At 50.5% G+C, this 56,672-nt stretch carries 60 protein-coding genes (2 of these 60 cut by a window edge); 38 read left to right on the top strand and 22 right to left on the bottom strand.

Annotation, left to right across the window (positions count from 1 at the left end; all coding sequences use genetic code 11):
* From CWO84_RS04225 to CWO84_RS04205, 5 genes are all read left to right on the top strand, one after another.
* Positions 1-822: the 3' portion of a glutamate-5-semialdehyde dehydrogenase gene (locus CWO84_RS04225; protein ID WP_216614887.1), read on the top strand. It extends 417 nt beyond the left edge of the window; the window shows 822 of its 1,239 coding nt (coding positions 418-1,239); its start codon lies beyond the left edge, outside the window; the stop codon is at positions 820-822.
* Positions 822-1,463 carry a nicotinate-nucleotide adenylyltransferase gene (nadD, locus tag CWO84_RS04220; protein ID WP_101051850.1) on the top strand — a complete coding sequence of 214 codons (642 nt, stop codon included), beginning with the start codon at positions 822-824 and terminating at the stop codon, positions 1,461-1,463. The genes CWO84_RS04225 and nadD overlap by 1 nt, the downstream gene beginning before the upstream one ends.
* On the top strand, positions 1,464-1,805 hold the full coding sequence (gene rsfS / locus CWO84_RS04215) for a ribosome silencing factor (RefSeq protein ID WP_101051849.1): 342 nt from the start codon (positions 1,464-1,466) through the stop codon (positions 1,803-1,805).
* A 114-nt stretch (positions 1,806-1,919) separates the two neighbouring features.
* A complete protein-coding gene (locus tag CWO84_RS04210; RefSeq protein WP_101051848.1) occupies positions 1,920-2,612 on the top strand; it encodes a hypothetical protein in 693 nt (230 codons plus the stop codon).
* The gene (locus CWO84_RS04205) at positions 2,602-3,783 is read left to right on the top strand and encodes a flagella assembly protein FlgT middle domain-containing protein (protein ID WP_101051847.1); all 1,182 of its coding nucleotides are present in this window, start codon (positions 2,602-2,604) and stop codon (positions 3,781-3,783) included. The genes CWO84_RS04210 and CWO84_RS04205 overlap by 11 nt, the downstream gene beginning before the upstream one ends.
* Here the strand turns inward: CWO84_RS04205 and CWO84_RS04200 are convergent.
* Both CWO84_RS04200 and CWO84_RS04195 read right to left on the bottom strand, forming a co-directional pair.
* The gene (locus CWO84_RS04200) at positions 3,773-4,279 is read right to left on the bottom strand and encodes a glutathione peroxidase (protein ID WP_101051846.1); all 507 of its coding nucleotides are present in this window, start codon (positions 4,277-4,279) and stop codon (positions 3,773-3,775) included. The two genes, CWO84_RS04205 and CWO84_RS04200, sit on opposite strands and share 11 nt — an antisense overlap.
* Before the next feature lie 294 nt (positions 4,280-4,573).
* Positions 4,574-5,269, bottom strand: coding sequence for a hypothetical protein (locus CWO84_RS04195; RefSeq protein ID WP_101051845.1), 696 nt, complete (start codon positions 5,267-5,269; stop codon positions 4,574-4,576).
* Between the two features lie 768 nt (positions 5,270-6,037).
* Here CWO84_RS04195 and CWO84_RS04190 point away from each other — a divergent pair.
* The 3 genes from CWO84_RS04190 (at position 6,038) to CWO84_RS04180 (ending at position 9,964) form a co-directional block, all read left to right on the top strand.
* On the top strand, positions 6,038-6,745 hold the full coding sequence (locus CWO84_RS04190; protein ID WP_101051844.1) for a PEP-CTERM sorting domain-containing protein: 708 nt from the start codon (positions 6,038-6,040) through the stop codon (positions 6,743-6,745).
* 239 nt (positions 6,746-6,984) lie between these two features.
* On the top strand, positions 6,985-8,847 hold the full coding sequence (locus CWO84_RS04185; protein ID WP_240617955.1) for a S8 family serine peptidase: 1,863 nt from the start codon (positions 6,985-6,987) through the stop codon (positions 8,845-8,847).
* A gap of 349 nt (positions 8,848-9,196) precedes the next feature.
* A complete protein-coding gene (locus CWO84_RS04180) occupies positions 9,197-9,964 on the top strand; it encodes a hypothetical protein (protein WP_101051843.1) in 768 nt (255 codons plus the stop codon).
* A gap of 10 nt (positions 9,965-9,974) precedes the next feature.
* Here the strand turns inward: CWO84_RS04180 and CWO84_RS04175 are convergent, their stop codons facing one another.
* The 4 genes from CWO84_RS04175 to CWO84_RS04160 are packed head-to-tail and all read right to left on the bottom strand — an operon-like array spanning position 9,975 to position 13,991.
* On the bottom strand, positions 9,975-11,156 hold the full coding sequence (locus CWO84_RS04175) for an ATP-binding cassette domain-containing protein (protein ID WP_101051842.1): 1,182 nt from the start codon (positions 11,154-11,156) through the stop codon (positions 9,975-9,977).
* Between the two features lie 55 nt (positions 11,157-11,211).
* Positions 11,212-11,640 (bottom strand): TOBE domain-containing protein, encoded by a 429-nt coding sequence (locus CWO84_RS04170; protein WP_101051841.1) that lies wholly within the window; start codon positions 11,638-11,640, stop codon positions 11,212-11,214.
* A gap of 57 nt (positions 11,641-11,697) precedes the next feature.
* The gene (gene modA, locus CWO84_RS04165) at positions 11,698-12,468 is read right to left on the bottom strand and encodes a molybdate ABC transporter substrate-binding protein (protein ID WP_101051840.1); all 771 of its coding nucleotides are present in this window, start codon (positions 12,466-12,468) and stop codon (positions 11,698-11,700) included.
* A 26-nt stretch (positions 12,469-12,494) separates the two neighbouring features.
* A complete protein-coding gene (locus tag CWO84_RS04160) occupies positions 12,495-13,991 on the bottom strand; it encodes an alginate export family protein (RefSeq protein WP_346426959.1) in 1,497 nt (498 codons plus the stop codon).
* 218 nt (positions 13,992-14,209) lie between these two features.
* On the opposite strand from CWO84_RS04160, the gene CWO84_RS04155 reads away from it, so the two are divergent.
* From CWO84_RS04155 to CWO84_RS04140, 4 genes are all read left to right on the top strand, one after another.
* Positions 14,210-15,049 (top strand): TOBE domain-containing protein, encoded by an 840-nt coding sequence (locus tag CWO84_RS04155; protein WP_101051839.1) that lies wholly within the window; start codon positions 14,210-14,212, stop codon positions 15,047-15,049.
* A 254-nt stretch (positions 15,050-15,303) separates the two neighbouring features.
* Positions 15,304-15,879 (top strand): hypothetical protein, encoded by a 576-nt coding sequence (locus tag CWO84_RS04150; RefSeq protein ID WP_101051838.1) that lies wholly within the window; start codon positions 15,304-15,306, stop codon positions 15,877-15,879.
* A gap of 35 nt (positions 15,880-15,914) precedes the next feature.
* Positions 15,915-16,223, top strand: a complete 309-nt coding sequence (locus CWO84_RS04145; RefSeq protein WP_033157021.1) for a rhodanese-like domain-containing protein — start codon at positions 15,915-15,917, stop codon at positions 16,221-16,223.
* Between the two features lie 10 nt (positions 16,224-16,233).
* Positions 16,234-16,941 (top strand): dinitrogenase iron-molybdenum cofactor biosynthesis protein, encoded by a 708-nt coding sequence (locus CWO84_RS04140; RefSeq protein WP_033157020.1) that lies wholly within the window; start codon positions 16,234-16,236, stop codon positions 16,939-16,941.
* A gap of 89 nt (positions 16,942-17,030) precedes the next feature.
* Here CWO84_RS04140 and CWO84_RS04135 read toward each other — a convergent pair whose 3' ends face one another.
* Positions 17,031-17,678: a DUF2959 domain-containing protein gene (locus CWO84_RS04135; protein WP_101051837.1), complete on the bottom strand. Its 648-nt coding sequence runs from the start codon at positions 17,676-17,678 to the stop codon at positions 17,031-17,033.
* 373 nt (positions 17,679-18,051) lie between these two features.
* On the opposite strand from CWO84_RS04135, the gene CWO84_RS24290 reads away from it, so the two are divergent.
* Positions 18,052-18,213: a hypothetical protein gene (locus tag CWO84_RS24290; protein ID WP_165385922.1), complete on the top strand. Its 162-nt coding sequence runs from the start codon at positions 18,052-18,054 to the stop codon at positions 18,211-18,213.
* A gap of 230 nt (positions 18,214-18,443) precedes the next feature.
* Here CWO84_RS24290 and CWO84_RS04130 read toward each other — a convergent pair whose 3' ends face one another.
* Entirely contained in the window at positions 18,444-19,754 is a 1,311-nt protein-coding gene (locus tag CWO84_RS04130) for a replication-associated recombination protein A (RefSeq protein ID WP_101051860.1), read from the bottom strand.
* 88 nt (positions 19,755-19,842) lie between these two features.
* On the opposite strand from CWO84_RS04130, the gene accA reads away from it, so the two are divergent.
* From accA to CWO84_RS04045, 17 genes are all read left to right on the top strand, one after another.
* On the top strand, positions 19,843-20,817 hold the full coding sequence (gene accA / locus CWO84_RS04125; protein ID WP_101051836.1) for an acetyl-CoA carboxylase carboxyl transferase subunit alpha: 975 nt from the start codon (positions 19,843-19,845) through the stop codon (positions 20,815-20,817).
* A gap of 66 nt (positions 20,818-20,883) precedes the next feature.
* Positions 20,884-22,212: a tRNA lysidine(34) synthetase TilS gene (tilS, locus tag CWO84_RS04120; protein ID WP_101051835.1), complete on the top strand. Its 1,329-nt coding sequence runs from the start codon at positions 20,884-20,886 to the stop codon at positions 22,210-22,212.
* Between the two features lie 31 nt (positions 22,213-22,243).
* Positions 22,244-22,438, top strand: a complete 195-nt coding sequence (locus tag CWO84_RS04115; protein WP_101051834.1) for a hypothetical protein — start codon at positions 22,244-22,246, stop codon at positions 22,436-22,438.
* Between the two features lie 2 nt (positions 22,439-22,440).
* Positions 22,441-22,638, top strand: a complete 198-nt coding sequence (locus CWO84_RS04110; protein WP_033158828.1) for a hypothetical protein — start codon at positions 22,441-22,443, stop codon at positions 22,636-22,638.
* A gap of 13 nt (positions 22,639-22,651) precedes the next feature.
* A complete protein-coding gene (locus CWO84_RS04105; protein ID WP_101051833.1) occupies positions 22,652-24,124 on the top strand; it encodes a diguanylate cyclase in 1,473 nt (490 codons plus the stop codon).
* A gap of 128 nt (positions 24,125-24,252) precedes the next feature.
* The gene (locus CWO84_RS04100; RefSeq protein ID WP_033158830.1) at positions 24,253-25,890 is read left to right on the top strand and encodes a CTP synthase; all 1,638 of its coding nucleotides are present in this window, start codon (positions 24,253-24,255) and stop codon (positions 25,888-25,890) included.
* A gap of 12 nt (positions 25,891-25,902) precedes the next feature.
* The gene (gene kdsA / locus CWO84_RS04095) at positions 25,903-26,736 is read left to right on the top strand and encodes a 3-deoxy-8-phosphooctulonate synthase (RefSeq protein ID WP_026601940.1); all 834 of its coding nucleotides are present in this window, start codon (positions 25,903-25,905) and stop codon (positions 26,734-26,736) included.
* Positions 26,737-26,745: 9 nt separating this feature from the next.
* A complete protein-coding gene (gene eno / locus CWO84_RS04090; RefSeq protein ID WP_101051832.1) occupies positions 26,746-28,032 on the top strand; it encodes a phosphopyruvate hydratase in 1,287 nt (428 codons plus the stop codon).
* Between the two features lie 98 nt (positions 28,033-28,130).
* Positions 28,131-28,400 carry a septum formation initiator family protein gene (locus tag CWO84_RS04085; protein WP_101051831.1) on the top strand — a complete coding sequence of 90 codons (270 nt, stop codon included), beginning with the start codon at positions 28,131-28,133 and terminating at the stop codon, positions 28,398-28,400.
* A 3-nt stretch (positions 28,401-28,403) separates the two neighbouring features.
* Complete coding sequence (gene ispD, locus CWO84_RS04080; RefSeq protein WP_101051830.1) at positions 28,404-29,099, top strand: 2-C-methyl-D-erythritol 4-phosphate cytidylyltransferase; 696 nt, start codon at positions 28,404-28,406, stop codon at positions 29,097-29,099.
* Entirely contained in the window at positions 29,096-29,569 is a 474-nt protein-coding gene (gene ispF / locus CWO84_RS04075; RefSeq protein ID WP_101051829.1) for a 2-C-methyl-D-erythritol 2,4-cyclodiphosphate synthase, read from the top strand. Before ispD ends, ispF begins: the two co-directional genes overlap by 4 nt.
* A 141-nt stretch (positions 29,570-29,710) precedes the next feature.
* Positions 29,711-29,998, top strand: a complete 288-nt coding sequence (locus CWO84_RS04070) for a hypothetical protein (RefSeq protein WP_101051828.1) — start codon at positions 29,711-29,713, stop codon at positions 29,996-29,998.
* A gap of 206 nt (positions 29,999-30,204) precedes the next feature.
* Positions 30,205-31,242 (top strand): tRNA pseudouridine(13) synthase TruD, encoded by a 1,038-nt coding sequence (gene truD / locus CWO84_RS04065; RefSeq protein ID WP_101051827.1) that lies wholly within the window; start codon positions 30,205-30,207, stop codon positions 31,240-31,242.
* 111 nt (positions 31,243-31,353) lie between these two features.
* Positions 31,354-33,504 carry a type I secretion system permease/ATPase gene (locus CWO84_RS04060; protein ID WP_101051826.1) on the top strand — a complete coding sequence of 717 codons (2,151 nt, stop codon included), beginning with the start codon at positions 31,354-31,356 and terminating at the stop codon, positions 33,502-33,504.
* Between the two features lies 1 nt (position 33,505).
* Entirely contained in the window at positions 33,506-34,864 is a 1,359-nt protein-coding gene (locus CWO84_RS04055; RefSeq protein WP_033158837.1) for an HlyD family type I secretion periplasmic adaptor subunit, read from the top strand.
* 21 nt (positions 34,865-34,885) lie between these two features.
* Positions 34,886-35,533, top strand: a complete 648-nt coding sequence (locus tag CWO84_RS04050; protein WP_165786264.1) for a response regulator transcription factor — start codon at positions 34,886-34,888, stop codon at positions 35,531-35,533.
* The gene (locus CWO84_RS04045) at positions 35,530-36,858 is read left to right on the top strand and encodes a TolC family outer membrane protein (RefSeq protein ID WP_240617954.1); all 1,329 of its coding nucleotides are present in this window, start codon (positions 35,530-35,532) and stop codon (positions 36,856-36,858) included. The genes CWO84_RS04050 and CWO84_RS04045 overlap by 4 nt, the downstream gene beginning before the upstream one ends.
* Before the next feature lie 148 nt (positions 36,859-37,006).
* Here CWO84_RS04045 and CWO84_RS04040 read toward each other — a convergent pair whose 3' ends face one another.
* The 5 genes from CWO84_RS04040 to CWO84_RS04020 are packed head-to-tail and all read right to left on the bottom strand — an operon-like array spanning position 37,007 to position 42,970.
* A complete protein-coding gene (locus CWO84_RS04040) occupies positions 37,007-37,195 on the bottom strand; it encodes a formate dehydrogenase subunit delta (protein ID WP_276308146.1) in 189 nt (62 codons plus the stop codon).
* A gap of 27 nt (positions 37,196-37,222) precedes the next feature.
* On the bottom strand, positions 37,223-38,062 hold the full coding sequence (gene fdhD, locus CWO84_RS04035; RefSeq protein ID WP_033158840.1) for a formate dehydrogenase accessory sulfurtransferase FdhD: 840 nt from the start codon (positions 38,060-38,062) through the stop codon (positions 37,223-37,225).
* A gap of 14 nt (positions 38,063-38,076) precedes the next feature.
* Positions 38,077-40,929, bottom strand: coding sequence for a formate dehydrogenase subunit alpha (fdhF, locus tag CWO84_RS04030; RefSeq protein ID WP_101051824.1), 2,853 nt, complete (start codon positions 40,927-40,929; stop codon positions 38,077-38,079).
* 20 nt (positions 40,930-40,949) lie between these two features.
* Positions 40,950-42,494, bottom strand: coding sequence for an NADH-quinone oxidoreductase subunit NuoF (locus CWO84_RS04025; protein WP_033158842.1), 1,545 nt, complete (start codon positions 42,492-42,494; stop codon positions 40,950-40,952).
* Complete coding sequence (locus tag CWO84_RS04020; RefSeq protein ID WP_033158843.1) at positions 42,494-42,970, bottom strand: formate dehydrogenase subunit gamma; 477 nt, start codon at positions 42,968-42,970, stop codon at positions 42,494-42,496. Before CWO84_RS04020 ends, CWO84_RS04025 begins: the two co-directional genes overlap by 1 nt.
* Before the next feature lie 239 nt (positions 42,971-43,209).
* Between CWO84_RS04020 and CWO84_RS04015 the strand changes: the two genes are divergently transcribed.
* Positions 43,210-43,413 (top strand): (2Fe-2S)-binding protein, encoded by a 204-nt coding sequence (locus CWO84_RS04015; protein ID WP_084153452.1) that lies wholly within the window; start codon positions 43,210-43,212, stop codon positions 43,411-43,413.
* Between the two features lie 83 nt (positions 43,414-43,496).
* Here the strand turns inward: CWO84_RS04015 and CWO84_RS04010 are convergent, their stop codons facing one another.
* Genes CWO84_RS04010 through CWO84_RS03990 form a run of 5 tightly spaced genes read right to left on the bottom strand, consistent with a single transcriptional unit; the run spans position 43,497 to position 45,951 of the window.
* Complete coding sequence (locus CWO84_RS04010) at positions 43,497-44,477, bottom strand: peptidylprolyl isomerase (protein ID WP_051670415.1); 981 nt, start codon at positions 44,475-44,477, stop codon at positions 43,497-43,499.
* Between the two features lies 1 nt (position 44,478).
* Positions 44,479-44,754 (bottom strand): BolA family protein, encoded by a 276-nt coding sequence (locus CWO84_RS04005; RefSeq protein WP_101051823.1) that lies wholly within the window; start codon positions 44,752-44,754, stop codon positions 44,479-44,481.
* Positions 44,751-45,053: a YciI family protein gene (locus tag CWO84_RS04000; RefSeq protein ID WP_033158844.1), complete on the bottom strand. Its 303-nt coding sequence runs from the start codon at positions 45,051-45,053 to the stop codon at positions 44,751-44,753. The genes CWO84_RS04005 and CWO84_RS04000 overlap by 4 nt, the downstream gene beginning before the upstream one ends.
* Positions 45,053-45,595 carry a septation protein A gene (locus CWO84_RS03995; RefSeq protein ID WP_033158845.1) on the bottom strand — a complete coding sequence of 181 codons (543 nt, stop codon included), beginning with the start codon at positions 45,593-45,595 and terminating at the stop codon, positions 45,053-45,055. Before CWO84_RS03995 ends, CWO84_RS04000 begins: the two co-directional genes overlap by 1 nt.
* A gap of 26 nt (positions 45,596-45,621) precedes the next feature.
* Positions 45,622-45,951, bottom strand: a complete 330-nt coding sequence (locus CWO84_RS03990; protein WP_129871354.1) for a hypothetical protein — start codon at positions 45,949-45,951, stop codon at positions 45,622-45,624.
* 112 nt (positions 45,952-46,063) lie between these two features.
* Between CWO84_RS03990 and CWO84_RS03985 the strand changes: the two genes are divergently transcribed.
* The 4 genes from CWO84_RS03985 to CWO84_RS03970 all read left to right on the top strand — a co-directional run bounded on the left by CWO84_RS03985 (position 46,064) and on the right by CWO84_RS03970 (position 49,787).
* Positions 46,064-46,369, top strand: a complete 306-nt coding sequence (locus CWO84_RS03985; protein WP_033158847.1) for a DUF1244 domain-containing protein — start codon at positions 46,064-46,066, stop codon at positions 46,367-46,369.
* A complete protein-coding gene (locus CWO84_RS03980) occupies positions 46,366-47,097 on the top strand; it encodes a class I SAM-dependent methyltransferase (protein WP_101051822.1) in 732 nt (243 codons plus the stop codon). The genes CWO84_RS03985 and CWO84_RS03980 overlap by 4 nt, the downstream gene beginning before the upstream one ends.
* A gap of 63 nt (positions 47,098-47,160) precedes the next feature.
* Positions 47,161-48,885, top strand: a complete 1,725-nt coding sequence (locus tag CWO84_RS03975; protein WP_033158849.1) for an SPOR domain-containing protein — start codon at positions 47,161-47,163, stop codon at positions 48,883-48,885.
* Between the two features lie 2 nt (positions 48,886-48,887).
* Positions 48,888-49,787: a 5'-nucleotidase gene (locus tag CWO84_RS03970; RefSeq protein ID WP_033158850.1), complete on the top strand. Its 900-nt coding sequence runs from the start codon at positions 48,888-48,890 to the stop codon at positions 49,785-49,787.
* Here CWO84_RS03970 and CWO84_RS03965 read toward each other — a convergent pair.
* Positions 49,765-51,171, bottom strand: a complete 1,407-nt coding sequence (locus CWO84_RS03965; RefSeq protein ID WP_129871355.1) for a hypothetical protein — start codon at positions 51,169-51,171, stop codon at positions 49,765-49,767. The two genes, CWO84_RS03970 and CWO84_RS03965, sit on opposite strands and share 23 nt — an antisense overlap.
* Before the next feature lie 204 nt (positions 51,172-51,375).
* On the opposite strand from CWO84_RS03965, the gene lnt reads away from it, so the two are divergent.
* Both lnt and CWO84_RS03955 read left to right on the top strand, forming a co-directional pair.
* A complete protein-coding gene (lnt, locus tag CWO84_RS03960; protein ID WP_346426958.1) occupies positions 51,376-52,932 on the top strand; it encodes an apolipoprotein N-acyltransferase in 1,557 nt (518 codons plus the stop codon).
* A 51-nt stretch (positions 52,933-52,983) separates the two neighbouring features.
* Complete coding sequence (locus CWO84_RS03955; RefSeq protein ID WP_319961203.1) at positions 52,984-54,483, top strand: alkaline phosphatase; 1,500 nt, start codon at positions 52,984-52,986, stop codon at positions 54,481-54,483.
* 598 nt (positions 54,484-55,081) lie between these two features.
* Here CWO84_RS03955 and CWO84_RS25130 read toward each other — a convergent pair.
* Positions 55,082-55,210, bottom strand: a complete 129-nt coding sequence (locus CWO84_RS25130) for a hypothetical protein (protein WP_020482963.1) — start codon at positions 55,208-55,210, stop codon at positions 55,082-55,084.
* A gap of 557 nt (positions 55,211-55,767) precedes the next feature.
* Here CWO84_RS25130 and CWO84_RS24285 point away from each other — a divergent pair.
* On the top strand, positions 55,768-55,935 hold the full coding sequence (locus CWO84_RS24285) for a hypothetical protein (RefSeq protein WP_165385923.1): 168 nt from the start codon (positions 55,768-55,770) through the stop codon (positions 55,933-55,935).
* A 103-nt stretch (positions 55,936-56,038) separates the two neighbouring features.
* Here the strand turns inward: CWO84_RS24285 and rimI are convergent, their stop codons facing one another.
* A complete protein-coding gene (rimI, locus tag CWO84_RS03950; RefSeq protein ID WP_101051819.1) occupies positions 56,039-56,593 on the bottom strand; it encodes a ribosomal protein S18-alanine N-acetyltransferase in 555 nt (184 codons plus the stop codon).
* A 4-nt stretch (positions 56,594-56,597) separates the two neighbouring features.
* Positions 56,598-56,672: the final stretch of a uracil-DNA glycosylase gene (locus CWO84_RS03945; RefSeq protein WP_205800337.1), read on the bottom strand. Its footprint extends 732 nt past the window's final position; 75 of the gene's 807 nt are visible here — the last part of the coding sequence; the start codon falls outside the window, past its right edge; its stop codon occupies positions 56,598-56,600.

Here is a 56,672-nt window from a genome sequence, read left to right as displayed (position 1 = left end):
ATTTTGCGTGGTGGTTCAGAGTCGATTCATTCCAATCGGGCGATTGCGGTGTGCATCGCCAGCGGTTTGGCCGCAGCCGGTTTGCCGCAGCAGGCAGTGCAAGTGGTGGAAACCACCGATAGAGCGGCGGTAGGAGAATTGATCACGATGAAGGATTATGTCGATGTGATCGTGCCGCGCGGCGGCAAAAGTTTGATCGAACGGATCAGCGCCGAAGCGACCATTCCGGTCATCAAACATCTGGACGGCATTTGCCATGTGTATATCGACGGCAAAGCTGACTTGGATAAAGCGGTGGCGATTGCAATGAACGCGAAAACCCATCGCTACGGCGTCTGTAACGCGATGGAAACTTTGTTGGTCGCGGAAAGTATCGCTGCGACGGTGTTGCCGATTCTGGCCGAACAATACACAGCAAAAAATGTGGAACTGCGCGGTTGCTTGAAAACCTGTTCCTTGATCAAAAACGCTGTACGGGCGACTGAAGACGACTGGCATACCGAATATCTGGCGCCGATTTTATCCATTAAGATTGTCGGGGACATCGACGAGGCGATAGCGCATATCAATACCTATAGCTCCGCGCATACCGAGGCCATCGTCACCGAGGATTACACCTTGGCGCGGCGCTTTTTGCGGGAAGTGGATTCCAGCTCGGTGATGGTCAATGCTTCTACCCGTTTTGCCGACGGCTTTGAATACGGTTTGGGTGCGGAGATTGGCATCAGTACCGATAAATTGCACGCGCGCGGTCCGGTTGGCTTGCATGGTCTGACCTCGTTGAAATTCATCGTGCTGGGCGACGGGCATATCCGCCAATAATGATCGGGGTTTACGGCGGCACGTTCAATCCGGTCCATTACGGCCATTTGCGCACCGCGCTGGAAGTGAAAGAGCTGTTTGAATTGGAGCAGCTGCGCTTGATTCCTTGCCGGGTGCCGGCACACCGAGACGAACCCGACGTGCCGGCGCACCTGCGTTTGCAAATGCTGGAAGCCGCTGTCGCCGATACTCGCGGCTTTAGCGTTGATCGGCGCGAGTTGGATAGGGCGGGGCCATCGTATATGGTCGATACCCTGCATTCCTTACGCAACGAAATGGGCGATACGCCTTTGCTGTTGTTTATCGGCGCCGATGCCTTTGCCGGTTTGGAGCGCTGGCATCAATGGCAACGCTTATTCGATTATGCACACATCGTGGTGATGACTCGACCGGGCTATGCCGGATCGGCGCTATCGGCGTTTTTGCAGCAGCGAATCGCCGAAGACCGAGCCCAATTAAGCCGGCAGAGTGCCGGACTGTTAAGCTTCCAGGAAGTCACCGCGCTGGCGATTTCCGCTACTGCAATTCGCGAACTGGTGGCTGTCGGGCGCGATCCACAATTTTTACTGCCCGACCGGGTCATCGAATTGATTCGCAGGCATCATTTATATCAACCCCTCATTCATCACACAGGAAATTGAATGCAAACAGAAGCATTACTTAAGCTGGTCGAAACCGAGCTCGACGACCGCAAAGGCCTTAACATCAAGACTATCGATGTGCGTGGCAAAACCAGTATTACCGATTATATGGTCATTGCCACCGGTACCTCGTCTCGGCACGCCAAATCGCTGTGTGATTATGTAGTGGAAAAGGTCAAGGAGCAGGGGCAGCAGCCGCTGGGATTGGAAGGCGATCAAAGTTCTGACTGGATTTTGTTGGATTTGGGTGATGTGATCGTGCATGTGATGACCGGTCAGGCCCGCGAACTGTATCAGCTGGAAAAACTCTGGTCAGTGGCCGGCGACAAGACGCACAGTTAGTTTTTGCCGCGATTTGCTAAAAGCAATTTCAACCGGCTCAAGGGCATAATTTGTCATCCGCCCTCAAGAAAAAGCCCAAGTAGTCGATGACTTAGGCGAGTAGGAGGAGGGGTTATGAAAGCGTTTAAGACAATCTGTTTGCTGTTGATAATGGCAGTCGCGACGGGGTGCGCGTCCGTGGGCGGTAAAAGTGCCGAGGCGCCGTCGCCGTCAGCCGGCAAAACCCTGCGCGCTACCGGTTATAGCCGTTTCGAGGATAGCGGCAAGCTGGCGGTCAATCAACGCTGGTTACAAGCGCAACAAGCTGCCAAACTGGATGCCTATCGCGGCTTGGCGGATTTGCTGTATCAAGAAAAATTGGGCAATCAAACCACGGTCGGCGCTCAAGTGATGCGCGACGAGGTTTACCGGGTTTATCTGGATAGTTATTTACGTGAAGCGCGTGCCGCTGATTACCGGACTGTCAGAGACAATTTAAAAACGACGCTGGAATTACGTCTTAGCCCGCGTTTTTACCAATGCATGTCTGGCGATACCTATGTCGCCGGCCAGTGTCTGCAGGAAGATAACAAGCTGGCGTTTACCCGGCTGGGCTATAAAGCGGCAACGGTGACCTCCGCCAACCTGGCCTGCGGCGCACGCGATTGTAGCGATCAATATTATGTGTCTGGTTTTTCCAAAAAGCCCAGTGTCGTGGACGATACTTTACTGGAAGCCGGTCTTTACGATGTGGAATGGATAGCCAATACCGGCTTGCGGACGATATTTCAGTATTTGTTGATCAACGGATTTTATAGTGCCTTATAAAAACTTGCTAACAGTGTTACTGATTGCTTTGCTGGCTGCATGCAGCAGCGGTAATAGTAAGCGGGGCGGCGATGAGAATGGCGTTGCCGTGTCCGGTCAGCAGGTCAGCGTGCAAGGTAGTGCGCCAATCGTCGGCGGCGGTATCGAAGCAGCCCGCCGCGCTGCTATCGACGATGCGGTGCATCAGGCATCCTTGCAGCTCAAACGCAACAATAACTCGGCGATGCTGGTTAGTGATATTAAGGTGGTCGACGAATGGCAGGATGCCGATTTTTATCATGTGCAGGTGCTGGCAGTGTTGTCCGATAAGCAGCGCTGCGGTTCGCCGTATCGGAAAAAAATAGTCGCCACCGGTTTTCCGGTCATGAATGCCGATCAAATTAGCGGCACCGAAAGCCAGGATTTATACAGCGGCATCCCTAGGGAAATTAATAATCAGCTGATGGAAACCGGCGACTTTATCGGCCGCAATCTGACTAATACCTCTTTATACAGCCGGCCCGATATGGCGCCGGAGATTCGCTTTGCCGAGGGTAGTGGTGAGTCGGTTATTCTGAATATTGCCAAGCAACAGAACGCGCAGTTCGTGTTATCGGGCGTGATTCGCGATTTTCGGGTGGAGTCTACAGAATACGTGCGTGGTAGCGGCGCGCTGGCGGATTTAAAATCCATGGTCCGGGATTTTGTCGCTCGCCGTAGTGTTGGGATTGACGTATTTGTTTACGACGGTTTTAGCGGCGCCTTGCTGTTTCAACATCGTTATACCGATTCTATCCTGGGCGACGTCTCGCTGCCGAGCGGCTATACGGTGGGTAGCGAGCGTTTCAATTCCACGTCGGCCGGTCACGCCATCAGCGAGATCATTCAGCAGGCCAGTGAAGATATTCACAAATTATTCGGCTGCTATCCCTTTACCACCCGGGTGATACAAGCCGGCAACAACCGGATCGTGATTGCCGCCGGCGCCCAGGATAAAATCAGAGTCGGTGATAAGCTGATGATTTATTCGGCGTCCGCCGGCGGTACGGCGGGAGCGGGTTTGGGCGAGTCGCAAGGCATCTTGACGATAACCGATGTCAGTGCTGCTACGGCGGCGGGTACTCTTGATTCTTCGGCGGTTGCCGGTGCAGTAAGGCCGGGCGATTGGGTGAAAAGTTTTGCTACGCCTTAACGGGGGCGTCGCTCAAACTCAGTAAGCGCTCTATGTCTTTACTGATACCTGCCGGCGTGTCTATCGGCGCATAGCGTTTAAAAACCTTGCCATCTCGGCCGACCAGAAATTTACTGAAATTCCATTTAATGGCATTTAAACCCAGGATTCCCGGGGCTGCGGTTTTCAAATACTCGAACAGCGGATGTGCGTGGTTACCGTTAACGTCGATTTTTTCGAACATGGGGAAGCTAACGCCATAGTTCAGTTCGCAAAAGCTGGCAATTTCTTGGCTATCGCCTGGTTCTTGCTGGCCGAATTGATTACACGGAAACCCCAGGATCACTAAGCCGCGGCTTTTATAGGTCTGGTACAGCGCTTCCAAGCCACGGAACTGCGGGGTAAAGCCGCATCGACTGGCGGTGTTGACGATTAGCAGCACTTTTCCGCGGTAATCTGCCAAAGCGACAGTTTCGCCGTTAATGTTAGTCGCCGAGAATTGGTATATGTCATTCATGCTGATGCCGGTCAGTTATGGAATTACTTGTGCTTGTCGTAAACGTTGGGATGGCGCTTCTTAAAGTCTATGTATCCCCATCAAGATGCATAGACAAACATTTACCCAGCATACCGTTATTCATCGGATTGTCAAAAATCTGTAGTGCCAACATACCCATATTTGCATGGGGGCTTACCAGGAATTTTAATGGGCATTGAAGGTATTCCGCCCAGGCCATTCTTTTGCGGGACGACCGCCCATAGCGTCCTGGCGTACGGGCGGCTGTTGAAACCTGCCGAGATTTCTCAGTGCCTATTGTGAGGCTAGCCGTTGTTGCAGTTTGGTTTGCAGTAAGCTGTCATAGTGACGTTTCAAAACCGAGTCGGTAGGCGGTGTTGGCAATTCGGCTGCAATTTCGCGGCGTAATTGCTCAAGGTCCTGCATCTGAACTGACGAATCTTCAGGCAGAACCGCTTCTACAGGGCTGGCTGGCTGGGTCGCAGCTTCCGGCTGGGAGGGCGCCGATTCGTCCACAGCTTGTGAATGCTGAGGCGATGCGATTTTGTGCAGCGTTTCGTAGTGACGGCGCAGCACGGAGTCGGTGGGATAGGGATTGCTGAGGGCCTCTTTCTCCGCTTGCAATGCTGCCAGATAATGGCGTTTTAATACTGAATCTTCCGGTATTGTGATTGCCGGCTCTTCTTTCGTCGGTGTACTCGGTTCTTCGGTAACTGCTGTGACGATTGGCGCCTGTTGCGCGGGTTCGGCAATGGGTTCAGGCGCTTGGATGGGAGGCTCTACCGGGGTCTCGATTTCTTGCGCTATTGGAGTCGTTGGCGACGCGGTATCCGGTTGCGAAGGGGAATTTGCTGCACGGGAAGCAACTGGTTGAGGCGGTGTCGCCTGTTTGTTCTCCGGCGTCTTGCCAATTGGCTTGAGTTTTAGTTTGCCTTTCCAGACCAGCCAACCGACTACTGCCAGCCCTAAGATTACCAGAAGTTCTATCATGATTTGTCCCCCTCAATATTGTTATTAATCCAAAACTAACTAACACCTACAGCGTTACCGATTGGCTTTCTAGGCATAGCTTCCGCGGCTTGTATTCCAAAGCATGATGGAAGCGCTACGATTAAATCGCAGCGCTTTATACCATAGATCCTTGAAATAGTTGATTTGTCGAGTCGCAAGGCCCGCGCTTGGGCAGCACTAGCCACGGTGCATTCTCCCAGGTAGGTTTTCTGTATTAAAAAACGAAGTTTCAATTTTTCGATTGGGTCAATTGATCATGACTGGCAAAACATTAAACAGCGTAAGTGTGTTGTCAGTTTTTTTTACAGGCAAAAATGCTGAATTTCCAAATGAAAATTGTGGTTCGGGGTAGTGTTAAATTTTTATGACAATGCGTCGGGATTTTTTCCTGAAATTGCTTTGCAAAAGCGCTCTGGCATTGGATTTGCAAAAAAACTTAATGAAAATCCCTGGGGAAAAACCGATCAATCTGCTACCAAGACGCAGTTTTTCTGGGTTGATGCTCAGGTCGGTTTGAACTGTAATACACGGTAATGTAAGCAAATGCTGACGTAAAAATTTACAGTTCGTGGTGGTTCAAATTATTTCGAGAGGATGCTTTTTGTTTAAGCAATTGTTTTATAAATTTAAATTGCTCTTGGCTTTCTGTTTGCTTAATAATCGTACGATTTCGTGGCATGCCTAACGGAAACTTAACCAAAGAAAGTATTCAAAAGGACTGTACAGATTTTTATATTAGGGGGAATTATGGAAACCAAAACGATTAAACACATACTGTTGGCGGGATTTTTATCGTCAGCCGCAATTTTCGGAGGAGGCGCTCAAGCGGCCTCATTTAGCGTAGCGGGTAGCCTAACAGGCGATCCAAGAACCGATAATCCGGATAACCTGTTCATCAACGTCGGCATAAATGTCCTTGACACTGTAGCTACTTGGACAGTGGATATCGCTTCGCCTCTGCATCCAAATGCAAAGCTCGATGAGTTTTATTTCAATCTGGGATCTTCGGTTAATGCTGCCAATGTTCTTTTTGGTGGGTTTTCGCCAGCGGGTTGGGTTATCAACAGTCCAGCATCGACAGTAGGTGGAGGGAACTTCAATCCCACGTTTCTTTTTGAAGCTGTTGATCCGCCAGGTAACGGAAACAACGTCACTAATGCCGTGAATTTGTCGTTTACCGCAACCTTAAACCGTAATTGGACTTTGGATGACTTTTATTCCGCAGCAGCACTACAGAGCTCGGAAGCTACGTTACCTGCCGGTCAATTGGGTGCGCATTTGCAATCACTAAGTACGGCGGGTTGTGCAGGTTGCTCGGATAGTGGCTTCCTGATCGGTAACTATACACGCGACGGCGGTGGCGGTGGTCAAGGCAGCGTGCCCGAGCCAAGCGTTGTAGCTTTGCTGGGCATGGGCTTGTTGGGCATGGGTTTGTCACGTAAAAGCAAAGTCTGATTGTCCGATTTGTTTACACACCTAAAAAACGCCGGTTAAACCGGCGTTTTTTTTTCCAGAAATTGTCTGGTAGCTTCAGCAACAGGTGTTACCCCATTGTTGTTATGGTGATTCTGAAAGCAAAGTCACAGTAATGGCAGCCCAGTTTTTTTAGACTTTCTTCCAAGCAGAAAGCTGATTCCGAACATTCAAATTAGCTTACGTTCAGAAAGCCTCAAGGCAAAGAAGCCAAGGATGAGGTGTTTAAGATTTGGACATTCAAAATAAAAACGAGGGGAACAGTCATGAACAAAAAAAATTTATACATCACTTTAGGCGTAGCGTTATTGGCAGTGCCCGCAATCATTTATCTTGATAAATACCTGCTGGATCAGGAAATTTTGCAAATAAATCAGGATATGCATCAGTTGCCGGCGTCAGCTGGTAACGTCGCCAAAACCTGGAAACCAGGGCAAATTTTAGTTAAACCCAATGCGGGTTTGTCGGATGCGGAGTTTGAAAAAATTCTGCGGGGCAATCAAGGTAAAAGCAGCGAAAAGATCGGCAATTTGCCGGTTCATATCGTTAGCGTTCCTGAACAAGCGGAAGAAGCGGTGGTACGGGCATTATCAAAAAATCCCCATATCGAGTTCGCTGAGCTGGATATGGTTCAGCCCATGAGTACGACTACCCCGAATGATCCGAATTTTGCCGGTGCGTGGCATTTAGCAAAAATACAAACGCCTGGGGCTTGGGATGTTTCCAAAGCTGATGGCATTACAATAGCTGTATTGGATAGCGGCGTTGATGGTTCGCATCCGGATTTGGCTAATCATATGATTCCGGGCTGGAATGCCGTGGACGGCGGCTCTGATACCTCTGACATCAATGGTCATGGTACGGCTGTTGCCGGTACAGCGGCGGCTGTCACCGATAACGCTACTGGGGTTGCCGGCGTGGCCTGGAATGCTAAAGTGATGCCGGTGAGGATTACTAACGATTCTACGGGATACGCTTATTGGAGTGATATAGCTCGGGGTTTGAGTTGGGCTGCAGATAATGGTGCCGATGTCGCGAATATTAGCTACGGTGTGAGTGCTAGTTCGGCCGTGTCATCGGCAGCGCAGTATATGAATGCCAAAGGCGGATTAGTGGTTGTTGCAGGCGCCAACGACGGAGTCGATCCCGGATATACCGATAATCCCTACATGATTTCTGTTTCAGCAAGCGATTGGAATGACGCGAAAGCCAGTTGGTCCAATTTTGGCGCCTTTATTGATGTCGCCGCTCCCGGCACTTCTATTGCCACGCTTTTGAGAGGTGGCGGATATGCCAATTGGAACGGGACTTCATTTTCTAGCCCGGTCACTGCGGGCGTAGTCGCGTTGATTCAAGCGGCAAATCCCAATTTGGTGCCTGCGGATGTCGAAAAAGTGCTGAAAGATTCTGCCGATAAAGTATCCGGCGTTAATTTTGATCCAAACTATGGCTATGGGCGTATTAATGCTAACGCCGCGGTGCAATTAGCGCTCAATACCGTGGCTAGAGATACTCTCGCGCCGACCGCTGCCATTTCATCTCCAACCGCTGGCGCTGTGGTCAGTGGTTTGACCTCTGTGGCTGTTAACGCTAATGATAATGTCGCAGTAAGCCAGGTTTCATTTTACGCAGGGGGTAAATTGGTCGGAACAGATGGCACTGCGCCTTACACATTCAGTTGGGATTCCACGACTGTGGCAAACGGCAATATCAATTTAATGGCGGTGGCGACTGACTTTTCCGGAAACCAAGGTTCATCAAGCGCCGTGACTGTGAACGTACAAAATCAAACCACGGTAAGCACCACGGATCAAGCGGCGCCAACCGTGACTATTTCTAACCCGATTAACGGTGCGAAACTGAGTGGTAGCGTGGTGAGTATCTCTGCTGCTGCTAAAGACGACGTTGCCGTCGCTAAAGTGCAGCTTTATATCGATAACAAGCTGGTGTCGTCTACGACTAACAAAAACTTGAGCTATAGCTGGAATGTCAAGAAAGTGGCTGCCGGCAGCCATTCGATAAAAGCGGTTGCCACCGATACCGCCAATAAAACCGGTGCCGTCAGTATTCTCGTCAGTAAGTAGCCTTCGTATTCGGAAAACTGCCAACAGTTTTGTTGGCGGTACTGTAAAGGCGATTAAAAACAGGGGTGTATTCCGCCCCTGTATTTTTTGCGGGATTCGTGGCGCTTACCCCGGCCCTATTGATCACGGGTATTCCGTGCGAGCTGAGCGCGTCGAAGCCCAGGTCGGATCACCTTTCGATTAACTCAGTACCCTCAAGGACAAAAGGCAAACAGTATTTAAGAGCCGGGTTAAGAATGATTGAGGGTGGCACGATTACTGGAAAGTTTTGCGATGCAATCCAGATTATCCGCCGCTTCATCCGTTACAATACCGCTCACTTACCGTGACTCCGGATACCCATATTTCAATGAACGATTCGATTATTTATGCACTGGATTTTGATGGCGTTGTCTGCGACAGTGCGGTAGAAACCGCGATCACCGGCTGGAAAGCCGGCACTACTATTTGGAAAGACATGCCTGACGCGGTACCTCAGACTATCGTTGAGCAGTTTCGCGAAGTGCGACCGATTATCGAGACGGGTTACGAAGCTATTCTGATCATCCGCCTCATGTATTTGGGCAAAAGCACTGCCGCTATTTACGCCAACTACGCCGCTAAAGTGCAACGGATGCTGGATGAAATCCATTTAAGCATCGACGATTTGAAAAAGCTGTTCGGTGATACTCGCGACAATTGGATTGCTAGTGATCGTGCCGATTGGATAGCCAAGAATCCTTTGTATCCGGGGGTTGCGGAAAAATTGCGGCGCTTGGGCCAGAGGCATTTGTGGTGTGTGATTACGACCAAGCAAGAACGCTTCGTCAAGGAAATCCTCAGAGCCAACAACATTGAATTGGCCGACGAGAGGATTTTCGGGATGGACCGCAAGCTCAGCAAACCTGACGTTCTGAAAGGATTGAAAGCTCAGCATCCGGGCCAGCCGATTTATTTCACTGAGGATCGCCTACCGGCACTCGATGGGGTGCAAAAACATCCGGAGTTGGCGGATGTGAAATTATTCCTCGCCCTCTGGGGTTATAACCTTGCCGCAGACCATGCCGTTGCAGCGGGGCAAGCAATCGCGCTACAACAGTTAGATACTTTTCTCAGCGACAGTTTGGGTGCCGTTTAAACCGCCGAATTCAGTAGCGGTATTCCAAAACACTGTGGGTGTCGACGCCGGCATTGTTCAAATAATAGTAGCCGTCGCCGTGGCTGACAATGCGTTGATAGGGTAGGGTGTCCATCTCGGCCAGATAAACGATGGCGTGAGTTTTAATCAGGCAATACACCACGTCGCCTTCCCGCAACGCCATGCTCTGACAGGCGCCCGGCGTAATTTCCACCAATAAAGTCCCCCCGCAATCGACTTGCACGATCAGGCTTTCGCCGCTGGGAATGATCGCGCAGATTCGGCCTTTTATTTGATTTTGAATGGAGATGCCATCAATGTAGGCCCGAGACAGAGCGATGTCGTTGGCGCGTATCGATACTTGGCTCTGGCTGCCGATTGCAAACTGGGGGCGTAGCGGCAACGCCAGCGGCAGACCGAAACTGTCCGCCATACTGCAACCCGCCTGGACATCGTGACTGCGGATACTGATCGGCAAGATGTTGTCGATCTGGCGAATACCAAGGTAACGCAAGATACCTTGTTGTTTGGCCACTTCGCGCAAGGAGCCGCTGCGCAGCACCTGACCATGTTCCAGCACGATCAACTGGTCGGTCAATTCCAGAATCTCGCCCAGCGACTGGCTGGCATACAGTACCGGCAAGCCGAATTCGTCTTGCAGGCGTTTTAAAATCGGCAGCAGTTGCGAGCGGTACCCATGGCCGATGGTGGCGAAGGTTTCGTCCAACAGTAATAGTTTTGGCGATTTCAGCAGGGAACGGGCTAGCGCGACGCGCTGGCGCTCACCAACCGAGAGCCGTTCGATAGGCTGATCCAGGTTGGCGCCCAGTTCCAGTAAGTTGATTAGATAGTCCGGTTTGAATAGCCGGCGCTGTTTCAGGGTTCGGTAATAGGCGGCGCTTAAATTGTCGCGCACGGTTTCGCTGGCGTCGGCGCAATCGATTTGCAATACAGCGCCTATCGGCCGTTGTTCGCGGGGCATTACGATGCCTTTGCGGCTGTCGAACAAAATCTTGCCGTCCAATGCGATATGCCCGCTTTGCGGCTGGATAGTGCCGGCGATCAAGCCCAGCAAGGTGCTTTTGCCGGCGCCGGATTGTCCGAACAGGCCAACGCTGATGTCGCCCACCGAACATTGCGTGCTGAGGTCGAAATGACCGCGACGCAGTTTGACATTCATTTCCAGCAGCATGACCACCTCCGGTGGTTAAAGCCAACCCGGCTTGGTGACCGGGTCGCGCATTTTATTAGCCTTGCACGCCAAGAATCACCGCGCCGGCCTTGAATATTGCCGTGGCCGTTTGGCCTTTACGCAGCCCCAGGGTTTCCACGCTATCGTTGGTGACGGTAGCCGCAATTTTGTCGCCGCCGGGCAGGGCAATATCCACTTCGGTGTTGACCGCGCCGGGCTTGACGTCAGTTATCGTGCCTTCCAGCTGGTTGCGCGCCGAAATCCGGTAACCGCCGAAATCGGCAACGACGATCACTTGCGGCGCTTTTACCAACGCGATGACTTTCTTGCCGGTTTCGATGGCCAAGTTTTCAACGGATTCTTTGGTGATCGAGGCGACGATGGTTTCGCCGCCTTTTAAGCCAACATGTACCTCAGCGTTGACGGCACCGATGATGACTTGATTAACGGTGCCGGAAAATTGGTTACGTGCGCTGGTTTTCATAGTAATTCCTCGTGAAAAGTGGGGGGAGTCCGTCTCATAACGGTATTGCGTGGAAAATTAATTGACAGCCGGTAAGGCATAGCCGTATTTCTCGATGATTGCTAATGCCGGCGGTGATTTTAGAAACGCCAGCAAAGCCTGCGCTGCTGGATTTTCCGCGCCGGTTTTCAGCAGCACCGCATCTTGCAGAATGGGAGTATGCAGATGTTTCGGAACGATCCAGCCGGAGCCCGAGCCAATTTTGCCGTTTTCGATCACTTGCGATAAAGCCACAAAGCCCAGCTCGGCGTTGCCGGTACTGATGAATTGATGAGTTTGGGCGATGTTTTCGCCTTGCACGAATAAGGGTTGCAGTTTTTCCAATAAACCTTGGCTTTTCAGGACTTCCACTGCCGCTGCGCCGTAAGGTGCCAGTTTCGGATCAGCCAGAGCCAGATGTTTGAAGTCACCTTTGCTGAGAATTTGGCCTTGTTCGTCCACATAACTAGGGTTGCTGGACCACAGTACCAACTTACCGATGGCATAAGTAAAGCGGGTGCCGGCTACGGCCAAACCGGATTGCTCCAGTTTCAGCGGGCTTTTGTCATCAGCCGATAGAAACACCTCAAACGGCGCGCCGTTCTCAAATTGGGCGACGAATTTGCCGGACGATCCGAAGGAAAGCTTGGCACTGTGGCCGCTGGCTTTTTCAAATGCCTCGGCGATTTCCGTCATTGGCTTGGTAAAGTTAGCCGCCACCGCGACTAAAGTCGTTTCGGCTTGCGCTATCGCGCTTAGCGCGGCCAGCGATAGGGCCAGAATAATTCGGTTTAAAGCGATAAACGACATGCTATTTCTCCTTAATGATGAAGCGGCTAAAACCGTAATTGGCTCTGCACGTAAACGTAATCGACGTCGTCTTTAACAGTCGGTGCCGACGGTGCTTTTTTGGCAAATTCGCCCTTGAACAGATGTGCCCAGCCGGTTTCGAAATTTAGGCTGCTGTTGAAATCCCAACGGGCGGTCAATTCCAATTGTTGACCGATAAAATCACCGCTGCGGCCGCTGCTATCTTGCAAACCGGCTGCCGTCCAACTGTCTCTGGCCGATGCCAGCCAATAGAAACGGTGACTCAGTCCAAGCTGCACATCGCTGCGCGGCGCGGCGGCGATTCTGTAACCAGGCGTGCTGATATTGCTGCGGGCGAATGCGCCATACATACTCGTCGCGCCGAACTCGAAGCGCCGTGCGCCGTACAAGGTGTCGAAGCGTTGGTCTTGATTGTCGTTTGGGTTCTCGTCACCGCTGGCATAGTCGTATTCCAACGCAAAACGCGGTGACCAAGAGGCATCGAAGGTATAGCCGACATCGGCATGTTGGTACCAGGCAGCGTGCTCCAAATCGCGGCCATTGCTGGCGGCAGTACTGGAACGGACGGTGCCTAGCTGACCGATAGTTTCAGTTTGAAAGTCGAAATTGGCTTTTTTGGGTTTCAGGAAAAATCGTACACCGGGGGTGAAATAGCGGCGATTGCGGGTGGGGTTGCGGATGCTGTCGCCTTCGTCGAGATGATATAGATAAACTTCGCTGTTGACGCCCCAGGCCAAGTTGTACAGTTCCAAAAAGCCGCCGGAAAACCAGGTGTGGGTGTCTTCTTCGTCGAACTCGTGGACCTCGTTGAGAATATCAGCTGAAGCGGTCGGGTAGCGGTTGACCGGCATCGTTACAAAGCCGGTAAATTGCCATTGATCGTAATTCAGCAGCCGGAGTTTTACGCCGGTAAAACTGTTGATGTCGTTGCGCATCGCATTGCGGGCAATTAAGCGGCGACTGCCCAAGTTCAGCGTTTGCCGCCCCGCCACAATTTCAGCGCCGATGCCGCTGTAAAACAGGTTTTGATCTGCCCAGGCCAGATAACCTTGAATAAAGTCCGCTGCATCCGCGTGGGTGTTATTCACGCCGGAACCACTATCGGCGCCCAAGGCGCGTGCATCGAGAAATTCCGCACCTATCCTGAATTTAGCGATGTGCGCTTGTAGCCATAGCGCAGTTTGCAAGGCGATTTGCTGATCACCACCCCGGCCGTTGGCCTTGAAGTTGCCGTCCATCGTTTCGTAACGGGTGCGTTGCTCTACAGACGCATCCAGCCATTTCGGCAGATTTAGTGCGTCGTGCAGATTCCAGACCGGCTTTTCGAATTTGTCGTTGCCCAGCAGGGCGTCCTGCATCTGACTGGAAAATGCGGCCATGGGCGGCTTGCTGTAGGTTTTATTTTCCGCCGCTTCACTTACGTCAATATAGAGGCTGTTCGTTGTGATCGTACTCATTGCCGTGAGAAAACAGACTTTGCGATAACGGTTTTTGGGGGCCATGGTTTACCTATTAAGCGGGTTAAATGCCTTGGGTTTATGATAATGTCCTGGCTTTTGTATGACTTTGCTATGGTGTTCATCACGGCCAAGGAATGTTGGCAGTCTACTTTTCGTTATGTACAAAAGTAAATAACGAAAAACAAAAATAACTTATTTCAATGTGGGAAATAGTGTTTGTTGCCAATCCGTTTTGTTCAAATCAGATAAATAATTGAATAATGTCTACACCAGAGAAAAATCCAAAGGCGCTAGAACTCCCTTGGCTTGAAGGTGAATTGCGTCTAGCCGGCATTTTGGATCGGCGCATGATCAGCTTGCTACGAGCAATAGAGCAAAGCGGATCTATCAATCAAGCCGCCAAACAGGCTGGATTAAGCTACAAAGGTGCGTGGCAGAAGATAGAGCGTGCAAATAATCTGGCTCCGAAGGTTTTAGTAGCCACCGCGACGGGCGGCAGCAAGGGAGGCGGTACCAAGCTAACGGCGGCGGGTTTGTCCTTGCTCAAGCTATTTGCCCGCCTAGAGGATCAGCATCGCGCCCTTTTGCAGCAGCTCAATCAAAGCTTGATCGACGATCCGGATGTAATGCTTTTGTTGAAACGTCAGGTGATTAAAACCAGTGCCGGAAACCAGCTGTTCGGAACGATTGCCAAGATCAATTCTGGCGCAGTAAACGTCGAAGTATTTGTGTCATTGAAGGGGGGAGAGCAAGTTGTTGCCAGTGTGCCGTTGGCAACATGTGTAAATTTGCAATTGAAGGTAGGCGGCGACGCCGTGTTATTGGTCAATGCGCCGGATATTTTGGTGTTGGGTGATGATGATCTTGGGTTTCATGGATTGTCGGCGCGGAATCGTCTGGCTGGTCGTGTGATTCGCATCCATTTTGATGGTGTGGATTCTGAAGTGATTATCCAATTACCCAGTGGCGAAACCATTGCCGCTACTATCACCCAGATTAGCGCTGAGGCTCTTACACTCAAACCGGGCGCCAATGCGACAGCCGTGTTTAAGAGTAATGCTGTGATCTTGGCTGCATTGGTGCCTACCGGCGACTGTTAGCTAGGCCGATAAAGATATTCGTTATAAATCCTACAAATCTTAAATAATCATCATTCGATAATTGTCGCGTTTGCGACATTGTCGGGTCGCTTCGCCGCCAAACTGCCGGTTTCCGCGAATGATTCCCATCAGAAAACCAAGCAAAAACCGTCTCAACCATGGGTTTGGTGTGGTTTTAGTCGTCCTGGCAAGTGTTTTGCTTGCATGCTGTTAACGACTTTTCATTCATTACCTTTCATTGGGGATTTAAGCAGATGCTACTTGAAAAATACGACAGCCAAGGGCTTTTATGGATCACTACCTTAGTTGGCAAAACCAGCAAAGCCGGCATTTCGGCGTTTCGCGGCGACTTGGTGTTGGTCGAAGGCGAGTTGCGTGAAGGGTCGACGAATATTCGTGACCGGAAAACCCCGGAGCTGGTGATCAATCAATCAGCGATATTAGCCGACAGCGACAAAATTCTGTTTATCAACGGCTTGTTTTTCCAATTGGAGGATCTGCCGGTATTCGTTGAAAAATATAAGGATGCCTTGACTCCTGAAACCGTCACGCTGTTTTACGTGCAAAACATCGCCAAACCAACGCAAATCGTTTTAGACGGCGTTGTCTTCAATTTATTGCCGCATCAGGAAGGCATGGTTTGGAATTTGATGCTGGAAGAGCTTTATATCGAAAAATCCGATCTGAAAGGCCAATCCGGCGAAGACAAGGTCATCACTGCATATGAGGCAGCCAAGGGCTATAAAATCAAAGCCGAGTCGATCAGTTTGGAGACAGCTTTATCGCAAACTATTGAGGTTAAGAAAGATTTAGCCGTTGGGCCGGTTTAAGTTGGGTTCCGCGGACCTTTTTTGGGGAATGCGCCATGAAAAATTTTAAAACTATTTCCGCTGTCGATTCCGAAAAGCTGATCGCTGAACAGCAACCGATGATATTGGATTGCCGTGATCTCAAGGATTATCGGGCCGGGCATATCGACAATGCCATGCATGTCCACGAGCAATTGCGCGATTCGCTGTTAAAAAAAGCCGACAAGGCCAAACCTTTGCTGATTTATTGCTATTACGGCCATGCCAGCGAGCATTTGGCGGAAATGTTCGGCGATTTTGGTTTTCAACAGGTCTACAGCATGGCCGGCGGCTATGCCGACTGGAAAGAACAGCACAAACTTTAAGGGTGACGCTATGGAACAATTATCACGAGATCTGGCTTTGCGTATTGCACTGGCTTCGCGGATTTTGCCGGGAGTAGATGTACCGAAGTTGATCGGTGTGTTGCACGAAAAAGTCGGCTCGCCGTTGGATGACGAAAAACTGAAATCGATTACCGTTACCAATCTGAAGACCGGCATCGGAAGTCTGGATGGCGAGGAAGACGGCGAAGATATTGGCATCGGTCTGGAAAACATCAAGCTAGCGGTTCGGTATTTGTGGGGCGAGGAAGACGAAGACGAGGGGCTGCCGGAAATCATGCCTTATAAAGAGGGTGATATTCCGGAATCGATTCGGGTGGCGATTGCCTCCAATAGCGGGCAGCTATTGAACGGTCATTTTGGTTCCTGTATTCGGTTTTTGGTCTACCAATTGTCCCGATCTGATATGCGCTTGATCGATATTCGCTCGACAGTGGAAGCCGACAGCGCCGACGACAGAAATCTGTTCCGGGCCAATATGATCAAGGATTGCCACGTATTGTTTGTGCAATCCATTGGTGGGCCGGCGGCCGCCAAGGTGATCCGTGCCGATATTTATCCGATCAAGGAACCCGATGTGATCGATGCGGTGGAGAAACTCACCGAGTTTCAGAAAGTGTTTGACGCTGCGCCGCCTTGGATGGCGAAGGCTCTCGGTAAAAGTGCCGAGGAGCGGAAGCGTTTCGCTCATCAGGAATAAGGTTCTGAAATTGTGCGTCTTACCCTTTCCGTGGAGAGGGTAAGTTTTGTTCCGCTTAGCTTTGGCCGTAATAATTTAATCGCGGAGCGTTATTGCTTTTCCATCGTTTTGATAAACGCATCCGCCTCGTTAATCGACTTTTCCATTTCCACTACCAAAGCCGATACATCCGATTTAACCGAGTCCAGCTGACCTTTTAGCGAAGCAATGGCCTGGGCATTCAGATTGTGTTTCAGATACAGCACCTGATCGCGAAATACGCTGAGTACCGGCTCGATTTTGGTTTCGGCTTTGCGCATTGCCGCTAGCAATTGTTGATAGTGCGCTTTGGTGGCCGTCAACTTTTGCTGGCTGTTCCGTCTTAGTGAAACATTGCTGTATTGGGTTAGTTCGGTTTCCCATTCGCTGAATAGTGCGTTGGAGACGTCCTCTATATCAGCGATGCGCTTGTTCACTTCCGCGGCTTTCTTGACGCTGGCCTCATATTCACCGTTCAGTTTGTTGTAGGTGGCTTCCAAATCGCCGCCTTTGAAATTGGTCATCACGGTGAATTGTTCGAGCGCCGACTTAAATTGTTGCTTGGTTTCCTCTTGAGTATCCCGGGCTTTTTCCACGCGATGTACCATCACTTCGCGTTTGGGTATGCCAATTTTCTCCAGGCCGCTGTAATAGGCGCTGGAGCAGGCGGCTAAGCCAAACATCAACAAAAACAAACTAAATCGTGAACTGAATTTCATAAAAGCTCCGTGGGTTGGTGGATGCATTATAAGCCCGTGTTCGTGTACTTCAACTTCGGGTGCTTACCGGGTTCTGACGCAGCTAGACTGAGTGTGGGCGTTCGATTGTGAATATATTCACATATTTGACTTGGTGTTTTAAAACGCAATAAACATCAATAAGCAAACTCCAGATTTAATCAGGGTTACAGTAGATCTGGATATTGTTGAAAGTAAAATAATGCGATAGCTATTCAAAATTTATCGATTGCCGGTGGCGGATGATTCGATTTTAGGTTTTACTTAAGCCACGTTTTCGAACAGGGTATTGAAGATTTGGGATGATTTAAAAAACTATTAAATTGTTAATTATTTTTTATATTAGGTGGCGCAAATGAACGAATTAAAAAAAGATGTATTTATCGGTTCTGTATCATTTTTAGGTATAGTCGCTTTTGTTTCCGGGCAATTTATATTGTCAACAATGATGTTTGGGGTGGCGGCATTATGGAGTACGATTCTATTAAATAATCGTGTGCAAGCAGTTAAGAATTGAAAGTTTTTCACTATAGTCAGAGACTTGCAAGCGATATTTTTCATTATTCGCTTGTGTTCATACTCCCGTAGTCTCATGGGTCTACGGGAGTTTTTTTTGCCTAGATGATATTAGTGGTAAGAGTTAGAAAGTGCCGCTGTCGATGATATCAAAGTTGTCATCGTTTTTATGATATATTCCGCATTGGCCAATTTTAGCTACGCCGGTAGATTACGTGCGGGTTTGAATTTTTATAACTTCCTTAAAACGCCCAGTTTCTCTTTTATTTTTATCTCCAAACCGCGCTCCACCGGAAAATAATACTGCCTGTTTTTTAATGATTCAGGGAAGTAGTTTTCGCCGGCGGCATAAGCATTTTTCTCGTCATGGGCGTAGCGATACTCGGCGCCATGTCCCAGTTCCTTCATTAATTTGGTCGGCGCGTTGCGCAAATGGATGGGGACTTCCAGCGAACCGCTATTGCGGGCGTCCGCCATTGCCGCTTTATAGGCCACGTATACCGCATTGCTTTTCGGCGCGCAGGCCAAGTAAACGATGGCTTGTGCCAGCGACAGTTCGCCTTCCGGGCTACCCAGACGCTCGTAAGCGTTTGCTGCGTTTAACGCTAATTCCAGGCCGCGCGGGTCGGCGTTGCCTATGTCTTCGGATGCCATGCGAATCACTCGGCGGGCGATATATAAAGGATCGCAGCCGCCGTCCAGCATTCTGGCAAACCAGTAAAGCGCGGCGTCCGGATCGGTGCCGCGTACCGATTTGTGTAAAGCCGAAATCTGGTCATAAAAAATATCGCCACCCTTATCGAAGCGGTTCGCATGGCCTAGCAGCACTTCGTCCAGCACTTCCCGATTCACTGTTTCTCGGTCGTCGAGGTTTTCCGCCAGATCGGCAGCGATTTGCAGGATGTTCAGACAGCGGCGGGCATCGCCGTCGGCGGCTTTGGCGATCATGGTCAATATATCGTCTTCGATCCGCAAATCCCGACTGCCCAGTCCGCGCACTTTGTCGGTCAAGGCGTTATGCAGCAAGGCTTGCAGATCTTCGGTTTCGATACTGCGCATCACGTAAACCCGCAAGCGCGACAACAAAGCGTTATTCAATTCGAACGAAGGATTTTCGGTGGTGGCGCCGAATAAAATAATCGCGCCGCTTTCGATGGGAGCCAGCAAAGAATCCTGCTGGCTTTTGGAGAAACGATGAATCTCGTCGATAAATACCACGGTATTCAGATTGCGGCTTTGTTTGACCTCTTCCGCCTCGGCCACTGCGGCCCGGATTTCTTTCACGCCGGCCATGACTGCCGACAATTCGATGAAATGGCAATGTGCGCTGGCGGCAATGATTTTGGCCAAAGTGGTTTTGCCGACGCCGGGCGGCCCCCAAAATACCAACGAGTGCGGCGCACCTTGTTCGATTGCCACACGTAGCGATTTGCCCTTGCCCAGCAGGTGCTGCTGGCCGATGAAATCGTCCAGCGTAGTCGGTCGCATTCTGGCCGCAAGCGGCGCATAGGCGGTATTGTCAAAGGCTGTAGCATTCTTCATTTGCGGGGACTCGGTAAAACAAATAGGCAATGGCGGCATTTTTCTTTAGAATTGCCGACCATTTTATTGATTCTAATGCCGGATTGACATGGATTTAAAATTCTTAGATTTCGAACAGCCGATTGCCGAACTACAGGCCAAAATAGAAGAGCTGCGTAAGGTCGAACTCGACAACAATTTTGACATTTCCGAAACCTTGAAGCAGCTTGAGCAGAAATGCGAGAGTTTGACGGAAAGCATTTTCGCGGATTTGTCGGACTGGCAAATCTCGCAATTGTCCAGACATCCGGGCCGGCCTTATACGCTGGATTATATCGATCTGATTTTCACCGAATTTCACGAACTGCACGGTGATCGCTCCTACGCTGACGATCCGGCCATCGTCTGCGGCATGGCTCGCCTGGAAGGTCAGCCGGTGGTGGTGATCGGTCATCAAAAAGGCCGCGATACCAAAGAAAAAATTTATCGCAACTTCGGTATGCCGCGTCCGGAAGGTTATCGCAAAGCCTTGCGGGTGATGAAGCTGGCCGAACGCTTCAAGCTGCCCATCATTTGCTTGATAGATACCCCGGGGGCTTATCCGGGGATCGGTGCCGAGGAGCGCGGTCAAAGCGAGGCGATTGCCCGCAATCTGTTCGAAATGTCCAAATTGCGCACCCCGATTATTTGTACAGTAATCGGAGAAGGTGGTTCAGGTGGCGCGTTGGCCATCGGCGTGGGCGATAGATTATTGATGCTGGAATACAGTACCTACGCGGTTATATCGCCGGAAGGTTGTGCTTCTATTTTATGGAAAAGTGCCGATAAGGCCCAGTTGGCTGCTGAAGCGATGGGCATCACTTCAGACCGCGTACGTGAACAAGGTTTTCTCGATGAAGTGATTCGCGAACCCGTTGGCGGCGGTCATCGCAATTTCGAAAAAATTGCCGCCAATTTGCAAGAGGCTTTGTGCAGACATCTGAACGAAATTCAGCAACAGGCGGATAATATGGACCTGCTGCTGGAAAGGCGCTATCAACGTATTATGCGTTTTGGTTCGTACATCGAAGAGCCGGTCAAATAACACCGTCAGTTAATTTAGTTGTTCGATAAGAGGCCGAGTCAAATCGGCCTTTTTTGTGAGTAAACCATGCCCGATCTCAATTCTCAGGTCATCGCTGCATTATTACCTGCCGCGTATCGGAAAGTTTTCGTTGCTTATAGCGGCGGCTTGGACTCGACGGTGCTGCTGGATTTATGCGTTGGCTTGCCGTCGCTCACCGGCAAAATTATTGCCGTTTATGTCGATCACGGCTTGCAAGCCGAGTCGGCGGGATGGGGTGAGCATTGTCGCCGGCAAGCAGAGCGCTTAGGTGTGGATTTTCAATTGTTAACGGTTGATGCGCGGGCCAACAACGGCGAAAGCCCGGAGGCGGCGGCACGAGAGGCCCGTTATCGGGCGCTACAGGAATTATTGGCTGTCGACGATATTATCCTGCTGGCCCAGCACCGCGAGGATCAGATGGAAACCATGCTGTTGCAATTGTTCAGAGGCGCCGGTGTGTCAGGCTTGGCCGGCATGCCGATTACCAGTGCGTTTGGGAAAGGACAACTGCTGCGGCCGCTATTGAATGTGGCCAAGGTCGAGATACAACGCTATGCGCAAACTCAAGGTTTACAGTGGGTGGAAGATCCCAGTAATCAAAGCAGCGATTTCGACCGCAATTACCTGCGTAACGACATTCTTCCCTTATTAAAACAGCGCTGGCCAGCACTGGATAAAACGGTTGCGCGTTCGGCCGGGCATTGTGGCGACGCGGCACGGATGATAGATGTTTGGGCGGAGCAGATCTTGCAGGCGGTTGTCGATCCGACCGATGGCAGTTTCAATATCGCCGATTTATCAGCCCTCACGGCAATGCAACTGAATTGTCTTTTACGGCACTGGCTTGGCCGCAAGGGTTTAAAGCCGCCGAGCCAAGCGGTATTGCAAACGCTGGTTGAGCAGTTGATTGGTGGGCGTGCCGATGCGTTGCCGCAAATTAATATTCAAGGCCATTCCATCCGAAAATATCGGCAAAAATTGTATTGCATCCCTCTGCAACGTTTACAAAAAGAAACTCAGGCAAAGCCGTGGAACCAAGAGCAGGAGCGGATAACCTTAGGCAATGGCTATGTATTGACCAGAAGCACTGCATCGGCCGGGCTATCTAAAAACTTGTGGAATAGTGCAATAGTGACGGTGGAGCCAAGGCGGGGTGGCGAAACGTTTAAAATGCCTGGCCGAGCCGGTCATCATTGTCTAAAAAAACTTTATCAAGAGGCTGGGGTTCCGCCTTGGGAAAGAGAAATTCGGCCTTTGATTTATTTAAATGGCCGCTTGGCTGCGGTAGCAGGCTTATGGATAGCGGAATGGGCTTGGCTCAGCGCGACGGACGCTTGTTACCAATTGGATTGGCGCGCATTCGAAAGCGTGTAATGATAGGCAACGAAAACTGTTAGGAGGTGTCATGTTGATGTTTCCCGAGATACTTCAGGCCATGATCGTGGGCATGATGATCGCGATTCCGGCGATCCTGATCTATAAAAAAGCCGGGCTAAACCCAGCGTGGGCGGCGCTAGTGTTTTTGCCGGTCTTTGGATTATTGATCGTGTTTTTGCAATTGGCCTTCCAAGAGTGGCCGAACACAAAACAGGAGCGCTAGCCATGGAACTATTTTTTGTGTTGTTACCGGTATTCATGCTGTTTTGCCTGTGGTTGGGCTATCGGATTTTGGAAAAAGCCGGATTCGATGGGCGCTGGGTCCTGGTTTTGTTGGTGCCGATACTCAACGTCATCATGATTTGGGTGTTTGCATTCAGTACGTGGCCCAAGTTACAAAGTGGCGTAGATCAGGGCTTATAAGCGGCCGCCTGACATGACCGAAAAGACCCGCGGCAAGCTTCCGGCGATTTTCATTCCGGTGGTGTTATTCATCGTGTTTGATGCGGTGGCGCTGGGGCTTAATTTTTGGATTTCTGCAAAGCTGGAAAAGAGTGCGTTGGCTATTAATTTGTCCGGCCGCCAGCGCATGTTGTCGCAGCGCATGACCAAATCTTTGCTGATGTTGCATGTCGCGCAAACCGACGCGGAGAAGCACAACGCTTTTAGCGAATTTTCCGATGCCGTCGATTTGTTCGATAAAACCTTAAACGGATTTTTGCAGGGCAGCATGACCAGTAGCGGTGATGGCAAACCGGTTTATCTGGCTGCCACCGAAGCCCCCAATACGCAAATGATTACGGTCTCGGCGTCCCAGCTTTGGACTTTGATCCACAAACGTTTATTGCCGGTTGAACAAGGTGGTGCAGGGGTTGATGCCGAGGTTTTGCGGCCGGCATTAAATACATTGTTGATGCATAACTCGCAATTGCTGGGGTTGATGAATGAACTTACTACAGCATTGCAGCAGAACGCTACCAAGGAAGTGTTCTACTTGCGTACCTTGCAAGCTAGTCTGTTATTACTGGCGCTGTTGAATTTTGCTCTGGTCTGCAAACGTTTGCTGGCGCAAATCAAGCAATCGCAGGGCAATGTGCAGGCCTTGCGCAATATTATCGATTCCATCGAGACCGGTATCGTTTTGTATGGCCGAGACGAAAGTGTGCTTTCCGTCAATAAGGCCGCCAATCAGTTGTTCGGATATGGCGATCAGGTCTTGATCGGCAAGCCTTTAAAAGAACTGATTATTGCGGACAATGCTCGAATGCTGGGGCTGCGGCGCGACAATTCCACCTTTGTCGCCAAAATCAACACTCAAACCCTGTTCGAGTTTAACGATCAGATTAGTTTGTGCACGATTACCGATGTCAGCGAGCAGGAGCGCAAGGAAAAACAATTAATGCATTTGGCGTTTCATGATCAACTCACCGGTTTGCCGAATCGTGGTTTGTTGATCGAGCGCTTGCGGCAAGACTTGCTGCGCGCCAAGCGCGATTCGACATTTTTGGCAGTACTGTTTTTGGATTTGGATGGTTTCAAGGATGTCAACGATGAAATGGGGCATGATGCCGGCGACGAATTACTGCAAGCGGTGGCTAGACGTTTTGAACAATGTTGCCGTGAAGTGGATACCGTCGCGCGCTTGGGCGGCGATGAGTTCGTATTCGTGCTAACGTCGCTGCACTCGGTGTTAGCAGCCAAGCAAGTGGCGCTAAATGTGTTGAAAGCGATCAATCAAGCATTTTTAATTCATGGAAAGACTGTCAAAATTGGTGCCAGTATCGGCATTGCCATGTATCCCACCGATCATTTCGAAGCCGAATTGTTGATTAAATGTGCTGACGATGCGATGTATCTGGCAAAGCAACGTGGCAAAAATCAGTTGGTGTTTACTGCCGAATCTCGTTGATGTTTTTCAATAATCGAGATCCCTGCTCAGTTTGCTTTGGCAATTAAAAAGGCAATTGCACCATAAAACTGTTAGAATTTGCCGCTTTTCGACCCCCTTGCTATTGCTTAACAGGGCGCCAAACGTTCATGACAAAATTCATATTCATCACCGGCGGAGTGGTTTCATCCTTGGGAAAAGGGATAGCCGCTTCATCGTTGGCAGCCATCTTGGAAGATCGCGGCCTGAAAGTTACTCTCACCAAACTCGATCCTTACATTAACGTCGATCCCGGCACCATGAGCCCGTTTCAACACGGCGAGGTATTTGTGACGGAGGATGGCGCGGAAACCGATCTGGATTTAGGCCATTACGAGCGGTTTTTAAAAACCACAATGGCCAAGAAAAACAACTTCACTACCGGCCAGGTCTACGAGCAAGTGTTGCGCAACGAGCGCAAGGGCGAGTATCTGGGGGCGACCGTACAGGTCATTCCGCATATTACCGACGAAATCAAACGCCGCGTTTATGCCAGTGCAGAAGGTACCGATGTGGCACTGATCGAGGTCGGCGGCACGGTTGGTGACATCGAATCTCTGCCGTTTTTGGAATCCATCCGGCAAATGGGCGTGGAATTGGGTCGAGACCGGGCGGTATTTATCCACCTGACTTTGGTGCCTTACATCAAGTCTGCCGGCGAGATTAAAACCAAACCGACGCAACATTCCGTCAAAGAGCTGCGCACCATCGGTATTCAGCCGGACATTTTGATTTGCCGTTCCGAGCAGCCGATTCCGGCCAGTGAGCGTAAAAAAATCGCCTTGTTCACGAATGTCAACGAGAAAGCGGTTATTTCCGCGATTGACGCCGATACCATCTACCGCATTCCACTGTTACTACGCGAACAAGGATTGGACGACATCGTCGTGGCTCAGTTACGCCTCGACGTGCCGCCGGCTGATTTGTCGGCTTGGGAGAAAGTGGTCGATGGCCTGACTCACCCCACCGATGAAGTCAATATTGCCATCGTCGGTAAATACGTCGATCACACCGATGCCTACAAATCCTTGAACGAAGCTTTGATTCACGCTGGGATCCACACCCGTCACAAGGTGCAAATCACTTATATCGATTCCGAAACCATCGAAGCCGAAGGCACCGCAAAGCTGAAAGATGTCGATGCGATTCTGGTGCCGGGCGGTTTTGGCGAGCGTGGCGTGGAAGGCAAGATTTCTACGGTACGCTTCGCCCGCGAAAACAAGATTCCTTACTTGGGCATTTGTTTGGGCATGCAGTCCGCGGTTATCGAGTTTGCTCGCGATGTGGTCGGTTTGGAAGGTGCGCATAGCACCGAGTTTTTGCCGAATAGCCCACACCCTATCATCGGTTTGATTACCGAATGGATGGATGAAGCAGGCCAATTAAACGTGCGTGACGAAGATTCCGACATTGGCGGCACCATGCGCTTGGGTGCGCAAAAATGCCGTTTAAAATCCGATTCATTGGCGTTCGAGTTGTACCAAAAAGACGTGATCACCGAACGCCATCGCCATCGTTACGAATTTAACAATCAGTATTTGAAGCAATTGGAAGCGGCGGGTATGCGTTTCTCCGGCAAATCGCTGGATGGGCGCTTGGTGGAAATTATTGAGCTGCCCGATCACCCCTGGTTTTTAGCCTGCCAATTTCATCCGGAGTTTACCTCGACACCGCGTAACGGTCATCCGCTGTTCTCAGGCTTCGTCGAAGCGGCCGCCAAACACAAGAAGCACCCTCTAGGGGCATAAACAAGGTTAAACATGCAATTATGTAATTTCGAAGTCGGCCTGGATAAGCCGTTTTTCCTGATCGCCGGTACTTGTGTGATCGAAAGCGAACAAATGACGATGGATACCGCCGGTAAATTGAAAGAAATAGCCGACGAGTTGAATATCCCTTTCATTTATAAATCGTCATTCGACAAGGCCAACCGTTCATCCTTGGGCAGTTTTCGCGGGCCAGGTCTGGAAAAAGGTTTGCAGATTCTGGAAAAGGTTAAGCAACAATTGCATGTGCCGGTTTTGACCGATGTGCATGAAGATACGCCGCTAGAAGAAGTTGCGGCGGTGGTGGATGTATTGCAAACCCCGGCATTCCTGTGCCGCCAGACCAATTTCATCCAAAGCGTCGCCGCCTTGGGTAAACCGGTGAATATCAAAAAAGGCCAGTTTTTAGCGCCTTGGGATATGGCCAATGTCGCTGCCAAAGCCAAGGCCACCGGCAATCAGCAAATCATGGTTTGCGAGCGCGGCGTGTCGTTTGGCTATAATAATTTGGTTTCGGACATGCGTTCGCTGGCCGTGATGCGCGACACCGGTTGCCCGGTGGTATTCGATGCCACCCACTCCGTGCAGTTGCCGGGCGGGCAGGGAAATGTCTCCGGCGGCCAGCGTGAGCATGTGCCTGTGTTGGCGCGCGCGGCAGTCGCAGTGGGCATTGCCGGGCTTTTCATGGAATCGCATCCCAAACCCGAAGAAGCGTTGAGCGACGGCCCGAACTCCTGGCCCTTGCACCGCATGAAAGAATTATTGGAAATGTTAGTAACGATAGACCGGGCTGTTAAATCCACCAGCCTGATTGAAACCACACTATAGGGCAAAATAATGGCAAGAATAGTAGACGTAAAGGCAAGAGAAGTTCTGGATTCACGCGGTAACCCGACTGTGGAAGCGGAAGTGTATTTGGCATCCGGCGTCGTCGGGACCGCGATGGTGCCATCCGGCGCTTCCACCGGCGAACGCGAAGCGATTGAATTGCGCGATGGCGATAAATCCCGTTATTTGGGCAAAGGTGTGTTGAAAGCGGTTAACTTCGTCAACACCGAAATTCGTGAAGCCGTTGTGGGTATGGACGCCAACAACCAAGCCGCGCTGGACGAAAAAATGATCGCGTTGGATGGTACTCCAAGCAAAAGCCGCATCGGCGCCAATGCTATCCTGGGTGTTTCCATGGCGGCTGCCCGTGCTGCTGCGCAAGAAGCCGGCGTACCGTTGTACAAATTCCTGAACAAATCCGGCGAATTCATTCTGCCTGTACCGATGATGAACATCATCAACGGCGGTTCGCACGCTGACAACAGTGTGGATTTGCAAGAATTCATGATTTTGCCTGTTGGCGCGCCAACCTTCCGCGAAGCGATCCGTTACGGTGCCGAAGTATTCCATAACTTGGCTAAAGTATTGAAAAGCCGCGGTTTGGCGACCACTGTCGGCGACGAAGGCGGCTTTGCGCCTAACTTGTCTTCTAACGAAGAAGCCATTGAAGTGATCTTGGAAGCGATCGAAAAAGCCGGTTACAAAGCAGGCGTTGACATCTATTTAGGTATGGACGCTGCTGCTTCAGAATATTTCGACGACGGTAAATATGTGCTGTCTGCGGAAAATCGCAGTTTCAATTCTACAGAAATGGTCGATTTCCTGGCTGCGTGGGTTGATAAATACCCCATTATCTCCATCGAAGACGGTCTGGACGAAAACGATTGGGACGGCTGGAAATATCAAACCGAAAAATTGGGAGGCAAAATTCAATTGGTCGGCGACGACTTGTTCGTGACCAACCCTGCCATCCTGAAAGAAGGTATTGAGAAAGGCATCGCCAACTCCATTCTGATCAAAGTCAACCAAATCGGTACCTTGACCGAAACTTTGGCAGCTATCGATATGGCTGCTGCTGCGGGCTACAGCGCCGTGGTTTCTCACCGTTCCGGCGAAACCGAAGACACCACCATCGCCGACTTGGTGGTTGCTACCGGTACCGGTCAAATCAAAACCGGTTCATTGAGCCGTTCCGACCGGGTTGCCAAATACAACCGTCTGATGAAAATCGAAGACGAGTTGGGCGACAAAGCCAAATACGCCGGCCGCAGCGCGTTTAAAATGTTGTCCAAATAAATGTAGGTCGGGTTAGCTAAGCGTAACCCGACATGATTGCTCTACGATGTTGGGTTACGCTCTATCGAGCATAACCCAACCTACATTGAGATACCGCCATTAAAACCCTGATCGCCATCATCATCCTGTTAATCGTTCACTTCCAGTATCGGTTGTGGCTAGGTGATGCCAGCGTCTCGCAGATTAGCGATTATCGGGAGCGCCTGGAAACCTTGACCAAGGAAGCCCAGGAAAAAAAGGAACGCAACGACTCCTTATATGCCGAGGTGCTGGATTTGCGCCGCGGTTTGGAAACCATCGAAGAACGCGCCCGCTACGAGCTGGGCATGATCAAGGAAAACGAAACCTTCTTTCAAGTGCTTGAGTAGAGCATGAATCAAACTCCTAAATGCTGGGCAGTTGTCCCGGCAGCCGGCGTCGGCAAACGCATGCAAGCCGACCGCCCTAAACAATATCTGCCGCTGGCCGGCAAAACCGTCATTGAACATACCTTAGACCGATTATTGCAGTCCGGCGCTTTTCAAGCCGTGGCTGTAGCAATATCCATTGAAGATCCGTATTGGCCGGAGTTGGATGTGTCTAAACATCCGCAGGTGATTACCGCACCTGGCGGGAAAGAGCGGGCCGACTCGGTACTATCGGCTCTGAAATCTTTGCAAGGCCAGGCTGCCGAAGACGACTGGGTGCTGGTGCATGACGCCGCTCGGCCTTGTCTGACGGCTTCTGACATTCATCTGCAAATTGACACGCTGAAAGACGATGCAGTCGGCGGCATTTTAGCGCTGTCTTCGCACGACACGCTCAAGAATGTGGATGGCGATACTATTACCGCTACGGTTGATCGAAAGCACATCTGGCGCGCGTTGACCCCGCAGATGTTCAAATATGGCATGTTGCGCGATGCGCTACAACAAACCGAAGGCAATCCGGCCATTACAGACGAAGCCAGTGCGCTGGAATTGTTGGGTTTTCAGCCGAAAATCGTCGAAGGCCGTCCCGATAACATCAAAATCACCCGGCCGGAAGATCTGGCGCTGGCGCAATTTTATATGGAGCAACAAGCATGATCCGAGTCGGCCAAGGCTACGACGTCCACCGTTTCAACGACGGCGACCACATCATTTTGGGTGGCGTAAAAATTCCCTACGAAAAAGGCCTGGAAGCCCATTCCGACGGCGACGTGGTGCTGCATGCACTAGCTGACGCCATTCTCGGCGCGGCGGCTTTAGGCGACATCGGCAAGCATTTTCCAGACACCGACCCCGAATTCAAGGGCGCTGACAGCCGCGTATTGCTACGCCACGTCTATAAAATCGTTCAGGAAAAAGGCTACAAATTAGTCAACGCCGATGTGACCATCATCGCCCAGGCACCGAAAATGCTCCCCCATGTGCCGGCCATGTGCGCCAACATCGCTGCCGACTTGGCTGTCGATGTCGATTTCATCAACGTCAAAGCGACTACCACCGAGAAACTGGGTTTCGAGGGGCGCAAGGAAGGTATTGCGGTGCAGGTGGTGGTGTTGATTGAGAAATAAAAACCTTATTAGTGGCTGATCTAGCCAGAAGGCACTCACCGCGCACCTTCTGGCTAGTGTCTTCGTTACGGCCTTCGTTCGGTATGCGGTGCGTCCCCTCAGATTTTTGGTGTTGATGCTCTGTAAATTAAGGAGTCGACTATGAGTAGAAATGACGCCATAAGCGAATTTATTGCTTATGGCTTCGAGCACTATGGCGACGGCTTCGGAATTGTGCTTTTTGGTATCACTATCCTTATTAGCTCCGGGATGATTCCTTGGCTAAGCGGCAGGCAAAAAAGGGGAGTTAAAGGGTATTTAGACGCGCAAAATGACTCACGTCCGCCAACTACGGAGGAAGAGTATTATCACTCGCACTACCTTACCTTTAAGGTTGGAATCTTCTTTGTTGTGTTAGGTGTTTTTTTTATACTTTTTCAACCAAGCTAATTTTCTGAACATTTTGGTTTGCTGCGCGATACGCTGAAGCAGGGCAACGAAAATTTTGGTTAGGTCGGCCAGGGGGCGCGTAGCGTTTCCGGATAATTTATTGGTAACAACCCTGATATGTCGGGTGCCGTCTCGGCAACAGCTCCTGTGGCGCTATACCTCCCGCATCCATGCACTCGTATTGCAACAACTTGACCAAATCTCCAATGACAGATTTTAGTTTACCCGAATGGCCTTACGCCTACGGTGGCCCGTCCGGTGCCGGCGCCATTAAAACCGAGCCTGAAGATTTCGTCGTCGAAGAAATTCTATCGTTTGAGCCGGAAGGCAGTGGCGAGCATGTATTCCTGCATATCGAAAAAATCGGCGAAAACACCGAATATGTGGCACGGCAGTTGGCTCGCCATGCCGGTGTCAGACAACAAGATGTCAGCTACGCCGGTCTGAAGGATAGACACGGCCGCACTCGGCAATGGTTCAGCGTGTGGTTGCCGGGTAAGGCTGATCCGGATTGGTCAGCTATCGAAACCGACCGGTTGCAGGTTTTGCAAACGGTCCGGCATGCCCGGAAACTTAAGCGCGGCGTATTGGCCGGCAACCGCTTTACTTTGCTGATCCGCAATTGGACAGGCGATCAAGAACTTGCCGAAAAGCAGTTGCAACACATCAAAGCCCAGGGTTTTCCCAATTACTTCGGCCCGCAGCGTTTCGGGCATCACGGCCAAAATATCCAGCGCGCGCTGGCCATGTTTGCCGGTGCCAAGGTCAAACGCGAACAACGTTCCTTGTATCTGTCGGCGGCGCGCTCGTATTTGTTCAATTTAATCTTGGCCCGGCGCGTCGAGCAAGCCAATTGGCAGCGTGCGATAAGTGGCGATGTATTCAAGCTAGACGGCAGTAATAGCTGTTTTACCGGCGATACCAACGACGTCAGTCTCTCGGCACGTGTCGAGCATGGCGATATTCATCCCACCGGGATCATGTGGGGTCGTGGCGGTAAGATTGCCACAGCTGAGGCTGGTGCGATAGAAGACGCCGTGATTGCCGCTAACGCAGCCGTAGCCGACGGATTGCTTGCGTTTGATCTGGAAGCAGATCGTCGGGCCTTGCGCGCATTGCCGCAAGATATGGCGTGGCAGTGGTTGGACAATCAACTCAAGTTGAGCTTCAATTTGCCCGCCGGTAGCTATGCCACCGCCTTGTTACGGGAAATTATCGGTGATGCACCTGGTGCCGGTGATTGAATTTGCTTTGATAAAATTGCTTTTTAAGTTGTAATGGCAGCGCTTTATAATACTTAAGTACAGTAGCGCGCCTAAGCGTTATAAGAACTATAACTTCTACTCACATCCTCCATGCCTGATAGCGGCCAGATATCCGGACCAGCAGATTCCACGTTTGACGATCCTTTATTGTTGGCTTTGCTGTCGGTCTGCAAGTTGTTGCATATCCCGCAAACCGCCACGGCCTTGGTGGCAGGGCTGCCCTTAGTCGATAATAAATTAACACCGGCCTTGTTTACGCGAGCCGCTGAACGCGCCGGTTTGACCAGCCGCTTGTTGCGCAGGCCCTTGCAGAAAATTTCCAATTTGGTGCTGCCGGCAGTGTTGTTGCTTAAAGATGGCAACGCCTGCGTGTTGCTTGCCAAGAACGCAGAAAACTATACCGTGGTGTTGCCGGAAACCGAGAGCGGCGAAAAGATTGTTAGCGTTGCGGAGCTGCAAGCCAGTTACAGCGGTTCGGCTTTTTTTGTGCAATTACAGCATCGCTTTGACGGCAGAACCGCGGAATCGGCGGTGCCTAAGGTCAAACATTGGTTTTGGGACGTCCTGTATAAATCTTGGCCGATTTATGCGGAAGTGTTGGCGGCTTCGGTATTAATCAATCTGTTTGCTTTGGCGGCGCCGTTATTTTTCATGAATGTGTATGATCGCGTGGTGCCGAATCACGCGCTGGAAACTTTGTGGGTACTGACGGTAGGCGTGCTGATCGTGTTTGGCTTTGAATTGGCGATGAAGCTGCTGCGAAGTTATTTTATCGATGCGGCCGGTAAGCGCGCCGATATTATCTTGTCGGCGAATATTTTTGAAAAACTGATGAATATTCGCATGGAAGCCAGGCCGCCATCGGTGGGTGCATTTGCCAACAACCTGAGCGAATTCGAATCGTTTCGCGAGTTTTTGACCTCGGCGACGCTGGTGACATTGATCGACTTGCCGTTTTTGTTTTTGTTTTTAGTGATTATTTATAGCGTCGGCGGCAGTTTGGCTTTGATTCCGTTGGCGATTTTACCGTTGGCCATGTTGATTGGTATCGCCTTGCAGGCGCCGTTAAAGAACACGATCAACGCCATGTTCAAATTCGGCGGCGAGAAAAATGCCACGTTGGTGGAAGCGCTGTCCAATCTGGAAACTATCAAAACGGCCGGTGCGGATGGGCAATTGCAGCGCCGTTGGGAACAGAATGTCGGCGAAATTGCCCGGCTGGGGTTAAAGTCGCGGTTTTATGCCGGCTTAACCGTCAATTTGACTGCTTTCCTACAGCAATTGGCATCGGTACTGGTGGTGGTGGCCGGTGTCTACCAGATTACTGATGGCGATTTGACGACCGGCGGCCTGGTGGCTTGCACGATGTTGACCTCGCGGGCCTTGGCGCCGGTCGGGCAGGTCGCTGCATTATTGACCCGTTACCATCAAGCTGTCACCGCCTTGGGGTCGTTTAACCGCATGATGGCCTTACCGGTGGAACGCGAGAGTGGCAAGGACTATTTGCATAGGCCGGGTTTCAAGGGCGAGATAGAGTTCAAGCACGTCCGTTTCAGCTATCCGCAGCAACCGGTCAAGGCCCTGGACGGCATTACGTTTAAGATCAAGGCTGGTGAGCGTGTGGGGTTTATCGGCCGCATCGGTTCCGGCAAGAGTACCTTGGAAAAATTGATGCTGGGGTTATATCAGGCGCAAGAGGGTTCGATATTGATAGACGGCACCGATATTCGCCAAATCGACCCTTCCGATTTACGCCGGCAAATCGGCTATGTGCCGCAAGATATTGCCTTAATGTTTGGCAGCGTGAAGGACAATATTGTCTTGGGTTCACGCTACGCCGATGACGCTGCGGTGTTAAAAGCGGCGGCGATTGCCGGTGTGGATCAATTCGTCAGTAAACATCCTGCGGGTTTTGATTTGCAAGTGGGCGAACGCGGTGCATCCTTGTCCGGTGGGCAGCGGCAGAGTATTGCGCTGGCTAGAGCTTTGCTGTTGTCGCCATCCATTTTTATTATGGATGAGCCGACCAATGCGATGGACAACAGTAGCGAGGAGGCGTTTAAACAGCGGTTTGCCGCGCAATTGGGCGAACAGACTCTGATACTGGTTACGCACCGCATGTCGTTGCTGAGTTTGGTGGATAGATTGATCGTAATGGACGGCGGACATATGGTCGCCGACGGTCCCAAGGATCATGTGCTGGAAGCCTTGCGCCAAGGACAGATCAAGGTGGCTATTTGATATGTTGAAAAAAATAGCCGAGTGGCGCGCTGAGCATCGCTATCGAGCCGAAGATCAGGGCTTTTTAAGCGACGTCAACGCCGCCAATCTTTACGAATTACCCTTGCAAAGCCATTTGATCCTGTGGTCATCGGTGGCATTTGTGGTGGTGGCCTTGGTTTGGGCCGGATTTGCCAGCTTGGACGAAGTCACACGTGGTGACGGCAAGACCATACCGTCCAGTCAGGTCCAGGTGGTGCAGAATCTGGAGGGTGGTATCGTTTCGGAAATATTGGTTCAAGAAGGCCAATTGGTGGACAAGGATCAAGTGTTGCTGCAACTCGATCAAGTCCGTTTTGCTTCCTCGTTTAAGGAAGCCAAGTTAAAGTATTACGAGTTACTGGCGAATACCGCGCGCTTGAATGCCGAAGTCAACGGCACGCCTTTGGCGATTCCTGAGGAGGTTTTGAAAAACGCGCCGCAAATTGCCGAGAATGCCAGGCAATTGCTGGTTTCCAAGCAGAGCGAAATCAGGTCGAATAGTGACATTTTCGCCGAGCAGGTACGGCAGAAAGAGCAGGAAATTATTGAAATTCAATCGAAAAGCGACCAGTTGGCGCGTAGCTACAAATTATTGCAAGACGAAGTGAAGATGTCTGAACCGCTGGTGGCTGACGGGGCGATGTCGCAAGTTGAATTATTGCGTTTGCAGCGTGCTGCCAACGATTTGAAGGGCGAGCTGAATTCTGCCAATCTGGCGATGCCGCGGCTACGTTCGTCATTGGACGAAGCGCGTAACAAATTAGCGGAGATCAAGATTCGTTATAAAACCGAAGCCTTGAAAGAGTTGAACGAGGTGAAGGCGGAACTGGATCGTACATCCGAATCTGCCGTTGCTTTAGAAGATAGGGTTAGCCGTACCAGAGTGCTGTCGCCGGTAAAAGGCACGGTAAAACGCATCAAGGTGGCTACGGTGGGCGGCGTTATTCAACCCGGCATGGATTTGCTGGAAATCGTGCCGCTGGAAGATCAGTTGTTGATAGAAGCGAAAATTCGGCCGGCGGACATTGCTTTTCTTCGCCCTGGGCAGAAAGCTGTGGTAAAACTAAGCGCTTATGATTTTTCGATCTACGGTGGCCTGGAGGCCTCTTTGGAACATATCAGCGCCGACAGCATACCCGGCGAAAAGAAAGATGAAGACAGTTACTACTTGATTCGTTTGCGCACCGCTAAAAATTACCTGGAAAAGGGCGGCGAACGCTTGGAAATCATTGCCGGGATGACCGCGGAAGTTGATATTTTAACCGGAAAAAAAACAGTGCTTGATTACCTCTTAAAGCCGATATTGAAAGCCAGGGATAGGGCTTTAAGAGAACGATAACTCATAACAACAATTACATTTGTGGCTAACATACTGATTTATTCCAATAATCCTCAGCTGACGGCGCAGTGGACTCATGCGCTGATCGCGGAATATAACGTTAGTATGCTGCACAGTATCCGCAGCGAATATACGGCCGATGCAGTGATTTTCGATGCAAAAAAACTGGATGACGATGCCAGTTTGTTAACGGTTTTTGCTAACAAAAAGGTCCGGTTTCTGGTGATGGGTTGCGATTGGCCGGAACATAAGCAGATCGAGGTGCTGATTAACGGTGCCGCCGGCTATTGCGAACAATCCGAAGCGTCGGAACTTTTAACTCGTGCGGTAGCTTGTATTTTGGCGGGCGATATTTGGATTCGTCGGGCTTTGGTGCCCAAGGTCATTGGTGTGTTGACCAGTGCCAGGCGTCCACAACTTGCACCTAATACTGTCGATACCGAACTAAAGCTAAAGCAACTGGCTAGTTTATCCGCGCGCGAAGTGGAAGTGGCGGACATGATACGGCAGGGCGAAAGTAATAAGCGTATTGCTTTTGCGATGAATATTTCCGAGCGTACTGTAAAAGCGCATTTATCGTCGATTTTTAGGAAATTGAATGTCGACGACCGATTGAGATTAGCCCTATTGTTAAAAGAAATCGACCAATATCAGAGAGGAATGTTATGAGAGTCAGCAGGAGTTTGAGTTTAGGAATAGCCATGCATTTGGCCTGTGTATCCAGCAGCCAGGCGTTGAGTTTGCAAGAGTCTATTCAGAAAGTATTGGATGAAAATCCCCAAGTCCAAGCTGCCAAATCAGAACGCCGCGCGGTTGAAGAGGAAATCGGCCAAGCCAAGGCCGGCTATTTTCCAACGGTGGATGTCACAGCCGGCATCGGCTGGGAAGAATCGAATAACCCTACCACTCGGGGCCGCGGTGACGGCTCGGTTTTTTATCATAGGGAGGAAGGGGCGATTCTGGCCAGGCAAATGTTGTTTGATGGTCTGGCTACTCCGAATGAAGTGGAGAGACAGGAAGCTCGCACCGACTCACGAGCCTACACCGTATTTGGCCGGTCGGAAATAACCGCGCTTGATGGTGTTGAAGCCTACATCAAGGTGTTGCGACGTCAGGAGTTGTTGAATCTGGCTAAGGAAAATCTGCAACGTCATCAAGGTACCAACGATCAAATCAAACTGCGTAGTGAACGCGGCGTGGGCAAACGGGCTGACGTCGACCAGTCGATGGGCCGGGTAGCCTTGGCGGAAAAGAATGTGTTGTCCGAAATCGGTAATTTGAAAGATGCCGAGACCAGTTTCTTGCGAGTCATAGGTATGCTGCCGGAAGGGATTCAGCCGATTCAGTCCCCTGAAGCCGCATTGCCTCAGACGCTTGATCAAGCCATAGAGGAAGCGTTGGCCGACCATCCTATTCTGAAATCGGCCAATTCCGATATCGATTCGGCATTTGCTCAACATGCTACGGCAATGGCGCCTTATTTTCCGCGTTTTGATATTGAGACCGGCGTCAGTCATAACTACAATCTGGACGGTATTCGCGGTACCAACTCGGATATGACCGCGATGTTACGCATGCGCTATAACATTTTTAACGGCGGTAAGGATGTGGCCCGTCGCGAGCAAACCGCGCAGTTGATCAATCAGGCCAAGGATATTCGCGATAATACGCATAGGCAGGTGATTGAAAGCATGCGTTTGTCGTGGGTGGCTCACCAAACCGTGAAAAGTCAGCTGGAGTTTTTTAAACAGCACGTCGATGCCAGCGAGAAGACTATCAGCGCTTATCAGCAGCAATTCAATATCGGGCAACGGACGTTATTGGACTTGTTGGATACCTTCAACGAAGCCTATATCGCCAAAAGTTCGTATATCAATGCCAAATATGACGAGTTGTTTTCGCAATTCCGGATTTTAGCGAGCAAAGGCCAATTGAATAAGTATTTGGGTACGACCTTGCCAGCCGAAGTTCAACCGCTTAGTGCCGCTGACTAAGGCGATCAATCGTTAATAGTTAAGGCTAGGTAGAGACTTAGACTTCCCCCCAAATTGAACCTATTTGGGGAGAAGTTTTCAATGAGGCTGATGAGCCGTTTGGAGCGCTGGTCGATAAACTGATTCAATACAATTTGACCAGCTAGAGCTACTTGGCAATACGCAATACCGCTTCCGACACTATCTCCATCAACTCTTTACCACCTTGTTGCACGTATTCTACAATCGCTTTACGCATGCGCGGTTCCCAAAAGTTGCGGATATGTTGTTCAACGCCTTTAATGGCCAATTCCCGATCGGGTTCGGATTTAAAAAAAGCGCCAATGTTATTGGCCATTTTAATGAGATTATGGTTATCCATGTTCTATGCGGCTGATTCTTGGTAATGTTGTAAACGATGAGGGTGAGTGTAGATCATGTGATTCTCGTGACGGGCGAAGCCGACCAGAGTCAGTCCGCACTCTTCCGCCAATTGAATCGCTAATGCGGTAGGTGCGGATATGGCTGCCAGCAGTGTGATGCCAACGCTGGCTGCTTTTTGTACCATTTCGTAACTGGCGCGGCTGGTCACTAGCAGCCAGCCATTTTCAAAATTGCAGTTGGCTTTGGCTAATGAGCCGATCAGTTTATCCAGTGCATTGTGGCGGCCGACATCCTCCCGTACCGCAACGATGCCGCGTTCCGGATGCAGCCACGCTGCCGCATGGACCGCGCCGGTCAATAAATTCAGAGATTGTTTTTGCGCCATATCGGCGAAACCGCTGCTCAATAGATGTGCACTAAGCGCTAAACCTTGGCCGACATGATGCGGGTGGCGGATGGCTTGTTCCAACGTAGTGGCTCCGCACAAACCGCAACCGGTTCTGCCGGTCATGTTTTTTCCCTTGCCGTGCAGTTTCTCGAATCGGGCTTCCGGAATCGTCATTCTGACTTCCACGCCTTTGGAGCGTTGTACGACACGTATCGATTGCAATTCGGATGGATGACCGATGATTTCCTCGGTCAGGCTGAAACCCAGCGCAAAATCTTCCAAATTAAGGGGCGTTGCCAGCATCACCACATGCGGAATGGTGTTGTAGACCAACACCACCGGCACTTCTTCGGCGACATAATCTTCCTTCGCGGTATGAACAGGCCCGCGCCAGCTATCGAACGTGCCGGTTCGATAGCTGGTCCAGCCCAGTTCGCTTGAGACTGCATCCATAAATCGGTTGCGGTTTACTCGTTGACCGCGATGCGGTTTTCCAGCAAAGACAACTGGTTGTCGGAAAAGTCTTGGTATTCCTGTTGCCATGCCGACGGTTGCGCGACTTTTGCAACATGCACCGCTGTAACCTTGTATTCCGGACAGTTGGTTGCCCAGTCCGAGTTATCGGTGGTTATAACGTTGGCGCCTGAATGCGGGAAATGGAAAGTGGTATAAACCACGCCCGGCTGCATGCGGTCCGTGACCTTGGCGCGCAATACCGTTTCGCCGGAGCGACTTTTCACGCCGCACCAATCGCCATCGCTGATGCCTAAGACTTCGGCATCGTGCGGGTGCAATTCCAGACGGTCTTCTTCATGCCAAGCAACGTTTTCAGTGCGGCGGGTTTGCGCCCCAACGTTGTATTGCGACAAGATTCGGCCGGTGGTCAGGATCAATGGATACTTGCTACTGGTGCGTTCTTCGGTTGCAACATATTCGGTCAGCATGAAACGACCTTTGCCGCGGACGAAGTGATCGGCGTGCATGATCGGTGTACCGTCCGGGGTTTCGTCGTTGCAAGGCCATTGGATGCTGCCCATTTCGTCGATTTTTTCGTAACTGACGCCGGCAAATTGCGGCGTTAGAGCCGCGATTTCATCCATGATTTCCGAAGGATGATTGTAATTCATCGGATAACCCAGGGCGTTGGACAAGTCCTGGGTTACTTCCCAGTCTTCCTTGCCGCCTAGTGGGGTCATGACTTTGCGAACTGGTGAAATTCGGCGTTCGGCATTGGTAAAGGTGCCGTTTTTTTCCAGGAACGAGGAGCCCGGTAAAAATACGTGGGCGAATTTGGCCGTTTCGTTCAGGAAAATGTCTTGTACCACCAAGCATTCCAGTTCGCGTAGCGCGTGGTGAACGTGCGTTATGTCTGGATCCGACTGAGCGATGTCTTCACCTTGTACGTACAAGCCTTTGAAACTGCCGTCGATAGCGGCGGCAAACATATTCGGGATGCGTAAGCCGGGTTCGGATGACAGCGCTACGTTCCAAGCTGTCTCGAACTGAATGCGGGTTTGCGAATCGGAAACATGGCGGTAGCCGACGAACTCGTGCGGAAACGAGCCCATATCGCAAGAGCCTTGCACGTTGTTTTGTCCGCGCAATGGATTGACGCCGACGCCGTCGCGGCCGATATTGCCGGTAGCCATCGCTAAATTGGCGATACCTATGACGGTCGTCGAGCCTTGGCTATGTTCGGTAACGCCCAAGCCGTAATAGATCGCACCATTACCGCCTGTTGCGTACAAGCGGGCTGCTGCGCGCATGCTCTCGGCAGGCACGCCGGTCAATTCGGCAACGGCTTCAGGTGAATGCTGAGGCAGCGCAACGAAGGTTTTCCATTTGTTAAACGACTCGACATCGCAACGTTCCAACGCAAATTTTTCGTCCGCCAGGCCTTCGGTGACGATGACGTGAGCCAATGCAGTGACGACGGCAACGTTGGTGCCGGGGCGCAGTTTCAGATGATAGTCGGCTTTTACATGCGGGCTATTGCTCACCAAATCGATGCTGCGTGGATCGACCACGATTAGTTTTGCGCCTTGGCGCAAGCGGCGTTTCATCATCGAGCCGAAAACCGGGTGGCCGTCAGTCGGATTGGCGCCGATTACCATAATCACATCGGACTGCATCACCGAGTCAAAGGTTTGGGTGCCGGATGACTCACCAAATGTGCTTTTCAATCCGTAGCCGGTCGGTGAGTGGCAAACGCGGGCGCAGGTGTCGACATTGTTGTTACCGAAGCCGGCGCGGATTAATTTTTGCACCAGATAGGTTTCTTCGTTGGTGCAACGCGATGAAGTAATACCACCGATTGAGTCTTTACCGTATTTGGCCTGGATACCTTTCAATTTGTTGGCAGCAAAGCTAATGGCTTCTTCCCAGCTGACTTCGCGCCAAGGATCGGAAATTTTTTCCCGGACCATGGGAGTGGTGATGCGGTCTTTGTGCGTGGCATAACCAAACGCGAAACGGCCTTTGACACAAGAATGACCATGATTGGCTTGGCCGTTTTTGTCAGGCACCATGCGCACCAGTTGTTCGCCTTTCATTTCGGCTTTGAATGAGCAACCGACACCGCAATAGGCGCAGGTGGTGATGGTGCTGTGCTCAGGCACGCCATTGTCGATCACCGATTTTTCCATCAGCGTCGCGGTAGGGCATGCTTGTACGCAGGCGCCGCAGGATACGCATTCGGATTCCATGAAAGGCTGGTTTTGGCCTGGAGAGACTTTGGAGTCGAAGCCTCGCCCGTCGATAGTTAGGGCGAAAGTGCCTTGCACTTCCTCGCAAGCGCGCACGCAACGCGAGCAAACGATACATTTCGAAGGATCAAAGCTGAAATAAGGATTGCTGGTGTCTTTTTCGGAATTCAGATGGTTTTCGCCGTCGAAGCCGTAGCGGACTTCACGCAAGCCAACTTGACCGACGGTGTCTTGCAGTTCGCAGTCGCCGTTGGCGGCACAGGTCAGACAGTCTAAAGGATGGTCGGAGATATACAGTTCGGCGATGCCGCGTCTGATGCTGGCCAACTTATCGTTCTGGGTACAGACCTTCATGCCGTCCGCGACTGGCGTCGTGCAGGAAGCTGGATAGCCGCGCGCGCCTTCGATTTGTACCAGACACATCCGGCACGAGCCGAAGGGATCGAGGCTGTCGGTGGCACACAGTTTAGGGATGCTGATCCCAGCTTCGGCGGCGGCGCGCATTACGGAACTGCCGGCATTGACAGTGACCTTATGGCCGTCGATTTCCAGAGTGACTTGATTTGCAGACGAACTCGCGGGAGTTCCGTAATCTATTTCGTTATTGGCAGACATATTTATCTCCTGGTAATCGATCAGGCTTTGGCGGCTTCGAGGCCAAAGTCTTCAGGGAAATGATTCAGCGCGCTCAACACCGGGAATGGTGTCATGCCGCCCATCGCACACAAAGATCCGTAAGTCATGGTGTCGCATAAATCGCGCAACAACACGGTGTTTTTATCCTTTTGCACGCCGTCGACAATGCGGTCTATTACTTCGACGCCGCGTGTCGATCCGATTCGGCAAGGTGTGCATTTGCCGCAGGATTCTTCCACGCAAAATTCCATTGCATAACGGGCCATGTCGGCCATGTTGACAGTGTCGTCGTGAACCACGATGCCGCCATGGCCTAATACCGCTGATATTGCCGCGAAGGCTTCGTAATCCAACGGGGTATCGAACTGGCCTTCGTGCAGATAGGCACCCAATGGACCACCCACCTGAACCGCGCGTATCGGCCTGCCGCTGGCGGAGCCGCCGCCGTAATCGTAAAGCAGCTCGCGCAAGGTCATGCCGAAAGCCACTTCAAACAACCCTGGATGTTTGATGTTGCCAGCCAGTTGTAGGGGTAGGGTACCGCGCGAACGCCCCATGCCGTAGTTTTTATAATATTCGCCGCCTTTGTCTAGGATCACCGGGATCGAAGCCAGCGAAATGACGTTGTTGACGATGGTGGGTTTGCCGAACAGGCCGACGATAGCGGGAAGCGGCGGCTTAAAACGCACTAATCCGCGTTTGCCTTCCAAGCTTTCCAATAAAGATGTTTCTTCGCCGCAGATATAAGCGCCCGCGCCGCTACGCACTTCCAAGTGGAAGGTTTTGCCGCTACTTTGAATGTTTTCGCCCAGATAGCCGTTTTTGTAGGCGGCTTCGATGGCTTGATTCAGTGCGATTTTGGCGTGCGGATATTCGACGCGCAGATAAATATAACCTTGGGTAGCGCCCACCGCCAAGCCAGCGATAGTCATACCCTCGATCAATACGAAGGGGTCGCCTTCCATGATCATCCGGTCGGAGAAGGTACCTGAGTCGCCTTCGTCGGCGTTGCAGACGATGTATTTCTGGTCTGCAGGCGCGTTTAACACCGTATTCCATTTGATCCCGGTTGGAAACGCCGCGCCGCCACGACCGCGTAAGCCTGAGTCAGTTACTTGCTTGACGATCTCGGTTGGTTGTAAGGCCAGCGCATTTTTTAAACCTCGGTATCCATCGTGAGCCAAATAGTCGTCGATATTGACTGGGTCGGTTATGCCAACGCGGGCAAAGGTAAGACGGTTTTGATTTTTGAAATAAGCTATTTCTTCAATGTTGCCTAAATAGAGTGGGTGTTGCTTCCCTTCTAGCAAGCCGGCATCGAGTAAAGATGCCACATCTTCTGCTTGCACTGGGCCATAGGCAACTCTGCCCTGGCTGGTTTCGACTTCTACGAGGGTTTCCAGCCAGAACAATCCGCGCGAGCCGTTGCGGACAATTTCTACTGATAGGTTTTTGCTGGAGGCTTGCTGTGCTAAGGCCTTGGCAACTTGCTCCGCACCTAAGGAAAGCGCGGTGGAGTCGCGGGATATGAATACGCGGGTCATTATTTGGCACCTTTATAAGTGGCTAGCAATCGGTCGAATTTTTCGGTTGTGACGCGGCCAATCACCTCGTCGTCTATCGTGATTGATGGCGAGCAAGCGCAGTTACCCAAACAATAAACAGGTTCTAATGAAAAAATTCCGTCGGCTGTTGTTTCGTGAAAGTCGATGCCAAGCTGTTGTTTGGCATGGGTTTCCAATGCTTTACCGTTCATGGCTTGGCATGATTCGGCCCGACAAATCCTTATCGTGTGCTCTCCGGGCGGAGTTTCCCGGAAGTAATGATAAAAACTAATAACCCCGTGGACTTCCGCTTGGGAAAGGTTGAGTGATTTGGCAATGTCTACTACGGCAGCCGGCGGGATGTAGCCCAGTGTGTCCTGAATACCATGCAATATGGGCAACAGATTACCCGGCATCGCTTGATGAGTGTCCAGTATTTCCAACACGGTGGGTTTTTGGGTTTGATAGTCTTGCATCATTGGCTCTGTAATAAATGACGAAAAGGTTATCGTCCTATTTAATCATGAACAAACCCGGGTTTGCAATTCGGGTTCATGCCTCAATCCCGCGTATTTCCTAAGCAAAGCAAGGTAATTGCATCTTCGGACTCTGATTGGTTTCGGAAGTTCGCGTGGAAAAAAATGTGATGGTGGATACTTTACTTTTAAATGATAATTGTTATCATTAATATGCATATGAGTTAAGAGAGGGTGTTATGTACGTGTGTGTGTGTAAAGCGGTCACCGATAGGCAGGTTAGGCAGGCAATTAGCCAAGGTGTGTGCAATCGCAGGCAACTAATGCAGTGCACGGGGGCGGGCGGTGTATGTGGGAAATGCACAGCCAGTATTAAAGCTTTACTGGATGAAAATACGCAGAATCGGAAGATGCACGCCCGAGTTCAAGTCCAAGCGGCATAGTTATTTAGAAAGCTGAGCTTATAGCAATATAAGACTTGTACTATAAAAAGACAGGGCGGTTGGACCGCCCTGTTGGGTGTGCGTTATTTAGCTGTAGCCGCTGGTTCGGTGGGTTTTGCGTCTGCGTTAGGTGCGGCGCTGGCCGGTTCGGCCGGAGTGGCCTCCGCAGCAGGTGCTGGTGCAGCCTGATCAGCTGGCGCTGCTGGTTGAGCCTCTTCTTGCTTTGGCGGTGTCGGCGGCAGCAAGACTTCAACTTTGGCGTTTTTACGCAAATTTTCGATCATGGCTTGCGCTTTTTGGCGCTGTAACATTGGGCGAATTTGTTCTTTGACGGAATCAAATGGCGGTGGTGTCAAAGCTCTGGACTCTTCGCGCAGAATCACGTGCCAGCCAAATTGAGTTTGTACCGGTGTTTTGCTGAATTTGCCGTTCTCCAGTGCAACCACTGCTTCAGAAAATGGCGGGACCATACGGTCTGCGGTAAACCAACCTAAATCGCCACCTTCGGAGCCCATTGGATCGATAGAATGCTTTTTAGCCAGCGCGGTAAAATCCCCGCCTTTTTCCAGTTCTGCAATCAGTTTTTTTGCTTCGTCTTCGGTTTTAACCAAAATATGACGGGCTTTGTATTCGCTGCCCATGTTAGCCATTTTCGAGTCATATTCCGCTTTGATTTCTTCGTCGGTGACCGGATTGGCTTTTAGGTAATCTTGTAACGCTGCTTGCGACAGCAAGGAGTTTCTTACGGTTGCCATGCGTTCGATTACTTCCGGCGATTTATCCAGTTGTTTTTGCACCGCTTGTTGAATCAGCAATTCGCGTTGAATCAGTTCTTCCAGTAGCTGTTCTTTCGGGAATGTTTGGCCTTGGCTGCGTTCCGCAATTTCCTTTTCCAAGGTTTCCAAGGTTTTCTTGCTGATATAGGTGCCGTTAACCGAAGCAACCGCGTCCTCTTTGCTGACAGTCGGCGCTGCTGGTGCGGCGGCTTCCTTAGCTTTTTCTTCGAAGCAACCGGGTAACAATACGCTACTGGCTAGTATCAGGGGAATAAGTTTCAGTTTCATCTTAAGAATTTCCTTTAGCTGTTTTCAGAGGGGGTAAAGCATTAATGCCCAGGGCATGGATTTCATCCTTCATCATGTCGCCCAAAGCTTGATAAACCAGCTGATGTCTTTGTACCAGGGATTTACCTTCAAATTGAGTGGATATGAGGGTGACATGAAAATGACCGCCGCCTTTGTTGCCGGCGTGACCGGCGTGCGCAGCGCTATGGTCGATGATTTCGATTAATTCTGGCTTAAAAGCTTCTTCCAGCTTTTGTCTGATATGGTCGGCTGTCATTGGGGAAATACTTGTTTGAAAGGTTTAACGGTAACACGAGCATATACGCCCGCGGAGATATATGGATCGGCATCGGCCCAGTCTTGCGCATCCTGCTGACTGGCAAACTCGGCAACAATCAGGCTGCCGCTAAATCCGGCATCGCCGGGGTTATCACTATCTATCGCAGGATGCGGTCCGGCCAAAACCAAGCGGCCTTGGTTTTGTAATGCGGTTAATCGTTCCAGATGCTGTGGGCGGGCGGCCAGGCGTTTACTCAAGCTGTCCGCGACATCTTCGGCTATGACGGCATACAACATTACTCTTTAGCCTCTGGTGCGGGAATAAACTTATACAAGAACACTATTTGTACGGCAATAAAAATAAGCATCAGGCCAGGAACACCGAAAGTTTTAAAACTGACCCAGTCGTCGGTGCTGTAGTTCGCCATTACGTACAAATTTAAACAGCCGACTCCGATAAAAAACATGGACCAGCTCATGTTAAGGCGTTTCCAGATGCGATCAGGCAATTCCAGGTTTGCGCCCATCATGCGTTCTATGAAAGTCTTTTTGCCAACGAATTGGCTGACTAAAAATGCACCGCCGAATAGCCACTCAATTATGGTCAGTTTCCACTTAATGAATTGTTCGTCTTGTAAGTACAACGTTGCTCCACCCATGACCAAAATCAACCCCAGCGTAATCCACTGCATGGTTTCCACTTTACGATATAGCAGCCAATAGCTGATGACCTGCACAACCGTGGCGGCGATTACGACGGCGGTGGCAATGTAAATGTCGTACAGTTTATAAGCGACAAAAAATAGAACGATTGGGAAAAACTCTAAAAGCGGCTTCATGATTGGTGTTGAAAGATGGGAGGGAGTTAGACGTAAAGATCGATACCGGAAATGATCTCGGCAACCCGGCTTTGAGCGGGTTGATTGCGGTTTTCTGTGTAGGCGTTCAATGCTTTCAAGGTGCGCGAATTATTTGGTTGGTCGTTATTGCTTACGGTCAATCCGTTGTCCGCCAAAGCGGCCTTGATTTGAGCGGTTGACGATGTTTTAGGTAAATCAGGATTCTGCCGAGGTATCCCGGTTTCGTCATTATTAGGCTTTTGCTTTTGTTCAAGATTATTATCCAGCCGTGCGGCTCTCGGCTGGTTATAGCCGACCGGATAAAAAGCCAAGGATGAACTATGTATTGTGTTCACAAAGCGCGATTAGAGCCCAAGTATCAATTACTTCATTGTAGAATCTTTGGCTGCAATTGTACATGAACCTAACGGCTTTGCTGCTAAAATGCCGGTTTTAAAGGAGGATTTCATGATTCAGTCCAATAACGTCGAGCTGGAAGCCGCGGCTTTCAGAAAATTGCTGGTCCATTTGCAACAGCATCCCGAAGTCCAAAATATCGAACTGATGGTGCTCGCCGATTTCTGCCGGAATTGCCTGGCTAAATGGTATGCAGCTGCGGCAGCCGAGCGTGAAATTGACATCAATTACGAGCAAGCGCGGGAGATTGTCTATGGTATGCCGTACAGTGAATGGAAAGACAAACATCAACGCGAGGCCACGCCTGAACAACTGGCAGCGTATGACGCAAAGCAAAAATTGAAAGCACAATCATGACAGACGAAAACCGCTTCGATGCGATGTTCTCCAGCGTGATGGGTCAAGAATATCAAATGTTAAATTTGATCTGCCCATTTGCGACGGAAATGAGTCGCTTGGTCGGTGAAATTGTTGGCAATTACTGTGAGGAGCAAGGCACGCCGCAGGCAGTGGTTGCGCTCGGGGGCGGCACGGGGATTACTACGCTGGCGATCCTGACCGCCGCGGACAACCTTAGTATATTGAGTGTCGATAACGAACCCACCATGCAAAATCAGGCGAAGCAGAGTTTGCGCGATTGGGTTGCCGCGGGCAGGTTACGTTTTTCCGGCGAGGATGCGTTGACGGCGTTGCAGGGTTTAGCGAGCAACAGCGTCGATATTTTGGCGTCGGCATACACTTTGCATAATTTCCATAGCGATTACCGGCGGCAAGTGTTGGCAGAAATATATCGGGTATTAAAGCCGGGTGGAAAATTCGTCAACGGCGACCGGTATGCTTTGGATGATATTAGCGCGCATACCCGCTGCATACAGCGAGAGGTTGGCGGCTACTTTAAGGTTTTGACCGAAATCAACCGCTTGGATTTACTCGAACATTGGATAGTCCATCTGTTTAACGACGAGTCGGAAACTCACGTGATGCGCGAATCCGTCGTGTTGGCGCAGATGGCTGAGGCGGGTTTTCGGGACATCGAATTGCAGCAACGCATGGAGGTCAATGCCTTGGTCACTGCGCTTAAATGATATTTTGTGCTGTTCTACAAATCAGGATTTGCTGAACTGTGTGCAGCTTAAACGAGAAAAAACATGGCTGAATCGACTGCTAGTAAAAATAAAAAAACCTTGGATGCGTTTGCCGACGATCTGGATGCCATGCTTAATATTGGCGACCCCTCCGAACAACAGGTTGGCACGATAGATGATGACGAAGCCATTGATCGTTTGCTGGTGGGCGACGAGACATTCGAGCCGGATGCGCAACAGGAAATCGACGAGTTCGCGGATATCGATGAATTACTGAGTGCGAATGAACCTAAGGCTGCATCGAGCTTAGCAGACGATATTGACGAGTTTGGCGACGATTTGGCGGTTGATTTAGGCATTAATCCCGGACGCGAGCAGCAAGTAGTTGACGATGACTTTGTCGACATCGTCGATGTCGAAAATCAGCAGGCCCCTTTAGAATTGCCGGTTGATGACGTGTTTGAAGAAGTCGCGGAGTTAGAAAGGGTAGGGCAAATCGATGATTTTGCGGAGGATGCCCCGGTGGCCGTGGTGGGTTTGCCGGAAACCGCGGTGGACGACCTGGAGAATATGGCTGAAATAGACGAGTTTTCCGATGACGCTGACTTGGCAGGCGGTAATGCCGATTTTCTAATTGCGGATTTCGATATTTCGGCTGATGACGAATATGCACCAGCGGTACCTCCAATCGTCGATGATTTTGCCGATTTGGAAGAACCCGATAACAACGTCCAACCAAGCACGCCGGAACCGGAACCAGATTTGGATCAGATATTGGCGGCGGCTGTCAGTGAGCAAGAAAACGAGGAAGAATTAGTCGTTGTCCAGGCTAACGAGCCGGAAACAGCGCCGATTGCCGCAGCGGCCGAACAAGTTCAAGCAAGCCCGGTGCCGCAGGTACAAGTCATCGATCATAGCAGCGAAATTGCCGCTTTGAATCGGAATATCGTCGACCTCAAGAAGCATCAGCAGCAGATGCGCCACGATTTAACCGAGGCGGCGGGTAAAAATGAGCTGCTGGGTTGTCTGGATAGTCTGGAAAGCGTGCAGACCGAACAGAAGAAAACCAAACGAGCCGTGGAGGCCTTGGCGGCGAAAAAACCGGTAGCTGCCTATGTGGCGAACGGCATCGCGGTGGCGGCGCTGCTGATTGGCACTGGGTTAGGCATACAAGGCATGATTGCCAAGTCGCAAGTCGGCGAGTTGGTGACTATTATCGGGAAATTGCAGGAGCAAGTGAATGCCGCGCCCACCAGCGATGCCGCGGACAAGGAAATGTTGCGCAAACAGCTGGATGAATTGACGGTCAGCAATGGTGTGATGGCCACTCAGATCGCTGAATTAAGTAAGGCTGGGCATGCTGACCCGGGTGCGGCAAAGGCCAACGGTGATCAAGCCAAGCCTTCTGCCGAAATCAGCAGCCAGATCATGCAAATAGGCGCCACCATAGAAGCCTTGCAAAACAAGGTGAGTGCCTTGGAAAAAGGTCGAGCGCAAGCTGCCGCGCCGGCCCCTAAACCGGAGAAGAAAAAGCCGGAACCGGTGGAAGAAAATTGGGCGGTCAATTTAATTGCGTTTAAACAGGATTGGTATGCCAAGAGTAAAGCCCAAGAATTCGCGGGCAAGGGCGTCCCTGCCAAGGTAGTCAAAACCGAATCCAAGGGCGAGAACTGGTATCGTTTGTTTGTGGACGGTTTTAAAACCCAATACGAAGCGGCGGCTTACGCAGCAAAAATCAAGAAAACCCTTAATCTCGATTCGGTGTGGGTTACCCGCAATAAAGAATAGTCATGGATAATCAGAAACTGGTAGTTGCAGTATCGTCCAGGGCCTTATTCAATCTGGATGAATCGCATGCGATTTTCGAAACCCAGGGCAAGGAAGCCTTTTGTCATTATCAGATTGAACACGAAAACGAAATTCTGCCGCCGGGTTTCGGCTTTTCCTTGGTGAAGAAGTTTCTGGATATCAACAAAGCTTTTCCCGGTGCGCCGCTGGTGGAGATTATCCTGCTGTCGCAAAATAGCGCGGATACCGGCCTGCGTATCTTTAACTCAATCAACCACTACGATTTGGCGATTAGCCGGGCGGCGTTTACCAGCGGCGTATCCCCTTACGAATATATCCCGGCCTTCGGTGCGCATTTGTTTCTATCCGCCAATGGTGAGGATGTCAGAAAGGCCTTGGCTGCGGGCTATGCCGCCGCAACCATTGTCTCCGGAGCGGTAGCCAATCCTTCTCCGCAATTGCGGATCGCTTTCGATGGTGATGCGGTGCTGTTTTCCGACGAATCCGAGCGCATTTATCAGCAACACGGTTTGGCGGCTTTTGCGGCCAACGAGCGTAACGAAGCGCATAAGCCTTTATCGGACGGGCCATTGAAAGAGTTTTTAAGTGCTTTGCACCGCATTCAAACCCATTTCGATCAAGATTTGTCGCCAATTCGCACCGCATTGGTCACCGCACGGGCCGCGCCCGCGCACGAACGGGTCGTCAGAACCTTGCGGGCTTGGGGAATCAGGATAGATGAAGCCTTGTTTTTAGGCGGCATGCCCAAGGGGGCGTTTTTAAAAGCGTTTGGCGCCGATATTTTCTTCGATGATCAAAAAGGCCATTGCGATTCCGCGGAGTCCCATCAAATTGCAGCAGCTCACGTCCCGCATGGCGTCACAAATCAACACCGACCTTGAAGCGCACTAACCAGGGCGTACTTTCCACGCAAGCTTTCAAATACAAGGTGTTGCCGTATAGCAGTTTGATTTTACTGCCTACCGTGTATTTGCTGTTGGCTAACAACACTTCAGGTTGAGCGGTTTCCATCCCGATGACTATCGCTTTCTGGCTGTTACTGTCACCGGCATTTTCGATATCGTGGATGGTAATGTTGCCGATTATGGGTTCCAGCAAAATTAGTGTCACATCTTCATAGAGCGTTTGCTGGCGAACTATCACCAGTTTGGCGGGTTGCTGCTCCCGGCAAAGTAAGCCAATATCGCCTGTTGAACAATTGGGTGCGGGGCTTTCCGCTACCAGAAATTGTTTACTGACATTGCGCAACAGACTCAGACTGGTGCCATGCTCGGGAAAACTGATTAGCGAAGAATTTAACGGTTTGTAGAAGCTTTTTTCATGTTCCAACGGCACTAGAGACATATCGCGAGCCAGGGATCTTCCGCGCGATAACTGCGAGCTCAGGTTCATGATTTTCGATAATTTTTCTTCACCTTGTAGATGGGCGCTAACCGCAACGAAGCCCTCGAGTAAGTGTGCCGGCATCGGCGGGCCGATGGCCACCGATGCGAAAATATTGCTGTATCCCGTCAAGTGCAAGGCCAGTTTGGTTTGCATGTTTGAATTCAGTTCGGTCTCGATTTCGCCAAGTTGCAAGGCATGGCCGAAGTTCTGGCAACTGATGTACACCGAGCCGCGTGGCAATGTGCTGTTAGTACGCGGCATAGGGCTTGGTTCACTGCCCAGATTCCAAATAAAACGGCAATCCGGATTGGGTGTTTTGCTGATCTCCAGGCGATCCTGATGCCGACTGACCAACTGAAATAATTGACTGATTTCAGTTGTTGAATATTGGTTGGGTTTGCTGAGTGCAAACAATAGGTTGCGCTTGATGACTGCTTCAATGGTGCTTTGTAACTTGAATTCCTGCGGTTTGGACGAGACTGGCTTTTTTAGCAGTTGCAGTTCGCCGGCTATGGTGTAAAGCAGGCCGCTCTTTTTCCACAAGGTCGTGGACGGCATTTCGTAAAACAGCGCCGTGCTGCGCAGACAATACCCCGCGAGCTGCAAGGCATAAAATATCGCTTGTTGGGTTAGCGATGTATCGAGTTGTTTGGTCTCGACCGTGCGGCAAAAAGCCAGGCTCAAATGTCTGAGTAACTGGATGGCTAGTTTCGCAATTTTCAGCGCTTTGGTGTTGGTGGCAATGTCTGTTTCGGAACGCGCCGCGTTGGTCAAGCCATTGGATAAATGCAATGTCAGCGGGGTTAAGTTTACGAGTATCGGCAATACGTTTGCGGCTGTGCCGTTAAAGCGACTCAGTTGTTTAAGGACCAGATTCAACTGGTTTGCCGCGTTCGCCGCGGGTAGCGCGCTTAGTGAATTAATCCATCCGCCGAGGGATTCCGTTGACAGCTCAAAAGGCAGTGATGCGTTATCGGTCATGTACTTGCGAGTTAAGATGTGTTGAAAACATAAACTCAGTTTAGTTCAGATTGACGGCTATAGGCAGTTGCCGATTTTACGAAACCTCGGCAGCTGCATAAAATGCCGATTCCATCGAATAAACACAGCAGAGTAATGAAGCGAATATTGAATTGTAAATGGGAACTTGCCGCCCCCGTTTTTGGAGCATTGCTCACCATGGCCTTTGCGCCATACGATTATGCTTACGCCGCAATCGGCGCTTTAGCTTTTATTTACTGGATTTGGCAGCGGCAGGCGCCGAACAGGGCTGCTCTTAGTGGTTATTTGTTCGGTTTGGGCTTGTTCGGATCGGGGATTTGGTGGACGTATATCAGTATTCACGATTTCGGCGGCGGCGACCCGTATAGCTCGATAGCGTTGACGGCTCTGCTGGTAGCGGTTTGGGCCTTATTTCCGGGCTTAACCGGCTGGTTTATCGCCAAAACCTCAATCTGTTCCGGGGCTTGGCTACGCATAATAGCTGCCGCTATTGCTTGGGTAGCCGTCGAGTATTTTCGCGGTTATTGGTTGTTGAACGGTTTTCCGTGGTTGCAAATCGCTTACAGTCAACTATCTACGCCGTTGGCCGGTTACGCTCCATTGGCCGGGGTTTATGGGGTCGGGTTTTTGTTGGCGGTATCGGCTTTTTCCTTAGTCGAATTAGTGCGTGGCAAATTGCCGGCTTTGCCGGGGCTGCTGGTTTTAGGGGTAATTTGGGCAGGCGGTGGCTATTTGCAAACGGTGGCGTGGACTCAAGCCGTCGGCGCGCCGATCAAGGTCACCTTGGTGCAAGGCAATATCGGCCAGGATCAGAAGTGGCAGAAAAATCAGAAACTCAACACACTCAGGCTATATCAGGAACTTACCGAACAGCATTGGGATTCCGATGTGATTATCTGGCCGGAAACTTCGATTCCGGCCTTTCTGTCGCAAGTGAAAGAATTCTACATCGATCCGCTACAAACTGCCGCGCAAGCGCATGGGGTTGACTTGGTGGTTGGGCTACCCAGCAGCGGGCAGGGTAAGGATTATTACAACAGCGTCATGACCCTGGGCGACAAACAAGCCCTGTATCATAAAAATCACTTACTGCCGTTTGGCGAATATTTACCGCTTCAGCCTTTATCGGGTTGGGTATTGGATAAGTTGCAAATACCGCTGGGCGATTTCGCGGCCGGTGGCGACCGGCAAGCCTTGTTGATGGCGGGCGGTCATGCGTTTGTCACTACTATCTGTTATGAAGATGCCTTCGGTGAATTGGTTGCCAGGCAAGTGGCGGATGCAGCGTATATCGTCAATATGACTAACGACGCTTGGTTCGGCGATTCCTCGCAGCCGCATCAACACATGCAAATGGCGCAAATGCGGGCGTTGGAAACCGGCCGCTATCTGGTTCGCGCGACCAATACCGGCGTGACCGGTTTTGTTGGTCCGGACGGGGCACTACGTAAGCAAGCGCCTTTGTTTACCACCACGACTTTAACCGATTATATAGTGCCGATGAGTGGTCTTACGCCTTACGTCATCTTGGGTGACAAAGGTTTTTTCGGGGTGTTGGCGGTGTTGCTGCTAGTGACGTATATCTGGTATCGCCGGTTCAATGCGGGCATTTTAAAGCTAGGTGCTGAAGTCGTTTAGAACTGCGGCGATTGATATAAAAAACATCCCTCAAAAGTACTTATGCTTCCTATGCACTGTAAATCCGCAATTCTGATAAGCACACTGAGCTTGGCGGCCGGGACATCCCAGGCTGAACCGGTTTTGGAAACGCCGGCATTCTGGTTGGAATCGGGGCAAAACCGTATCAAGGCGGCTGAGCAACTAGAAGCTAATCGAGCATTCGCCAAAAACGTCATTCTGTTCATTGGTGACGGTATGGGCATCTCGACTATTACCGCCGCGCGTATTCTGGAGGGGCAGCGCAAACCGGGCAATCGCGGTGGCGAGGAAAATTCGCTAAGTTTCGAAACAGCTCCCTATGTAGCGTTATCGAAAACTTATAGTGCCAATCAACAAACTCCGGATTCTGCGCCGACCATGTCAGCGATTATTACCGGTGTGAAAACCAATGATGGCGAATTGTCGGTAGGCATGCAGGTGGCTCGCCAGGAAAAGAGTGCAGAGGTCGTCAATACCTATAAGGTGAAAACCTTGCTAGAGCAAGCAGAGGAAAAAGGCCTATCAACTGGCGTGGTCTCTACTGCCCGAGTTACGCATGCCACGCCGGCTGCTTGTTACGCCCACACCTCTGAACGCGATTGGGAGTCCGATGCGCAAATTCCTGCGGGCGCCACCGTTCGCGATATTGCCAAACAATTACTGGATTTCGAATACGGCAATGGCCTGGAAGTGGCTTTGGGTGGCGGGCGCAGCATGTTTTTGCCCGAAACAACGCCGGATCCGGAAGATAGTGATAAGTTTGGTAGCCGTAAAGATGGTGTGGATTTGACCCAGCGTTGGTTAACCCAGTATCCGAAATCCGCCTATGTCTATAACAAAGCCGGCTTCGATGCGATAGATCCTAAGCAAACCGAGCATTTGCTGGGGCTGTTCGAACGTTCGCATATGGAATACGAACATGATCGGCTTCGCGATAAGGGTGGAGAGCCGTCTTTGACCGAGATGACCGAAAAAGCCATAGAGATATTGTCGAAAAATAAAAAAGGCTATGTGCTGATGGTGGAGGCTGGCCGTATCGATCATGCCCATCACGCCGGTAATGCTTATAGAGCTTTGACGGAAACCATCGAGCTCTCTAATGCGGTACGCAAGGCGTTGGAAAAAACCAATCCTCAGGATACGTTAATCATAGTTACCGCCGATCATAGCCACACCTTTACCATCGCCGGCTATCCGCAGCGCGGTAATCCTATTTTGGGCTTAGTCAAGCAAGCTGGCGAGAAGGGATTTGCCAAGGACAGTAACGGATTGCCTTACGCGACGTTGGGATACGCCAACGGTCCGGGTTATCGAGGTCAAAAAGGCCGCCCCGATCTAAGCGCCGTCGATACCACGCATCCCGATTTTCTGCAGGAAGCCGTTGTACCGCTAGGCAGCGAAACGCACGGCGCCGAAGATGTGGCCATTTTCGCGTTCGGTCCCAAAGCGCATTTATTTCATGGCGTACAAGAGCAAAGTTACATCTATCAAGTGATGGCGCATGCCTTGAAGTTTAAAGCCGGCCGGTAAAATCTCACCAATCGTGAACACGGGATTCTCGGCGCAATTTGGGCTGCAGATAAGGCATTAAGACCGATTAAGCGTAACGAGCCAACTATGTCGGCAAATTTAAAAATTCATGGCAAATTAGCGCGTGGCCGGATTTGCTCGGGCCACTAATAATGCAATCTTAATTTACACATAATCTAGATTTAAGGAAATCTGAATAAAGTACCGACATACAAATCTAGCTCAGACGGTTATAAGGAAAAATTATGGACAATTTAAAAGCGATACCAATAACCAGCAATACAGACGGCAATTATTGCGACCACTCTAACTTGACCATGGAATTCGCCTACGGGTCGCCAACCGGGAATTTTATCTGTACGGAATGCGGGCGACTGTTATCTAAATCGACGGCCCGACAGGCGGCATTTGTGCCAAATAGCGTGCCAATAAAAACCATGCCGCCTTCAAGATTGCCCGTATTTATAGTTTAGATATGTGCGCGAGAAAACCACGAACACAAAAAAGCCGGGTATTGTTCCCGGCTCTGCTTGTCTAATTGACAATTTAATGCATTCTTGAAAACTAAAGATATCGGTCTGACTGCTATTAAATAAAATTATCTTCCTATCTCAACGTCACGCCATGCCTCAACGGCGAATTCCGCCAATTCTTTGATTATTCCAAGTATGAATAACGCAAGACCATAAGTAAGTCCGGCGAGTATCAGTACTGCAAGTATTTTCATAAGACCTCCCAAAAGCTATCGGCTGGACCGATTCTGCCACCATTTTGCTAAAACTCAACAGCGTTTTGGTCGCTCTTGTAGATGGCGTGTTTCCGAAAAATTGGACAAAATCATCCAAAACAAACCCTTGGTTCGCTTTCTTAAAGTCAATTAAATTTTACAAATTTATTCATTTGAACTGCTATAGCTTGGTGGTGGCGCTATGTTTGTGCAATCAAACGATCTCGTCATCAGGCCTAACAGATTAGCTTTTGGCTTTGGCGCGTCGACGTATGGGGCAAAGATAAGCGATCTTTTGCGTTACTGACCAAAAATGTCAGGTAACTGTCACTTATGGCAATACTGCGCTGAAAAAATAGTCTTATTTACGCAGATCGTTCGAGTAGGCGAAGGCCATTCCGTTGCCAGAAAATGGTGTGATATTTGCTTTGTATCTCTTGCCTAATGTTAGCCACCTACATTTTCGGTACGACTAGTTACTTTTCTGAGCAGTATTTGTAAGCTAACGAATTCAATTGCTTGTGGGGATTAGACAAGCTTCAAATAAGGGAATTACGATGAAAACTAAATTCGGTAAATCCAACTCGCTTAAAACCCGTGATGCTGGTTTTCAAGCAAGTCCAATATATCTTTACGAAATTGACCTCAGAGTCCAAACGGCAAATTGGTTGAAGCAAGAGACTCAGCAATTGAAAAATAGATTGAAAAAATATCCGGCTGTATAACTTGTTAAACGCCCAATGTACGGCCCTAATCGGATCGGTTACCGTTTCCGAGCAATAGTGTTGGCGGGATAATTTAGGCCGACAGTGAGTCTACATAACCCTGCTAGAGCATAGGCACCAGATCCAACTCAAACATAATCGCGTCCTCGCGACCGTTTTTGGCTGGATAATAATTCTTACGGGTGCCGATTTCGCGAAAACCGGTTTTTCGATACAAATTGATGGCTCCAGGATTACTGGGGCGCACCTCAAGGAATATTTTCTCAGCGCGGGGGCGGGCGTATTCGATTAAGTGTTCCAACATTTTGCGGCCGGCTCCCTGGCGTTGAAAGATGGGGTTGACGCTGATGTTCATAATGTGAGCTTCGCCAGCGGCTACATTGATGATGCAATAGCCTACTATGTTGTCATCTGGCGCCTCGCACACCCAACTGGTGTAAGTCATGGTGCGGAAACAATCTTTAAATATCCCTTCCGACCACGGAAATTCGTAATTTAACTCTTCTATCTTCAAGACGCTGGTTAAATCAGCATGATCCATTTTGCGCATCCGCATTAAGTCTTTGCTATCTACCGAGTCTGGAAACACCTTGGCGTAAAACTCGCGGTCCGCGTCGTAAATCACTGCATCTTTCAGTTTATGTAACAGTTTCCACATGGTTTTATTTTTCTAGTTTTTGATAGACCGACAGCGCAAACTGCAAGTCGCTCCAGGCTTTTGCCTTTTCCAGTAGCGA

Origin of the sequence: Methylomonas sp. Kb3, from assembly GCF_002834115.1 — a bacterium.
GTDB classification, from domain to species: Bacteria; Pseudomonadota; Gammaproteobacteria; order Methylococcales; family Methylomonadaceae; genus Methylomonas; species Methylomonas defluvii.
Note: the sequence above shows the minus strand (reverse complement) of the source record. Positions and strands in the feature narration are given on the sequence as shown.

Coding starts and splice junctions, on each gene's coding strand:
- CWO84_RS04005 (WP_101051823.1), bottom strand. CDS start 44,754: ATGACAGCCGACCATATCAGACAAAAGCTGGAAGAAGCTTTTAAGCCA.
- rimI (WP_101051819.1), bottom strand. CDS start 56,593: ATGTGGAAACTGTTACATAAACTGAAAGATGCAGTGATTTACGACGCG.
- CWO84_RS04055 (WP_033158837.1), top strand. CDS start 33,506: ATGTTGAAAAAAATAGCCGAGTGGCGCGCTGAGCATCGCTATCGAGCC.
- CWO84_RS04180 (WP_101051843.1), top strand. CDS start 9,197: ATGAACGATTCGATTATTTATGCACTGGATTTTGATGGCGTTGTCTGC.
- CWO84_RS03980 (WP_101051822.1), top strand. CDS start 46,366: ATGACAGACGAAAACCGCTTCGATGCGATGTTCTCCAGCGTGATGGGT.
- CWO84_RS04210 (WP_101051848.1), top strand. CDS start 1,920: ATGAAAGCGTTTAAGACAATCTGTTTGCTGTTGATAATGGCAGTCGCG.
- CWO84_RS04110 (WP_033158828.1), top strand. CDS start 22,441: ATGGAACTATTTTTTGTGTTGTTACCGGTATTCATGCTGTTTTGCCTG.
- CWO84_RS04070 (WP_101051828.1), top strand. CDS start 29,711: ATGAGTAGAAATGACGCCATAAGCGAATTTATTGCTTATGGCTTCGAG.
- rsfS (WP_101051849.1), top strand. CDS start 1,464: ATGCAAACAGAAGCATTACTTAAGCTGGTCGAAACCGAGCTCGACGAC.
- CWO84_RS04175 (WP_101051842.1), bottom strand. CDS start 11,156: ATGCTGCTGGAAATGAATGTCAAACTGCGTCGCGGTCATTTCGACCTC.
- CWO84_RS04195 (WP_101051845.1), bottom strand. CDS start 5,269: ATGATAGAACTTCTGGTAATCTTAGGGCTGGCAGTAGTCGGTTGGCTG.
- ispF (WP_101051829.1), top strand. CDS start 29,096: ATGATCCGAGTCGGCCAAGGCTACGACGTCCACCGTTTCAACGACGGC.
- CWO84_RS04190 (WP_101051844.1), top strand. CDS start 6,038: ATGGAAACCAAAACGATTAAACACATACTGTTGGCGGGATTTTTATCG.
- CWO84_RS04115 (WP_101051834.1), top strand. CDS start 22,244: ATGTTGATGTTTCCCGAGATACTTCAGGCCATGATCGTGGGCATGATG.
- CWO84_RS03975 (WP_033158849.1), top strand. CDS start 47,161: ATGGCTGAATCGACTGCTAGTAAAAATAAAAAAACCTTGGATGCGTTT.
- CWO84_RS03995 (WP_033158845.1), bottom strand. CDS start 45,595: ATGAAGCCGCTTTTAGAGTTTTTCCCAATCGTTCTATTTTTTGTCGCT.
- CWO84_RS04105 (WP_101051833.1), top strand. CDS start 22,652: ATGACCGAAAAGACCCGCGGCAAGCTTCCGGCGATTTTCATTCCGGTG.
- CWO84_RS04155 (WP_101051839.1), top strand. CDS start 14,210: ATGTCTACACCAGAGAAAAATCCAAAGGCGCTAGAACTCCCTTGGCTT.
- CWO84_RS04150 (WP_101051838.1), top strand. CDS start 15,304: ATGCTACTTGAAAAATACGACAGCCAAGGGCTTTTATGGATCACTACC.
- CWO84_RS04040 (WP_276308146.1), bottom strand. CDS start 37,195: ATGGCCAATAACATTGGCGCTTTTTTTAAATCCGAACCCGATCGGGAA.
- ispD (WP_101051830.1), top strand. CDS start 28,404: ATGAATCAAACTCCTAAATGCTGGGCAGTTGTCCCGGCAGCCGGCGTC.
- CWO84_RS04145 (WP_033157021.1), top strand. CDS start 15,915: ATGAAAAATTTTAAAACTATTTCCGCTGTCGATTCCGAAAAGCTGATC.
- CWO84_RS04130 (WP_101051860.1), bottom strand. CDS start 19,754: ATGAAGAATGCTACAGCCTTTGACAATACCGCCTATGCGCCGCTTGCG.
- CWO84_RS04025 (WP_033158842.1), bottom strand. CDS start 42,494: ATGACCCGCGTATTCATATCCCGCGACTCCACCGCGCTTTCCTTAGGT.
- CWO84_RS04020 (WP_033158843.1), bottom strand. CDS start 42,970: ATGCAAGACTATCAAACCCAAAAACCCACCGTGTTGGAAATACTGGAC.
- CWO84_RS04045 (WP_240617954.1), top strand. CDS start 35,530: ATGAGAGTCAGCAGGAGTTTGAGTTTAGGAATAGCCATGCATTTGGCC.
- nadD (WP_101051850.1), top strand. CDS start 822: ATGATCGGGGTTTACGGCGGCACGTTCAATCCGGTCCATTACGGCCAT.
- lnt (WP_346426958.1), top strand. CDS start 51,376: ATGCCGATTCCATCGAATAAACACAGCAGAGTAATGAAGCGAATATTG.
- CWO84_RS04000 (WP_033158844.1), bottom strand. CDS start 45,053: ATGTTGTATGCCGTCATAGCCGAAGATGTCGCGGACAGCTTGAGTAAA.
- CWO84_RS04140 (WP_033157020.1), top strand. CDS start 16,234: ATGGAACAATTATCACGAGATCTGGCTTTGCGTATTGCACTGGCTTCG.
- accA (WP_101051836.1), top strand. CDS start 19,843: ATGGATTTAAAATTCTTAGATTTCGAACAGCCGATTGCCGAACTACAG.
- CWO84_RS24290 (WP_165385922.1), top strand. CDS start 18,052: ATGAACGAATTAAAAAAAGATGTATTTATCGGTTCTGTATCATTTTTA.
- CWO84_RS04060 (WP_101051826.1), top strand. CDS start 31,354: ATGCCTGATAGCGGCCAGATATCCGGACCAGCAGATTCCACGTTTGAC.
- kdsA (WP_026601940.1), top strand. CDS start 25,903: ATGCAATTATGTAATTTCGAAGTCGGCCTGGATAAGCCGTTTTTCCTG.
- CWO84_RS04100 (WP_033158830.1), top strand. CDS start 24,253: ATGACAAAATTCATATTCATCACCGGCGGAGTGGTTTCATCCTTGGGA.
- CWO84_RS24285 (WP_165385923.1), top strand. CDS start 55,768: ATGAAAACTAAATTCGGTAAATCCAACTCGCTTAAAACCCGTGATGCT.
- fdhD (WP_033158840.1), bottom strand. CDS start 38,062: ATGGATGCAGTCTCAAGCGAACTGGGCTGGACCAGCTATCGAACCGGC.
- CWO84_RS04200 (WP_101051846.1), bottom strand. CDS start 4,279: ATGAATGACATATACCAATTCTCGGCGACTAACATTAACGGCGAAACT.
- CWO84_RS04010 (WP_051670415.1), bottom strand. CDS start 44,477: ATGAAACTGAAACTTATTCCCCTGATACTAGCCAGTAGCGTATTGTTA.
- tilS (WP_101051835.1), top strand. CDS start 20,884: ATGCCCGATCTCAATTCTCAGGTCATCGCTGCATTATTACCTGCCGCG.
- CWO84_RS03985 (WP_033158847.1), top strand. CDS start 46,064: ATGATTCAGTCCAATAACGTCGAGCTGGAAGCCGCGGCTTTCAGAAAA.
- CWO84_RS04170 (WP_101051841.1), bottom strand. CDS start 11,640: ATGAAAACCAGCGCACGTAACCAATTTTCCGGCACCGTTAATCAAGTC.
- CWO84_RS04015 (WP_084153452.1), top strand. CDS start 43,210: ATGTACGTGTGTGTGTGTAAAGCGGTCACCGATAGGCAGGTTAGGCAG.
- CWO84_RS25130 (WP_020482963.1), bottom strand. CDS start 55,210: ATGAAAATACTTGCAGTACTGATACTCGCCGGACTTACTTATGGTCTT.
- CWO84_RS03970 (WP_033158850.1), top strand. CDS start 48,888: ATGGATAATCAGAAACTGGTAGTTGCAGTATCGTCCAGGGCCTTATTC.
- truD (WP_101051827.1), top strand. CDS start 30,205: ATGACAGATTTTAGTTTACCCGAATGGCCTTACGCCTACGGTGGCCCG.
- fdhF (WP_101051824.1), bottom strand. CDS start 40,929: ATGTCTGCCAATAACGAAATAGATTACGGAACTCCCGCGAGTTCGTCT.
- CWO84_RS03955 (WP_319961203.1), top strand. CDS start 52,984: ATGCACTGTAAATCCGCAATTCTGATAAGCACACTGAGCTTGGCGGCC.
- CWO84_RS04160 (WP_346426959.1), bottom strand. CDS start 13,991: ATGGCCCCCAAAAACCGTTATCGCAAAGTCTGTTTTCTCACGGCAATG.
- CWO84_RS04135 (WP_101051837.1), bottom strand. CDS start 17,678: ATGAAATTCAGTTCACGATTTAGTTTGTTTTTGTTGATGTTTGGCTTA.
- eno (WP_101051832.1), top strand. CDS start 26,746: ATGGCAAGAATAGTAGACGTAAAGGCAAGAGAAGTTCTGGATTCACGC.
- modA (WP_101051840.1), bottom strand. CDS start 12,468: ATGTCGTTTATCGCTTTAAACCGAATTATTCTGGCCCTATCGCTGGCC.